46 protein-coding genes and 1 other RNA gene are annotated in these 51,645 nt (G+C 68.1%); 16 read left to right on the top strand and 31 right to left on the bottom strand.

The window, feature by feature from the left end; genetic code table 11:
• Positions 1-192: 192 nt before the first annotated feature.
• The 5 genes from AC1D1T_RS06335 to AC1D1T_RS06315 form a co-directional block, all read right to left on the bottom strand.
• Complete coding sequence (locus AC1D1T_RS06335; RefSeq protein ID WP_477841036.1) at positions 193-501, bottom strand: hypothetical protein; 309 nt, start codon at positions 499-501, stop codon at positions 193-195.
• A 284-nt stretch (positions 502-785) separates the two neighbouring features.
• On the bottom strand, positions 786-1,622 hold the full coding sequence (locus tag AC1D1T_RS06330) for a hypothetical protein (RefSeq protein ID WP_477827833.1): 837 nt from the start codon (positions 1,620-1,622) through the stop codon (positions 786-788).
• Between the two features lie 27 nt (positions 1,623-1,649).
• Positions 1,650-2,648 carry a PAAR-like domain-containing protein gene (locus AC1D1T_RS06325; RefSeq protein ID WP_197066890.1) on the bottom strand — a complete coding sequence of 333 codons (999 nt, stop codon included), beginning with the start codon at positions 2,646-2,648 and terminating at the stop codon, positions 1,650-1,652.
• Positions 2,626-3,666 (bottom strand): hypothetical protein, encoded by a 1,041-nt coding sequence (locus AC1D1T_RS06320; RefSeq protein ID WP_477827832.1) that lies wholly within the window; start codon positions 3,664-3,666, stop codon positions 2,626-2,628. Before AC1D1T_RS06320 ends, AC1D1T_RS06325 begins: the two co-directional genes overlap by 23 nt.
• Positions 3,663-4,760 (bottom strand): DUF2169 family type VI secretion system accessory protein, encoded by a 1,098-nt coding sequence (locus tag AC1D1T_RS06315; RefSeq protein ID WP_477842738.1) that lies wholly within the window; start codon positions 4,758-4,760, stop codon positions 3,663-3,665. The genes AC1D1T_RS06320 and AC1D1T_RS06315 overlap by 4 nt, the downstream gene beginning before the upstream one ends.
• A 284-nt stretch (positions 4,761-5,044) precedes the next feature.
• Between AC1D1T_RS06315 and AC1D1T_RS06310 the strand changes: the two genes are divergently transcribed.
• Positions 5,045-5,332 (top strand): DUF1294 domain-containing protein, encoded by a 288-nt coding sequence (locus AC1D1T_RS06310; protein ID WP_477829307.1) that lies wholly within the window; start codon positions 5,045-5,047, stop codon positions 5,330-5,332.
• 10 nt (positions 5,333-5,342) lie between these two features.
• Here AC1D1T_RS06310 and AC1D1T_RS06305 read toward each other — a convergent pair whose 3' ends face one another.
• The 7 genes from AC1D1T_RS06305 to AC1D1T_RS06275 form a co-directional block, all read right to left on the bottom strand.
• Positions 5,343-5,657, bottom strand: coding sequence for a hypothetical protein (locus tag AC1D1T_RS06305; RefSeq protein ID WP_156154850.1), 315 nt, complete (start codon positions 5,655-5,657; stop codon positions 5,343-5,345).
• 11 nt (positions 5,658-5,668) lie between these two features.
• Positions 5,669-7,129 (bottom strand): decarboxylating NADP(+)-dependent phosphogluconate dehydrogenase, encoded by a 1,461-nt coding sequence (gene gnd, locus AC1D1T_RS06300; RefSeq protein ID WP_465114019.1) that lies wholly within the window; start codon positions 7,127-7,129, stop codon positions 5,669-5,671.
• Between the two features lie 30 nt (positions 7,130-7,159).
• Positions 7,160-9,838: a hypothetical protein gene (locus AC1D1T_RS06295; protein ID WP_477991660.1), complete on the bottom strand. Its 2,679-nt coding sequence runs from the start codon at positions 9,836-9,838 to the stop codon at positions 7,160-7,162.
• 216 nt (positions 9,839-10,054) lie between these two features.
• Entirely contained in the window at positions 10,055-11,020 is a 966-nt protein-coding gene (locus tag AC1D1T_RS06290; protein ID WP_477827516.1) for an FUSC family protein, read from the bottom strand.
• A complete protein-coding gene (locus AC1D1T_RS06285; protein WP_477827515.1) occupies positions 11,017-11,490 on the bottom strand; it encodes a MarR family winged helix-turn-helix transcriptional regulator in 474 nt (157 codons plus the stop codon). Before AC1D1T_RS06285 ends, AC1D1T_RS06290 begins: the two co-directional genes overlap by 4 nt.
• A gap of 28 nt (positions 11,491-11,518) precedes the next feature.
• The gene (gluQRS, locus tag AC1D1T_RS06280) at positions 11,519-12,403 is read right to left on the bottom strand and encodes a tRNA glutamyl-Q(34) synthetase GluQRS (protein ID WP_477827514.1); all 885 of its coding nucleotides are present in this window, start codon (positions 12,401-12,403) and stop codon (positions 11,519-11,521) included.
• A gap of 5 nt (positions 12,404-12,408) precedes the next feature.
• Complete coding sequence (locus AC1D1T_RS06275) at positions 12,409-13,416, bottom strand: LysR family transcriptional regulator (protein ID WP_477827513.1); 1,008 nt, start codon at positions 13,414-13,416, stop codon at positions 12,409-12,411.
• Between the two features lie 127 nt (positions 13,417-13,543).
• Between AC1D1T_RS06275 and AC1D1T_RS06270 the strand changes: the two genes are divergently transcribed.
• Genes AC1D1T_RS06270 through AC1D1T_RS06255 form a run of 4 tightly spaced genes read left to right on the top strand, consistent with a single transcriptional unit; the run spans position 13,544 to position 15,865 of the window.
• Entirely contained in the window at positions 13,544-14,242 is a 699-nt protein-coding gene (locus tag AC1D1T_RS06270) for a pirin family protein (RefSeq protein ID WP_047591115.1), read from the top strand.
• 29 nt (positions 14,243-14,271) lie between these two features.
• Positions 14,272-14,679: a DoxX family protein gene (locus AC1D1T_RS06265; protein ID WP_465114012.1), complete on the top strand. Its 408-nt coding sequence runs from the start codon at positions 14,272-14,274 to the stop codon at positions 14,677-14,679.
• A complete protein-coding gene (locus tag AC1D1T_RS06260) occupies positions 14,679-15,110 on the top strand; it encodes an OsmC family protein (RefSeq protein ID WP_477991659.1) in 432 nt (143 codons plus the stop codon). Before AC1D1T_RS06265 ends, AC1D1T_RS06260 begins: the two co-directional genes overlap by 1 nt.
• A gap of 35 nt (positions 15,111-15,145) precedes the next feature.
• The gene (locus AC1D1T_RS06255; protein WP_047505823.1) at positions 15,146-15,865 is read left to right on the top strand and encodes a DUF599 domain-containing protein; all 720 of its coding nucleotides are present in this window, start codon (positions 15,146-15,148) and stop codon (positions 15,863-15,865) included.
• Here AC1D1T_RS06255 and AC1D1T_RS06250 read toward each other — a convergent pair.
• From AC1D1T_RS06250 to AC1D1T_RS06240, 3 genes are all read right to left on the bottom strand, one after another.
• Complete coding sequence (locus tag AC1D1T_RS06250; protein ID WP_477991658.1) at positions 15,831-16,469, bottom strand: OTU domain-containing protein; 639 nt, start codon at positions 16,467-16,469, stop codon at positions 15,831-15,833. The genes AC1D1T_RS06255 and AC1D1T_RS06250 overlap by 35 nt on opposite strands.
• A gap of 260 nt (positions 16,470-16,729) precedes the next feature.
• Positions 16,730-18,037: an ergothioneine biosynthesis protein EgtB gene (gene egtB / locus AC1D1T_RS06245; RefSeq protein ID WP_047505825.1), complete on the bottom strand. Its 1,308-nt coding sequence runs from the start codon at positions 18,035-18,037 to the stop codon at positions 16,730-16,732.
• A gap of 42 nt (positions 18,038-18,079) precedes the next feature.
• Complete coding sequence (locus AC1D1T_RS06240; RefSeq protein WP_477826320.1) at positions 18,080-18,820, bottom strand: sulfurtransferase; 741 nt, start codon at positions 18,818-18,820, stop codon at positions 18,080-18,082.
• Positions 18,821-18,872: 52 nt separating this feature from the next.
• On the opposite strand from AC1D1T_RS06240, the gene dnaE reads away from it, so the two are divergent.
• From dnaE to AC1D1T_RS06225, 3 genes are all read left to right on the top strand, one after another.
• Entirely contained in the window at positions 18,873-22,376 is a 3,504-nt protein-coding gene (gene dnaE, locus AC1D1T_RS06235) for a DNA polymerase III subunit alpha (RefSeq protein ID WP_477991657.1), read from the top strand.
• 104 nt (positions 22,377-22,480) lie between these two features.
• Entirely contained in the window at positions 22,481-22,909 is a 429-nt protein-coding gene (locus AC1D1T_RS06230) for a hypothetical protein (protein WP_465114006.1), read from the top strand.
• A 53-nt stretch (positions 22,910-22,962) separates the two neighbouring features.
• The gene (locus AC1D1T_RS06225) at positions 22,963-24,153 is read left to right on the top strand and encodes a patatin-like phospholipase family protein (protein ID WP_477991656.1); all 1,191 of its coding nucleotides are present in this window, start codon (positions 22,963-22,965) and stop codon (positions 24,151-24,153) included.
• A 257-nt stretch (positions 24,154-24,410) separates the two neighbouring features.
• On the opposite strand, the gene AC1D1T_RS06220 is transcribed toward AC1D1T_RS06225, so the two are convergent.
• The 13 genes from AC1D1T_RS06220 to gyrA all read right to left on the bottom strand — a co-directional run bounded on the left by AC1D1T_RS06220 (position 24,411) and on the right by gyrA (position 39,045).
• Complete coding sequence (locus tag AC1D1T_RS06220) at positions 24,411-24,725, bottom strand: ComEA family DNA-binding protein (RefSeq protein WP_477829246.1); 315 nt, start codon at positions 24,723-24,725, stop codon at positions 24,411-24,413.
• A 105-nt stretch (positions 24,726-24,830) separates the two neighbouring features.
• Positions 24,831-25,826, bottom strand: coding sequence for an ADP-glyceromanno-heptose 6-epimerase (gene rfaD, locus AC1D1T_RS06215; protein WP_477991655.1), 996 nt, complete (start codon positions 25,824-25,826; stop codon positions 24,831-24,833).
• Positions 25,823-26,773: a D-glycero-beta-D-manno-heptose-7-phosphate kinase gene (gene rfaE1 / locus AC1D1T_RS06210; RefSeq protein WP_477991654.1), complete on the bottom strand. Its 951-nt coding sequence runs from the start codon at positions 26,771-26,773 to the stop codon at positions 25,823-25,825. The genes rfaD and rfaE1 overlap by 4 nt, the downstream gene beginning before the upstream one ends.
• The gene (gene lapB / locus AC1D1T_RS06205) at positions 26,773-27,924 is read right to left on the bottom strand and encodes a lipopolysaccharide assembly protein LapB (RefSeq protein WP_477991653.1); all 1,152 of its coding nucleotides are present in this window, start codon (positions 27,922-27,924) and stop codon (positions 26,773-26,775) included. Before lapB ends, rfaE1 begins: the two co-directional genes overlap by 1 nt.
• Complete coding sequence (locus AC1D1T_RS06200; protein ID WP_465114055.1) at positions 27,914-28,240, bottom strand: LapA family protein; 327 nt, start codon at positions 28,238-28,240, stop codon at positions 27,914-27,916. The genes lapB and AC1D1T_RS06200 overlap by 11 nt, the downstream gene beginning before the upstream one ends.
• A 49-nt stretch (positions 28,241-28,289) precedes the next feature.
• Positions 28,290-28,622, bottom strand: coding sequence for an integration host factor subunit beta (locus tag AC1D1T_RS06195; protein WP_052203810.1), 333 nt, complete (start codon positions 28,620-28,622; stop codon positions 28,290-28,292).
• Between the two features lie 43 nt (positions 28,623-28,665).
• Positions 28,666-30,384, bottom strand: a complete 1,719-nt coding sequence (gene rpsA / locus AC1D1T_RS06190; protein ID WP_052203807.1) for a 30S ribosomal protein S1 — start codon at positions 30,382-30,384, stop codon at positions 28,666-28,668.
• A 138-nt stretch (positions 30,385-30,522) separates the two neighbouring features.
• The gene (locus tag AC1D1T_RS06185; RefSeq protein WP_477991651.1) at positions 30,523-32,532 is read right to left on the bottom strand and encodes a bifunctional 3-phosphoshikimate 1-carboxyvinyltransferase/cytidylate kinase; all 2,010 of its coding nucleotides are present in this window, start codon (positions 32,530-32,532) and stop codon (positions 30,523-30,525) included.
• A 51-nt stretch (positions 32,533-32,583) separates the two neighbouring features.
• Positions 32,584-33,468 (bottom strand): prephenate dehydrogenase, encoded by an 885-nt coding sequence (locus AC1D1T_RS06180; RefSeq protein ID WP_477991649.1) that lies wholly within the window; start codon positions 33,466-33,468, stop codon positions 32,584-32,586.
• 2 nt (positions 33,469-33,470) lie between these two features.
• Entirely contained in the window at positions 33,471-34,577 is a 1,107-nt protein-coding gene (gene pheA, locus AC1D1T_RS06175; protein WP_477991647.1) for a prephenate dehydratase, read from the bottom strand.
• The gene (gene serC / locus AC1D1T_RS06170; protein ID WP_477827446.1) at positions 34,570-35,676 is read right to left on the bottom strand and encodes a 3-phosphoserine/phosphohydroxythreonine transaminase; all 1,107 of its coding nucleotides are present in this window, start codon (positions 35,674-35,676) and stop codon (positions 34,570-34,572) included. Before serC ends, pheA begins: the two co-directional genes overlap by 8 nt.
• A gap of 52 nt (positions 35,677-35,728) precedes the next feature.
• On the bottom strand, positions 35,729-36,391 hold the full coding sequence (locus tag AC1D1T_RS06165) for a DUF2059 domain-containing protein (RefSeq protein ID WP_465113997.1): 663 nt from the start codon (positions 36,389-36,391) through the stop codon (positions 35,729-35,731).
• On the bottom strand, positions 36,391-39,045 hold the full coding sequence (gene gyrA / locus AC1D1T_RS06160; RefSeq protein WP_465113996.1) for a DNA gyrase subunit A: 2,655 nt from the start codon (positions 39,043-39,045) through the stop codon (positions 36,391-36,393). The genes AC1D1T_RS06165 and gyrA overlap by 1 nt, the downstream gene beginning before the upstream one ends.
• A gap of 277 nt (positions 39,046-39,322) precedes the next feature.
• Between gyrA and ompA the strand changes: the two genes are divergently transcribed.
• The 7 genes from ompA to AC1D1T_RS06125 all read left to right on the top strand — a co-directional run bounded on the left by ompA (position 39,323) and on the right by AC1D1T_RS06125 (position 47,933).
• A complete protein-coding gene (ompA, locus tag AC1D1T_RS06155) occupies positions 39,323-40,000 on the top strand; it encodes an outer membrane protein OmpA (protein WP_047505854.1) in 678 nt (225 codons plus the stop codon).
• A 138-nt stretch (positions 40,001-40,138) separates the two neighbouring features.
• Positions 40,139-40,840: a bifunctional 2-polyprenyl-6-hydroxyphenol methylase/3-demethylubiquinol 3-O-methyltransferase UbiG gene (ubiG, locus tag AC1D1T_RS06150; protein WP_477826542.1), complete on the top strand. Its 702-nt coding sequence runs from the start codon at positions 40,139-40,141 to the stop codon at positions 40,838-40,840.
• The gene (gene gph, locus AC1D1T_RS06145; protein WP_477826541.1) at positions 40,837-41,502 is read left to right on the top strand and encodes a phosphoglycolate phosphatase; all 666 of its coding nucleotides are present in this window, start codon (positions 40,837-40,839) and stop codon (positions 41,500-41,502) included. The genes ubiG and gph overlap by 4 nt, the downstream gene beginning before the upstream one ends.
• A 13-nt stretch (positions 41,503-41,515) precedes the next feature.
• Positions 41,516-41,918: a transfer-messenger RNA gene (ssrA, locus tag AC1D1T_RS06140) on the top strand.
• Positions 41,919-42,122: 204 nt separating this feature from the next.
• Entirely contained in the window at positions 42,123-44,279 is a 2,157-nt protein-coding gene (locus AC1D1T_RS06135) for a PAS domain-containing hybrid sensor histidine kinase/response regulator (RefSeq protein WP_477991644.1), read from the top strand.
• Positions 44,280-44,368: 89 nt separating this feature from the next.
• Entirely contained in the window at positions 44,369-46,261 is a 1,893-nt protein-coding gene (locus tag AC1D1T_RS06130; RefSeq protein WP_477991642.1) for an alpha/beta hydrolase family protein, read from the top strand.
• 127 nt (positions 46,262-46,388) lie between these two features.
• On the top strand, positions 46,389-47,933 hold the full coding sequence (locus AC1D1T_RS06125; protein ID WP_477991640.1) for an Ig-like domain-containing protein: 1,545 nt from the start codon (positions 46,389-46,391) through the stop codon (positions 47,931-47,933).
• Between the two features lie 8 nt (positions 47,934-47,941).
• Here the strand turns inward: AC1D1T_RS06125 and AC1D1T_RS06120 are convergent, their stop codons facing one another.
• The gene (locus AC1D1T_RS06120) at positions 47,942-48,310 is read right to left on the bottom strand and encodes a DUF1801 domain-containing protein (RefSeq protein WP_465113988.1); all 369 of its coding nucleotides are present in this window, start codon (positions 48,308-48,310) and stop codon (positions 47,942-47,944) included.
• A gap of 29 nt (positions 48,311-48,339) precedes the next feature.
• Between AC1D1T_RS06120 and AC1D1T_RS06115 the strand changes: the two genes are divergently transcribed.
• Positions 48,340-50,052, top strand: a complete 1,713-nt coding sequence (locus AC1D1T_RS06115; RefSeq protein WP_477826172.1) for a M14 family zinc carboxypeptidase — start codon at positions 48,340-48,342, stop codon at positions 50,050-50,052.
• A gap of 16 nt (positions 50,053-50,068) precedes the next feature.
• Here the strand turns inward: AC1D1T_RS06115 and AC1D1T_RS06110 are convergent, their stop codons facing one another.
• Together AC1D1T_RS06110 and AC1D1T_RS06105 are read right to left on the bottom strand one after the other, a co-directional pair.
• The gene (locus AC1D1T_RS06110) at positions 50,069-51,193 is read right to left on the bottom strand and encodes a hypothetical protein (protein ID WP_477991638.1); all 1,125 of its coding nucleotides are present in this window, start codon (positions 51,191-51,193) and stop codon (positions 50,069-50,071) included.
• A gap of 73 nt (positions 51,194-51,266) precedes the next feature.
• Positions 51,267-51,581: a DUF3325 domain-containing protein gene (locus tag AC1D1T_RS06105; protein WP_477838916.1), complete on the bottom strand. Its 315-nt coding sequence runs from the start codon at positions 51,579-51,581 to the stop codon at positions 51,267-51,269.
• Positions 51,582-51,645 lie beyond the last annotated feature (64 nt).

The raw sequence follows: 51,645 nt of genomic DNA, 5'->3' as shown, positions 1-51,645 counted from the left end.
GTGCTGCCGACGGCGGACGGGTTGTTCGTCGACACGCAGTCGCTGCAACCGAAGGCGGGGGGGGTGGCGTGGGATCAGCGGCTGGTGGCGGAGCCGGCGCTGGCGGGGTGTCCACCGAGGCCGGTGGTGGGGGCGAGGGCGGCGTGTCCGGTGGAGGGGTTCGGGCCGCGGCAGTGAGATCGACGTGGTGTTTCAGGCGGCAGGTGACGCTGTCTTGATCACGTGCCCGAGGATCAGCCGGTCGTTCAGGAGCGTCGTGAAGCTCCAGGCCGACTCCAGGCCGTCGAGAAGGGAGAGTCGAGCGGCGTTCGCTTCGTGTTCGACTTCTTCGGCCAGGCGGCTGGAGTCGGGTCCGAAGTCCTTGTCGGTGCGGATCGTGTTGCACCAGGCGGAGAGCGCTGACTCCTTGCTGGCCGCGCTGGTCTGCGAGACATAGGTGCCGCCGCCGAATTCGAGAATGATGGTGTAGAGGTTCATCCTTTGGCTTTCGTTGAAGTTCATCATCGGATGGATCGCATGAGGGTGAATGGGCCGCGCCATCACACCCTCTCAACTGCCAAGGACGACTGCTTCGACGACGCGGCCGGCTGATTACACGTGATGCCCTGGGCCGTGCCAAGAGGGGGCCGTCTCAGGCAACGTTGCCAAGTACATCTGTCTGTGCGGTGGTCTCGACGCGGCGGACCTGCCGCTCGCCCAGCTTGAAGGAGGTGCCGTCGACAGCCGGATCAAAGTGCTGTGTCATCCTGGCGCCCTGTTTGATGGGCAAATCCCGCCCTCGCAGATCAAGGAATGCGATGCCCGAAGAAGTAGCGCACCCCATCCTCGAACCGCCAGGATTGCGGACTCTCGAGAAAGCCTGTGATCAAGGCCGCGGCCTGCATTGGCTTGAATCGTCCTTCTTCATAGAACGATGAGCAATCGATCCCTGTCGCGTTCTCGAAACGTCGTCTGAAGTCGCTGGGGAAGCAAGGCCGCCTCAGTCGCGCCAGGACATGCACGGCCAACCTTCTGACGCCGACAGGTTCGCCTTTGAAAACGAGTGCCTGACCGGTTTCGCACGTCTTGGCGAGTTCGTCGCAGCGCTGCTCTATCGCTGCCCGATACTGCTTGACCGGGCCGAACAGGCCCGGATTCGAGAGGGCTGATCCCGGGTCCAGGCAGGTGGAAAGCTGGACGGGAATGATGGCTGAATCCTTGATGTCGGCGACAGGCTCGTATGCCTTTGCRACGATTCGCATGTCGGCGATCTTGCCGCGCTGGACGAGCACGCTGCACCAGCTGAGCGTTTCCTCGAAGCTGGCGGATCCGCTGTCGAGGCGTTGGGCCAGTCTGTCGATGGTGGCTGAGGGAGCTGCATCGCCGAGGAGTGATTCGCACAGATCCATGCACTCCGGGTCGATATCGCCGGCGAAGAGGTCTACGAGCGTTGGAACTCTCGAAAAGTCACCGCCCTGTGCACTGTACAAAGCCCTGAGCCAAGTCTCATACGTGGCATCCGTCGTGAACGCTTCTGCACCCGAACGGCCGGATCGATCGCCATGCCCCTCGTACGCGAAATAGCCACGCCCTTCCCAGTCGATGGCGGGTAGTGCGCCGTAAGAACGCCAGTCTTTGTACAAGTGACTTCCCTTTCCGTTCCTCGATGTCTACGCCGTGGATGCCACCCTTTGCAGCATGCCGAATCTCTCATCGAGTTTCCGGCATACACCGCACAGTATCCCGTTGGGCTCCAGGTTTCCTCGCCCGACCGGACAGCCTCCTGCGGCGACCTTCGGCACGAGATGGTTCACTTGGCGTTCCTCCTGCACCTCCTTCTGAGTGGGTGGCCGCGTCAGCAGGCTGGTGAGCCGTGCAATCACCGTTGTCTCGTCGGCAATGCCACTGTGCCTTTGATACTGGCGGCGGATGGCCTTCCAGGCCGACTCGTTGCGATCACCTTCTTCCTCGGTGACAGGGCGCCTGAACACGTTGCATGGCGCCATCGGAATCAGCTTGCTGTTGCAGGTGCAGGCGGGTGTCATGGTCTTCCGGTTTGCCACATCCGACATCAGGGACACATACAGCGGTGCGTGCGCTGCAGCCGTGCCGTCGGAATTCCTGGTGTACCAGTCATCCATCGTCATCGCAGCGCCGGCTGAGTGTCTTGCGCCACTGCAACACGCACAGATGCTGGTTTCATCCTCGAGCTCTCCCCAGCCGACCGCTTCGAGATTGGGGTTGGGTGGTGTTGCTCCTGGAGCGCTTGCGTGATTGCTGGTCGTGATGTCGCCGTGACGGCAGACATGCTTTCCTTCGATCAGAACATCCATCGACCACGCCTGGAAACAGGTCTTGCCGCTGATCTGATGCGTGATCACGGACATGCCCCAAGCCCTGGTGGCGGCCTCGTTTCCGAGAGTCGCTGGTTGATAGAAGGACTGCTGGGACAAAGCTGCAGGCTTGCCGGCCAGCAGCACCGAGATCGAGCCGTCCTTGAGGTCGGTCGAGAACGAGGTATCGGGGTAGGGGATTGGTATCGGACCGGCGGGTGGCCCCGGCGGCGACAGGCAAACGTCGGGAAAGGATGCGATGACCTTGCCGTTGCCGGCCTTGCCTGCAATCTCGTTGCCGTTGGCGTAGACCTCATGAGACACGGTGTTCTCCATGGGCTGGTCCGCTGAGAACTGCTGCTGCGCGTGCTCCGGTTGGCGATGATGCATGCGCAAGGGAAAACTCCCCAGGTGCGTAGCCCCTCATGTGTGCCTGCTCGATCCAGGCGAGTTGCATCAGCGCTGAGGCTGCCCCGCAATCTCCGACGCTGCTGGCGGGATGCCACAAATCTTGCGATGCTCTTGTCCGCTGCATCAGGCGGGACTGCACCAGTGCAAGATCTTCGAAGCCGTGGGCCTCACCCGCCGCGTCACTGAGACGGAAAGCGATGTCGTGCATCTCGATTCCGGCATGCTGCAAGGCCGCGGCGACGGCTGCGCTCATTCCGGATCCCATCTGCGGAATGTCGTTGAGAACTGTCGCGTCGTCATGACCCATACCGATGCCTTGCAAGACCATGCACGGCTCACCCAATGGTTCGAGGCTGACCAGCAGGACAGCCGCGCCTTCACCTGGAATGACCCCTTCAGAGCGGCGAGACGTCTTCAATCGCCCTGATTTCTCAACCCAGTTCAGAGAGCGCGGGTCGATCAGGGAGTCCGCTGCGATCACCAGACAAGCGCTGCCACCTGCCTGCAGCATCGCTGCTTCGGCGAAACCAAGCGATTCGAAGCAGGAGACGTGACCTCGTGCAAGGTGTCGAGCACCGGCCCGCCGAAGGTGAAAGCCCAGACGAGCCTCCATGGCTGGGACGATGCCGTGTACCGAAGCTCCTGGGCGCGCAACCTCTGATGTGCAGAGCAGAACAGGCAGTTGGGTGATGTCGATCCGGGTAGCCAGTGCAGCATGGCTGTCCGCCATCACCTGCAACAGCAACTCGATCAGGCGATCGCGACCGTGAAGGTGGTCGGGGATGGAAGGCACGCGCGCGCCAGCGACAGGCTCAAGGGCGTCGTCGACGGTAGGCAACTCGCCGATTCCACTGATGCCGCAACGCATGGCGGCAGCAGCTGAAGCTGGCGTCAGGCCGACGGCGCTGGCGAGCGCAACGCAAGTGATGTGAAGTGCGCTCACGCAGGCGCCTCGCTCATTGCCTTCTTCGAATTGACAAGGTGCCCAAGGCCCGTGAAGTGCGGCTTGCCGTGTACATGGACCAGACGCCGTTCGCCGATGTTGATCTCGCGAAGTTGTGTGGTCCTTCGAGGCAGTGCGATCGAAGCTCGGCCAATCAGTATCAGCTTGGCTCGTCCCGGCTCCAGGATGAGGGTGTCGGCAACGACCGTGGCACTCGAGGTCGTGTTCTCGGAGCGAAAGTTGATGGGCACCTCGAAGGAAGGCACTTCGGCTACGAACTTTCCGTCGGGGCTCATGTTCACGCAGGCGAAGCGTGTGCCAGCCTCGAGCCGCCGCAGTTGCTGATCGAGCGGTGCGGCTTGAAAGTAGCGGCTGTCGAAGTCGGCGGGCAAAAATGGTCTTTGGCTTTCAAACCAGGTCCGGCCGTAGGTGCCGGCGAAGGCAATTCGAGGTACCCAGCCACGTCCAACGGGTGTGAAGCCGATCGGCTCCGGCCTGTCTGACCACCGTCGCATCACCGCGTCCGCACGTTCAATGTTTGGCAGGGCGGTGCCGAGGACGCTGCCTGTCGCGCCGTTCATGCGAAACCCGACCCCCACCAGGTTCCGCAGATCACTGTTGCTGCGCCGCGGATGGGCGTGACGCAGGTCAGTGCCGCCAAAGGCGCGATCCCAGATCAGCGGGATTTCGGTGAACGGCAACGGATCGGAAGGCACGGGTCCGGCAAATCCTCGGGTCCAGACGCGATCTCCGGTGACCACCGCATGCTTGCGCATGCCGGCACCCGCGAAGTGAACATGCAGCCTTGTGATCGGACTGCCGTCTGGTGACACAGCGCTGGCGTGCAGCAGCACGTCGACCATCGGTTTCACCGGCGCGAAGTCCGTCTCGAAGCGGACCGACGTGGCGCCTGGATCGCCGTGGTGCTGGTCGGTGTAGACGAAGGGCGTCTGATCGGCTGACGGCACGCAACGACCCTGCGCGACAACGTCGAATGTTGCCTTGATGATCGCGACGCAGTGCTTCTGGCCGGTCTTGTCTATCGAGACGAAGCGATGAGCGAGGAAGGGCGTGGAGTTGTTGGTGATCTGCATGGCGGTCGTGCGGGTGCTTGCACATGCAACCCGGCAAGCATGTCGAATGACGCGTTCGAACCCGCGTCGCTCCGCTTCATGTCGGAGCAAGCGCGGACGCTGTACTTCAAGGGGGTGGCGCGAGGGAGTTGCGCCGTGGAGCGCTGGAGGCCGTGTGGCGAGCGCTCGTCTCAAGATGCACCTGATGAGGTGCCATGGAGAGCGGCGATTTGACTGCCAAGAAGAGGCCGCGTCAATACAGGCGTGTCACGTACGATCCGGCGCCGCACTCTCCGGAATCACCAATGAACATCCGCTGGCCCTTGCTCTGGACCGCCGCAGCCTACGCCGTCCTGAGCGCGATCACGTTCGTCGTCTATGCGATCGACAAGTCCGCAGCGCGCCGCCGCGGGCCACGCACATCGGAGCGCACGCTGCACCTGCTGTCGCTCGCGGGCGGCTGGCCGGGTGCGCTGCTCGCGCAGCGGTGGCTGCGCCACAAGTCCGCCAAGGCATCGTTCCGGCGCGTGTTCTGGGCCACGGTCGCCGTCAACGTGCTGGGCTTCGCGATGCTGTCGGCCAGCTTGCGCTGACCGGCGCGAGTCAGTCGCTGGAAGAAGCCGACTTCGCCGACGACTGCAACTTCTCCCCGCCCCGCTTCATCACCTCGCCGGTCTTCTCGACACCCTTGCGCACGACCTCGCCGGTCTTCTCGGCGCCCTTCTGGATCGCCGCCCCGGTGACCTCGGCCGCATGCTTCACCGCATGCCCGGTCTTCGTCGCCGCAGTTGATGCGGCGTGACCGACGGCCGAAGCCGCGCGGTCGATCTTCGACGGCTCTTCGTCGGCCCGGGCCGCGCCCGCAGCCCCGGCGACGAGACCCGCCAACAACAACGTGGTGCGCAGGGTGTGTTTCATGCCGCTACTCCTCAGCCGATCACTTCAGGCCACTCGGTGTGGAACATCGTCCCCTCCGGCTTGTCGATGCGCTCATACGTGTGCGCGCCGAAGAAGTCGCGCTGCGCCTGCAGCAGGTTGGCCGACAGCCGCTCCGAGCGGTAGCTGTCGTAGTACCCCAAYGACGCGCTGAAGGCGGGCACCGGGATGCCGTTCGTCACCGCCAGCGCCACCGTCTCGCGCCAGTTCTGCTGCGTGCGGTTCAGCAAATCCTTGAAGAACGGATCCAGCATCAGGTTCGTCAGCTGCGGGTTGCTGCGGTACGCGTCGGTGATGCGGTTCAGGAAGCGCGCGCGGATGATGCAGCCGCCACGCCAGATCGCGGCGATGCGGCCGAGGTCGAGCCCCCAGCCCTTCTTCTCGCCCATCGTCTTCATCAGGTCCAGCCCCTGCGCGTAGCTGATCACCTTCGACGCATACAGTGCGTCGTGCACCTTCGCCACCAGCTGCGCCTTCACCGGCGACAGGTCGACCTTCGGCCCTTGCAATTGCTTGCTCGCGGCCACGCGCTGCTTCTTCTGCGACGACAGCACGCGCGCCTCGACCGCTGCATTGATCGTGCTGATCACCACCGCGTTCTCCGCCGCGTTCAGCAGCGTCCACTGGCCGGTGCCCTTCTGGCCGGCCTTGTCGAGGATCAGCTCGACGATCGGCTTGCCGGTCTCGGCATCCACCTGCTCCAGTGCCTTGCCGGTGATCTGGATCAGGTAGCTCTGCAGCTCGCCCTCGTTCCACTGGTTGAAGATCGCCGCCATCTCCTGCGTCGTGAAGCCCGCCGCCTTGAACAGGCTGTAGGCCTCGCAGATCAGCTGCATGTCGCCGTACTCGATCCCGTTGTGGATCATCTTCACGTAATGACCGGCGCCGCCCGGGCCGATGTGGATCACGCACGGCTCGCCGTCCACCTTGGCCGAGATCGCCTCGAAGATCGGCTGCATCACCTCCCAGGTCGACAGCGGCCCGCCCGGCATGATCGACGGGCCCTTGCGCGCACCTTCTTCACCGCCCGAGACGCCCGCACCGATGAAGCGCAGGCCCTTGCTGGCGAGGTATGCGTCGCGGCGCTCGGTGTCGGTGTAGAGGCTGTTGCCGCCGTCGATCACGATGTCGCCGGGCGACAGCAGCGGGATCAGCTGCTCGATCACCGCATCGACCGGCGCACCGGCCTTCACCATGATCTGGATCTTGCGCGGGGTGGCCAGGCTCTCGACGAAGGCCTCGAGCGTTGCCGCGCCCACCAGCTTCTTGCCCGGGTGGCGGGCGACGAATTCGTCGGTGACGGCCGTCGTGCGGTTGAACACGCTGACCTGGAAGCCGTGGCTCTCCACGTTCAGCACCAGGTTCTGGCCCATCACGGCCAGGCCAATCAATCCGAAATCGCTTTTCATGGTGACGTTGGCGCGCAGCCCGAAGACGTTGTGAATGGCGGCCATTTTGACGCCATTCGCGCTGCCCTGGCGGGGTCAAGGTTTCGGCCACATCCTGTCGATCCAGTCCGACCACACCTTCAGCCGCGCCGGGTCGGCCCCCATCTGCGTCGCCTTCCACAGCCCGTACTGCTCGGTCTGCTCGGTGCTGGCACGGTAGTTCACCTGGTTCATGAAGTAGCTGCCGTCGGCCGCCTGCCCGAGCGGCGAGCGCTGCGCATCCAGGCAGTAGCGGAAGCCGGCCCACGGTTCGGGCTCGCCGAGCTGGCTGTTGTTCGGGTCGCAGCGGCGCCAGGCCGTCGCGGCGGTCTGCGAATACAGCATGTTGAACTGGCGGATCGCGCCGTTGACGACGCGCGGGTACAGCCCCGGCGACAGCTCGTCGAGGAAGCGGTACTTCGAGTTGCTCTTGCCGTTGTTCGACGCGGTGTCGATGAAGTTGGTCACCGTCAGGTGCTTGGCCACCTGGCCGCGCCCGTAGCGGCCGCGGTTGGCGAACAGGTCGGGCTGCGCCGGGTCGTACAGCACGATCTCGTTGTTGACGTACTGCGCCGACTTGATGCGCGCCTGCAGCAGCCGCACGTAGTGCGTGTCGTTGGCGGCCTTGGCGGCCGGCGTCGCGGTGCCGACCTTCATGCCCAGGTAGTCGTCGAAGGCCGTCAGGTACGGCCAGTCCATCGAGAAGTTCACCCAGTCGCTCTGCCCGCCGGGGTTCACCGACATCTGCAGCTGGTACCACTGGTTGGTGCGGTAGTACGAGCCGACGATGTTGCCCGCCTCCCATGCGTTGTACCACTCGCGGGTGATCTTGCCGGTGCCGTCGGTGTCCTGCTGGTAGATCATGTGCGGCGCGAGGAAGAACAGGCTGACGCTGTTGAACGGCCAGCCGTGCGCCTCGCCGCGGCCCTTCCATGCGCCGGTGGCGGCGTCCTTGTCGCCGATGAACCACTGCTGGTTGCCTTCCAGGCCGTACACCTGGGCCATCTCCCACTGCTTCACCGCGTTCCAGTGCAGCATGCTGGCCACCGAGCGCTCGATGAACGCGTTGGTCGTGAAGGCGGCCGGGTTCGCCGCGGTGGTGGTGGCCGAGGCCAGCTTCTGCAGGTTGGCCGCGCCGACCTGCGCGCCGTACTGGCCGCTTGCCGCGATGTGGTTGCCGCGGCCGCCACCGAGGTAGTTGTAGCCCTCCCAGCCGAACAGCGTGAACATCGACTTGATCTGCACGCGCTCGTCGACCTTCAGGTGGCTCCAGTCGCCGAACACGCCGTTCGGGTTCTTGTGCGCGGTCAGCCACGCGAGCAGTGCCTTGTACTTGCCGTTCGGGTCCTTCTTCGCATCGGCCGCGCTGAACTTCGCGCCGGCCTCGAACGAGCCTTCGGTCGTCGTCGGCCACACGTCGTACGGGTGGGTGGTCGGCAGCCAGGCGTTCCAGTCGGGGAACTGCATCGGGATCTGCATCTCGCGCGCGTTCATCGTCGCGCTCGGGTCCATCACCTTGTCGACCTCGGCCTGCGTCACGCTCAGCGCGCCGGCGAGCGGCTTGCCGAACAGCGCCTTGGTGGCGTCGGTGGCGTTCTCGAGCACCGCCTCCAGCCCGGCGCCGGCCGCCCATTGCGTCTCGCAGCCGATGCCGGTGCAATCCAGGCCCGGGCCCGGCTGGTACGGCGGGTTCCACGGGCGCGCCTTCGCGGCGTGCGGCACGCCCTGCAGCGTGTAGCGCAGGAAGGCGGCGATCTGCTTGCCTTGCGCCTCGCTCAGGCCGTGGTAGCGGCTGCGCTGCACGATCGAGTTGTTCGAGTAGTTGAAGTACTGCAGGTCGCGGCCGTCCTCGGCATGGCACGACGAGCAGGCGGCCTGCAGCTTGCGGCTGACGAGCGGCGACTTGGCGAGCGCACCGCGCGCACTCCACAGCGTGCGGCCGAGCTCGACGTCGCTGGTGAGCGTCTTGCCGGCGTTCTTCTCCATCAGCGGGTCGACGCGCGCCACCGCGTTGCTCGCGAGGCTGGCGCCGGCGTCGTCGCGCAGTTGCAGGTCGAGCACGCGGAAGCCGTTGGTCTCGCCGTCGGTGCCGTTGAAGCGGAACTGGATGCGGTTGCCCTTCGGCCATGCGACCAGGCGCGCACGCGTCGCGGTGTCGAGCGCGAGCGTGATGCGGGTCGTGAAGAAGCCGCCGTTGACGCCGCCGTGGATGCGCTCGTTGTCGGCCAGCGTGACGGCCTGGTCGGTGATGTCGACCCAGGGCACCTGGGCCTCGCCGGCGCTGTTGGTGCCCCCGAGCACGCGCAGGCTGGCCTTGACCTTCGGCGGCGTGGCGGCCAACGCCTCGAACTCGGGCGCGCCGTAGTAGCCGCAGCGGTGGCACACCAGGTAGAGCTTGGTCGCCGACGCGAGCTTGCCGCTGTCGAGGTCGAGGCGCGTCTCGACGACCAGCGGGGCCTTCGGCGAGCCGTCGCCGAGCACTTCGATCGGCAGCGTCAGTGCGGAGGGTTGCGGCGCCGGAGCGGGTGAAGGCGCGGGAGCAGGGGCCGGCGCAGGCGAGGGCGAGGGCGAGGGCGAGGGCGAGGGCGCCGGGGCAGGACTCGGAGCGGGAGCCGGGGCCGGCGAGGGGGCCGAACCCACCGGTGCCGGCGCGGGCGTGTCGCCGTCATCCGAGCCGGAGCCGCAGCCGGCCAGCAGCATCATCGACAGGAAAAGAGTGGAAACGGTTCCGCTCACACGTGCGGCTCGGCTGCTTCGGATCATCATTCTGGGGTGGGACCTATCGCTTTCGCCGATGGATGACGCGGTGCCGCTGACGGGATGTGTCAGTCCGGCTTCACTTCGCGTCGATTCGTGCCGGGAAAGGCGGCGTGGGCCTGCGGTTGTTCTGGATGCAGGTCTCGAAGCAGGTCGCATGCCGCGGCGCGGCGGCACTTGCGATTGGATGCAATTTCAACGCGACTGCGCGGCGTGCAGGCTCTCGAAGCGTTGCGCGAGTGCGCGCAGGTCGTGCGCGAGCAGGCCGACCGGGCCGGCGATGCGGGCGGCAGGGCGCGGCGACGCGAGCATCGAGAGGTCGGGCATCGCCCGTGCGCGCAGCGCCTGGGCCGCGCCGCGCAGGGCCTGAGCGATCGCCGCAGTCGGGGCCGCCGCGTCGGGCTGCAGACCGGGCAGCAGGCGGGCGATCACGGCGCTGTCCTGGTGGACCCGGGAGACCATGCGCGCGAGCTGCACGTGCGCGTCGCGCTCGACGGGCCGTCTGCGAAGGCGCGCGATCCATGCGCGTTCGCGATCGGCCTGCACTGCGATCACGGCGAGCTCCCGCAGGCGGCTGCGCACGGTGCCGTCGGGTGCCGCATCGGCTTCCTCGTCCAGAGGTCGGGCGAACGCCTCGAGCAGGTCGGCGCAGGCACCGGTGAAGCGCGCACCGGCGCGCGCGGCTCGCAGCAGCAGCGACACGCCGAGCCCGACCAGCACGCCGATGCCGACTTCGGCGCCGCGCAGCCATGCGACCTGCAGCGCCGAATGCCCCGGCATGCTGCCGCTCGACAGGATGATCAGCGCCGCGACCGGTGCACTGGCGATCAGCGGCAGCGTGGCACTCGCGAACGCGAGGGCGGCGACGATCAACAGCGTGGCGGGCGCCGCATCGACGCCGTGGTGCCGCAGCCAGACGCCGCCGACTCCGCACAGCGTGCCGAGCACGGTGCCGCCGAGCCGTGCGCCGCCGGCGCCGACGCTCGCGCCGGCATTCGGCCGCACGACGATGAGTGCCGACATCACCGCCCACAAGCTCTCGGGCAGGTGCAACGCGCTCGACACCGCATAGGCTGCGATGACGGCCACCGCGAGTTGCGCGCCGTGCCACAGGCGCCCGTCGGCGCGTGCGTGGGCCACGCGTGCGGCGAGTGAGGTCATGTCACGTTCCTTTGCATCGACGCCGCGCGACCGCCGAGCCGCACGGCCAGTGCCTCCATCAGCGCGCACGCCTGCAGCAGCGTCGCGCGCTCGGACGCGTCCAGCGTGTCGGCGATCGCGTCGGCGAGCGAGGCTTCACGCCGGTGCACGTCGGCCTTCAGCTGTTGCAGTCCGATCCGGGTCAGCGACAGCACGCTCTGGCGACCGTCATGCGCGTGCGGCGCGCGCGCCAGCCAGCCGTCGGCCTCCAGCTCGGCGAGCAGGCGCGTCAGCGTCTGCAGCTTCACGCGCTCGTGGGCCGCGAGTTCGCTCGGCGACATCGGACCGCGCCGGTACAGCGCACCCATGGCGCTGAGCTTGGCGACGCTGATGCCCTCGGGCGGCAGCGCGTGGCGCAGCTGGCGTGTCAGGTCGGACAGCGCGGCACGCAGCCGCACGGCGCATTGCCGCGGTTCGGTGTCGGTGGGCATGCGATTATCATAAGATCAATCTTAGTTTCTATGCAAGCCGGCGCTGTCGCCACTGCGCGACGCAGTCGGCGAGCAGCGCGGCGCTGCTGGTGGCCGAGGGCTGCAGGCCGAGGGTCGTCGCGGCGGCGTGCAGCGCGCGCGCCGGGTCGGCCAGGTCGAGCGCGGTCGCGCCGTTCTGCTTCGACAGCTTCTCGCCGTTCGCGCCCAGCACCAGCGGCGTGTGCAGGTACTGCAGCGCCGGCAGGCCGAGCAGCCGCTGCAGGTGGATCTGGCGCGGCGTGTTGTCGGCGAGGTCTTCGCCGCGCACGACGTGGGTGATGCCCTGCAGCGCGTCGTCGACGACCACCGCGAGCTGGTAGGCCCACAGCCCGTCGGCGCGATGCAGCACGAAGTCGCCGACCGCCTGCGTCAGGTTCTGCTGCTGCGCACCGAGGCGGCGGTCGCGCCAGTCGATCACGATGTCGGCTCCGCTGGCGTTGCAGCTCAGCACCCGCGTCGCGCGCGCCGGCTTGCCGTTCAAGCCATGCCGGCAGGTGCCGGGGTAGACGAGCTCGCCGTGGCGCGGCTTGCCGTGGCCGCTGGCTTCAAGCGCGAGGGCGATGTCGCGCCGTGTGCAGCCGCAGGGGTACACCTGCCCGGCGGCGCGCAGCGCATCGAGCGCGGCCGCGTAGTGCGCGCCGCGCTGCGATTGCCACACCGGCGGCTCGTCGGGCAGCAGCCCGCATTGCGCGAGCTGCGCCAGGATCTGCGCATCGGCGCCCGGCACGCAGCGCGGCGTGTCGACATCCTCGATGCGCACCAGCCACGCGCCATCGTGCGCCCGCGCATCGAGCCAGCTCGCGAGCGCTGCCACCAGCGAGCCGGCGTGCAGCGCGCCGGTCGGCGACGGCGCGAACCGTCCGCGGTACCTCATTGTGATCAGGCCCCACCCAACGGCAGCAAGCCGCTGTGGCGCTCGATCAGCGCGCTGCGCGTGGCCGGGCTCTCCAGCTGCGACAGCCACCAGCGCAGCGCCAGCCCGAGCTGCGGCTTGCGTGTCGCGCTGCCGGCCGGCACGCTGCGCCACGCGTAGCCGAGGCGCGCGACCTGCGTCGGCCGCTGCACCGGCTTGACGACCAGCCGGCCGGCGGCGATGTGCTCGCGCACCAGCGGCTCGGGCAGGAATCCGCAGCCCAGGCAGCGCAGCTGCGCCTCGATCTTGTTCTGCATCGTCGCGACGGTCAGCACGTCCTGCCCGGGCAGCAGGTTCACTGTCAGCGGCGCCATGCGCTGTGCCGAATCGGCGACCGCGACCGCGCGGTGGTGGATCAGGTCGGCATCGCTCAGCGGACCCTCGGCGTGGGCCAGCGGGTGGTGCGGCGCCACCGCGAACACGAAGGTGATGCTGCCGAGCGGCTGCATCTGGATGCCGGGCGGCATCGTGCGGTCCACGCCGACGCCGATCGCCAGGTCGGCCTGCCCGCTGACCAGCGCCTCCCAGGTGCCGGCCAGCACCTCGGTGCGCAGCCGCAGCCGCGTGCCCGGCCCGCCGCTGGTGGCGCCCGGGCTCTCGGGGCTCAGCGCATAGAACGCCTCGCACAGCTCGAACAGCGTGGCGCGCGACATGATGCCGTCCACCGCGATCGACAACTGCGTCTCCCAGCCGGTCGCGACGCGCTTCACGCGGTTGGCCACCGCATCCATCTCCTGCAGCAGCCGCCGGCCCTCGTGCAGCAGCTCCTCGCCGGCGGCCGTCAGCCTCGCCTGGCGCGAGCGGCGGTCGAACAGCAGCACGTCGAGCGCGTCCTCGAGCTGGCGCACGTTGTAGGTCAGCGCCGACGGCACCTTGCCGAGCTCGCGGGCGGCCGCGGCGAAGCTGCCGGTGCGGGCGATGACGTCCATCATCGCGAGCGCTTCAGGGGTCAGGACGTTGCGGGAGCTGGTCATGGCGGGGCCGTCGGAGTTTCGTTCATCTTATTTGAACGAACGCTTCAACGCGCGGCCCGTGATGGGCCGGGGGGCGGCGCCTACAGTCTCTTCCATACCCCAGAGATCACCACTGAAAGGACGCGACATGCTCACCCTGCGCAAATCGACTGAACGTGGCTACGCCGACCACGGCTGGCTGAAGTCGTTCCACAGCTTCTCGTTCGCCGACTACTACGACCCGAAGCACATGGGCTTCGGCAACCTGCGAGTGATCAACGAAGACCGCATCGCCCCGGGCACCGGCTTCGGCACGCACGGCCACCGCGACATGGAGATCGTGTCGTACGTGCTGTCGGGCGCGCTCGGCCACAAGGACAGCATCGGCAACGGCGCGCAGATCGTGCCGGGCGACGTGCAGCGCATGAGCGCCGGCCGCGGCATCCAGCACAGCGAATATAACCACGCGGCGAACGACACGACGCACTTCCTGCAGATCTGGATCGAGCCCAACGTGCGCGGCATCGAGCCGGGCTACGAGCAGAAGCACTTCGACGCGGCGCAGAAGCGCGGTGCGCTGCGCCTGGTCGCGAGCCCCGACGGCCGCGAGGATTCGGTGAAGCTGCACGCCAACGCGACGCTGTATGCTGGCCTGTTCGACGGCGACGAGCGTGCCGAGCTGGCGCTGCCGGCGAAGCGCAAGGCCTATGTGCACGTGGTGCGCGGCAGCGTCGAGGTGAACGGCCAGGCGCTGTCCGCCGGTGATGCGGCGATGCTCGACGACGAACCGGCGGTGCGCATCGGCGCCGGGCGCGATGCCGAGGTGCTGGTTTTCGACCTGCAGTGATCCCTTTCTTCAACCAAGGACGACCCATCATGTTCGAACGACTCCAGAACCCGCTCGCGCTCGCTGCGCGCATCCTGCTGGCCTTGATGTTCGTGCTGGCCGGCTTCAGCAAGCTGACCGGCTTCGAGGGCACGGTCGGCTACATCGCGTCGAAGGGCCTGCCGCTGCCGCAGGTCGGCGCGGTGATCGCGCTGCTGGTCGAGATCGTCGGCGGCATCGCGCTGATCGTCGGCTGGAACGCCCGCTGGGCTGCTGCCGTGCTGGCGGTGTTCACGCTGGCCGCCACGGTGATCTTCCACAACTTCTGGGCCGTGCCGGCCGAGCAGGCGATGGTGCAGAACCTGATGTTCATGAAGAACATCTCGGTGATCGGCGGGCTGCTCGCGATCGTGGCCTTCGGGGCCGGTGCGCTGAGCCTGGATGCGAAGCGCCGCTGATGACGATCGACGCCCACCTGCACCGGCGGCCCGCGGCGGCTGACCAACCGGCCAGCGCGCTGACGCTGCTCACGTTACTCACCAACGGCCGCCATGCTTGGGCCGCCGACGTGGATCGCACGCTCGGCAGCAGCGATGCCGCGCCGAGCCCGCACGACCTGCTGGACTCGGCGCTGGCCGCCTGCACCACGCTGACACTGGAGCTCTACATCCGCCGCAAGGCGCTGGCCGTGCRCTCGCTGCACGTGCAGGTGGACCACGTCGAGACGCGTGGCGACGACGGCGGCGTGCGCTACCAGATGCAGCGCCGCATCCACATCGACGGTGATCTGGCCGAGGCCGATCGGACCCGCCTGCTCGAGATTGCCGGCAAGTGCCCGATCCACCGGGTACTCGAGGGGCAGACTCGGATCGAGACGACGCTGACGTAGCGGGCCGGGGCGTCATCCCCGTTAAAGTTGCCGCCATGGACATCATCCTGAAGCTCGTGGCGGTGCTGCCCTGGACGGACTGGGCCGCCCTGGTGGCGTTCTTCTGCGCCTGGGCCGGCTACATCTGGTTCGCGCACCGCCGCGCGCTGACGCAGCCGTCGATCCTCGCGTCGACGAACCGGGTGCGCCGCGAATGGATGCTGCAGACCACCTACCGCGAGGTGCGGGTGATCGACGGCGTCGTGCTGCAGAACCTGTCGACCAGCCCGTCGTTCTTCGCGTCGACCACCATCCTGATCATCGGCGGCCTGCTGGCGGTGCTGGGCACCAGCGACAAGGCCACCGAGATCGTGCGCGACCTGCCGTTCGCGGCCCGCACCTCGGTGCTGGTGTTCGACCTGAAGGTGGTGCTGCTGCTGGGCATCTTCGTCTATGCGTTCTTCCGCTTCACGTGGTCGATGCGGCAGTACACCTTCGGCGCGCTGTTGATCGCCGCGGCGCCGGAGGCAGCGCAGTTGCTCGAACAAGGCTCCGACGGCGAGGTGCGCCGGCAGGCCTTCGCGAAGAAGGCGGGCGGCGTGGTCAGCATGGCCGCCGAAACCTTCAACGACGGGCTGCGGGCGTACTACCTGTCATTCGCCGCGGTGGCCTGGTTCTTCTCGCCGCTGATCTTCATGCTCGCGACGGCGGGCGTGGTGTACGTGCTGTACCAGCGCGAGTTCAGGTCGGACGTGCTGGCGGTGTTGAACAGCTGATCACCGGTTCGTAGTGCGCGCGCTCGCGGCGCAGCGTCAGCGGCAGCGTTCCGTTGCGCTGCACGCCGAACACCTGTCGATGGTCGCTGTCGGTATACGGGGTGATGACCTCGATCTGCAGGCCGAAGGCGTCGGCAGCGATCGCTACCGACAGGTCGCCCATGTCGTGGAACCAGCTGCCTGACGTGCGAAGATCCTTGAGCATTGCGCGGCGCTCGTCGTCGTCGGACGGAAGGGTCAGCAGGTACTGCTTCTCGTCCGGAACGTCGTGCACCGACGCGTGGCGCCAGAGGGTGTACTCGCGCTCGACATGGGCCGCCATCTGCAGGCGCATCTCGCGGGGCGTTGACGGACCGGCCGCCGCGGTATTGCCACCCAGGTGCCTGGCACCGGCGATCATCGAGTGGAACGCACAGTCACCATCTCCCCGCACRCCCTCGGTATGCGCATCGGCAAAGTACCTTGGATCGATGCGAACCGGCGGAGGACGGACGGTGTCGGTGCGGTCGGCGGCGGCATGCTCGTCGACCTTCTGCCAGTAGACCTGCTCCACGGTCTTCAGGTCGTCACGGAAGCATTGCTCGATGCCCTCGATGCCGACCACGTTGAAGAAGGCATCCTGGCCCTCGGGCGTGATCAGGTCCGGGAACGTCGCGCAAGTCTCCTTCGCCTGTTGGCGTGCCTTCCTCGCGATGCTCGCGGCGGGCTCGCCGCCCGGGGGCTCGGCCTCCGGTTCCCGCGTTCTCTTCTTCCCTGTCACCGATCCCACGCTCATGCCTTGCTTCCGCGGCCAGATCCACCTGGCGCGAGCACTTGGTAACGCCACGGGCGAAGCCGTTCCGCCGCCGGTTCAAATGGCCCGCGTCAGCCCACGTCCCGCGCCAGCCGCAGCCCGCTGAACTGCCACTGCACCTCCGGCGGGAAGAAGTTGCGGTAGCTGGCCCGCGCATGCCCGGCTGGCGTCGCGCACGAGCCGCCGCGCAGCACCATCTGCTGGCTCATGAACTTGCCGTTGTACTCGCCGACCGCGCCGGGCAGCGCCTTGTAGCCGGGGTAGGGCAGGTAGCTCGACTGCGTCCATTCCCAGACGTCGCCGAACAGCTGCGACGGTGCATCGGCCGGCGCATCCGCCGCCGGCATCGGGTGGAAGGCGCCGCTGTCGGCGAAGTTGGCGCGCGCCTGCGGCTTGGTCTGCCGGGCCGCGAACTCCCATTCGGCCTCGGTCGGCAAGCGCGCGCCGGCCCAGCGCGCGTAGGCGTCGGCCTCGAAGTAGCTCAGGTGGCAGGCCGGCGTGTGCGGGTCGACGGCCATCTCGCCATGCAGCGTGTGCGTGAACCACGCGTCGCCCTCGCGCCGCCAGTACAGCGGCGCCTGGTGGCCGCCGTTGCGCACCCAGTCCCAGCCGAGCGAGAGCCACAGCTCCGGCCGCTGGTAGCCGCCGTCGTCGATGAAGGCCATCCACTCGCCATGGCTGACCGGTCGCGACGCGAGCTCGAACGGCGCGATGAACGTGCGGTGGCGCGGCGTCTCGTTGTCGAAGCAGAACGCGCCGTCGCGCTCGGGGTCGTGGCCCAGCTCGAACAGGCCACCGCCGTAGCCGAACCAGCGCAGCGCCTGCGCTTGCACCGCGGTCATCGGCCAGCGCTTGCCGTAGCCGGGGTGGCCGGGGCTGAACGACAGCGCGTGCTTGATGTCGGTCAGCAGCAGCTCCTGGTGCTGCTGTTCGTGGTGCAGGCCGAGCGTGACCAGCGCGGCCAGTTCCGCATCGCCGCCGCGCTGCGCGATCAGCGCCTGCATGCGCGCATCGACATCGGCGCGGTAGCGCAGCACGTCGGCCAGTGCCGGGCGCGTCACCAGGCCTCGTTTGGCGCGCGGGTACTGGTCGCCGATGCCGTTGTAGTAGCTGTTGTAGAGCACGCGGAAGCGCGCGTCGTGCGGCTGGAACTCGCGCTCGAAGCGCTCCAGCAGGAAGGTCTCGAAGAACCAGGTGACGTGCGCGAGGTGCCACTTCGTCGGGCTCGCGTCGGGCATCGACTGCACCTGGCAGTCTTCGGGCGACAGCGGCGCGGCCAGCGCGAGGCTGGTCTCGCGAACCTGGGCATACCGATTGCCGAGCGGACTGTTCGGCTGGACGGGAAGGCTGCCGCTGCGGGGCAAGCTGTGGGACTGCATCGGTGTCTCCTGCGCCGTCGGTCGGCGCCGATCGCAGCGACCTTACACCGATCTCGCCGGCAGCAGTGCCGCGTCGACGGATTCCCTTTCATCGAACACGAAACAGTGGCCGTCGAAGTGCCTGCCGCCGGCCTCCTCGAAGTATTTCAGGATGCCGCCCTCGAGCTGCAGCACGTTCTCGACGCCGGCCTCGGCCATGAACAGCGCCGCCTTCTCGCAGCGGATGCCGCCGGTGCAGTAGCTGACCACCGTCTTGCCCTGCAGCTCGGCCGCATGCGCGCGCAGCGCCTGCGGGAATTCGGTGAACTTGGTGATGCGCCAATCGATCGCGTTCTCGAAGCGGCCGTGGTCCACCTCGAAGGCGTTGCGGGTGTCGAGCATCACCACCTCGCGGCCGCTGTCGTCATGGCCGGCATCGAGCCAGCGCGCGAGCGTCCGCGCGTCGACCGCCGGGGCGCGCCCCGATTCGGGCCGGAACTGCGGGTGGTTCATCCGGATGATCTCGGGCTTGACCTTCACCAGCAGCTTGCCGAACGGCACCGCATCCGACAGGCTCTCCTTCGGCGCCAGTGCCGCGAAGCGCGCGTCGCCGCGCAGCCAGGCCACGAAGCCGCGCACCGCGTCGGGCGCGCCGGCCAGGAACAGGTTGATGCCCTCTTCGGCGAGCAGCACCGTGCCCTTCAGGTGGTGACCGGCTGCTTGTGAGCGAATGCTCTCGCGCAGCGCCTGCGTGTCCGTCAGGGTCACGAACAGGTAGGCGGAGATGTTGAGGATGGGTTTCATATTCGTGCGAAGCCCGGCATTTTACGGAGCGCAGGCTCTCTAAAATCGCCCGATGGCTTTCATCCACCTGCGCACCCACACCGAGTTCTCCGTCGTCGATGGCACCCTGCGGATCGACGAGCTGGTGGACGCCGCCGCGCAGGACCACCAGCCGGCCCTCGCGATCACCGACCTGTCGAACCTGTTCGGCGCGGTCAAGTTCTACAGCGCCGCCCGCAAGAAGGGCGTGCAGCCGATCATCGGTGCCGACATCTGGCTCGAGCCCGACACCACCGTCGGCGAGAAGAACCCGAGCCGCCTGCTGCTGCTGGTGCAGAGCGCGGCGGGCTACCACAACCTGTGCGAGCTGCTGTCGCGCGGCTGGGTGCTGAACGCGCAGCGCGCGCAGGCCTGGCACAAGCTCGACTGGCTGCAGGAACTCAACGGTGGGCTGATCGCGCTGTCGGGCGCCGAGATGGGCTCGATCGGCCAGGCCCTGATGGCGCAGGACACCGCGCGTGCCACCGCGGCGGCGCAGAAGCTGGCCGCGATCTTCGACAAGCGCTTCTACCTCGAGCTGCAGCGCGCCGGCCAGCCGACCAACGAGGCCCATGTGCGCGCCGCGGTGCCGCTGGCGGCCGCGCTGCGCCTGCCGGTGGTCGCGACGCACCCGGTGCAGTTCCAGACGCCGGACGACTTCGAGGCCCACGAGGCCCGCACCTGCATCGCCGAGGGCGAGACGCTGACCAACCCGCGGCGCGTCAAGCGCTTCACGCGTGAGCAGTACTTCAAGTCGCAGGCGCAGATGGAGGCCTTGTTCGCCGACCTGCCGAGCGCGCTCGCCAACAGCGTCGAGATCGCGAAGCGCTGCAGCCTGACGCTGGTGCTCGGCAAGCCGCAGCTGCCCGATTTCCCGACGCCCGAGGTCAATGGCGAGCGCATGGCGCCCGAGGCCTACTTCCGCTACGCATCGCACGAGGGGCTGAAGGAGCGCATGCTGCACCTGTACCCGGACGCGGCGCAGCGCGAGCGCGAGATGTCGCGCTACGTGGACCGGCTCGATTTCGAGATCAATACGATCCTGAAGATGGGCTTCCCCGGTTACTTCCTGATCGTGGCCGACTTCATCATCTGGGCCAAGACCCACGGCTGCCCGGTCGGCCCGGGCCGCGGCTCGGGCGCCGGCTCGCTGGTGGCCTATGCGCTGAAGATCACCGACCTGGATCCGCTGCGCTACAACCTGCTGTTCGAGCGCTTCCTGAACCCCGAGCGGGTCTCGATGCCCGACTTCGACATCGACTTCTGCCAGGGCAACCGCGACCGCGTCATCGACTACGTGAAGGACAAGTACGGCCGCGAGGCCGTCAGCCAGATCGCGACCTTCGGCACGATGGCGGCCAAGGCCGCGCTGCGCGACGTGGGCCGCGTGCTCGGCATGGGCTACGGCCACGTCGACGGCATCGCGAAGCTGGTGCCGGCACCGCCCGGCAAGACCGTCACGCTGAAGCGCCCCGGCGACAAGCCCGACAGCGGCATCATCTACGCGCGCACCGAGGCGCCGGAGCTCGAGGAGCGCGAGAAGAACGAGGAAGAGGTCGCCGAGCTGCTCGCGCTGGCCGAGCGTGTCGAGGGCATGGTGCGCAACATCGGCATGCACGCCGGCGGCGTGCTGATCGCGCCCGGCAAGATCACCGATTTCTGCCCGCTGTACATGCAGCCCGGCAGCAACAGCGCGGTCAGCCAGTTCGACAAGGACGATGTCGAGGCGATCGGCCTGGTCAAGTTCGACTTCCTGGGCCTCGCGACGCTGACCATCCTCGAGATGGCGAAGGACTTCATCGTCGCGCGCCATCCGTCGCGCAAGGATTTCGCGTTCGAGAAGATCCCGCTGACCGACCGCGGCGCCTACCAGCTGATGAGCGAGGGCAAGACGGTGGCCGTGTTCCAGCTGGAATCCACCGGCATGCAGCGCATGCTGAAGGATGCGAAGCCGAGCGTCTTCGAGGACATCATCGCGCTGGTGGCGCTGTACCGCCCGGGCCCGATGGACCTGATCCCGAGCTTCTGCGCGCGCAAGCACGGCCGCGAGGAGGTCGAGTACCCGCACCCGCTGATGAAGGAGGTGCTGGAAGAGACCTACGGGATCATGGTCTACCAGGAGCAGGTGATGCAGGTCGCCCAGCGCCTGGGCGGCTACTCGCTCGGCGGCGCCGACCTGCTGCGCCGCGCGATGGGCAAGAAGAAGCTCGAGGAGATGGTCAAGCACCGAGCGACCTTCGCCGAGGGCGCGGCCGCGAACGGCATCGCCGAGCCGCTCGCGAACGAGATCTTCGACCTGATGGAGAAGTTCGCCGGCTACGGCTTCAACAAGTCGCACGCTGCCGCCTACGCCCTGCTCGCGTACCACACGGCCTGGCTGAAGGTGCACTACCTGGCCGAGTTCACCGCGGCCAACATGAGCGTCGCGCTGGACGACACCGACAAGCTCAAGATCTTCCACGACGACGCGGTGATGCTGGGCATCACCTTCGAGCCGCCGAACATCAACACCGGCACGCACCGCTTCGAGCCGGTCGCCGACAAGGTGGTGCGCTACGGCCTGGGCGCGATCAAGGGCACCGGCCAGAGCGCGATCGAGGCGATCGTGCAGGCGCGCACCGACGGCGGCCCGTTCAAGAGCCTGTTCGACTTCTGCGCGCGGGTCGACCGCAGCCGCATGAACAAGCGAACCGTCGAGGCGCTGATCAAGGCCGGTGCCTTCGACCTGCTGCACCCGGAGCGCTCGCTGCTGGTGGCGAGCATCGGGCTCGCGTTCGAGTACGCCGACACGCAGGCCGCGCACGCCGACCAGGGCGGGCTGTTCGACTTCGGTGACTCCCATGCAGCGTCGACGCAGGAGCCCGAGCTGGTGCAGGTGCCGCCGTGGAGCATCAAGGAGCGGCTCAGCTTCGAGAAGGTCGCGCTCGGCTTCTACCTGTCGGGCCACCTGTTCGACCAGAGCGGCGACGAGGTGCGGCGCTTCGCCAAGCGCAAGATCGCCGACGTGATCGACAGCCGCGAGCCGCAGATGCTGGCCGGCATCGTCGGCGACCTGCGGGTGATCAACGGCCAGCGCGGCCGTGTCGCGATCTTCAAGCTCGACGACAAGAGCGAGGCGATCGAGGCGGTGGCCAACGAGGAGCTGTTGAACGCCAACAAGGACCTGCTGAAGGACGACGAATTGATCATCGTCTCCGGCAAGGTGCAGCCCGACCGCTTCTCCGGCGGCATGCGCCTGAACGTGCAGCAGGTGTGGGATCTCGCGACCGCGCGCTGCCGCTTCGGCAAGTACCTGCGCGTCGAGGTCAACGGCAGCGTGCCGCCGGTGGCCGAGGTGCTGCGCGACTTCCCGAGCCGGCGCGTGCAGACCGACCAGGGCACGACGACGCAGGGCCTGGCAGTGCGGTTGGTGGTGCAGCGCGAAGCGGCCGTCGGTGAACTCGACCTGGGCGAGGAAAGCCGCTTCTTCCCGAGCGATGCGGCGCTGGCGCGCTGGGTCGAGAGCGCGCATGGGCGGGCCGGCATCGTTTACGAGTAGTACTTACCAGTAGTCACGAGTTGGCACATTCCCTGTCGGCACCACACGCTTCAGCAACGTTCTAGGTTCATCATCAGATCTGCGTCAACACGCAGGAGGTCGTTATGAAGCAAGCACTCGCCCTGATCACGCTGGCCGTTGCCAGTGCATCATCCTTTGCCACCGACGTTGGCGTGTCGGTCAGCGTCAGCCAGCCGGGCGTCTACGGCCGCATCGACATCGGCAATGCGCCGCCGCCGGTCGTGATCAACCCGCAGCCGATCATCATCCAGCAGCCGCCGACGGTCGTCGTCGAACGCCGCCCGATCTACCTGCGCGTTCCGCCCGGACACCAGAAGAACTGGAAGCGCTACTGCGGCCAGTACGCGGCCTGCGGGCAGCCGGTGTACTTCGTGCGCGAGGACTGGTACCAGGAGCACTGGCGCCGTGAGCACGAGCATGACCACGACCGCCGCGATGACCACGGCCGGGGCCATGGCCGCGGGCATGACAAGCACGACAAGCAAGACAAGCGCGACAAGCACGACCACTGATCCGGGCTGAACCGGATCGGTCGGCGGGCCCGGGGTGTCTACACTCGGGGCCCATGCCGCCACCACCCACCACGGGCCTGATCCTCACCGGAGGCGGGGCCCGTGCCGCCTACCAGGTCGGCGTCCTGAAGGCCCTCGCGCAGATCCGCCGCGAGGTCTCGCCGGACGACCGCAGCAATCCCTTCCCCGTGATCACCGGCACCTCGGCCGGCGCGATCAATGCCGCCGCGCTGGCCAGCCATTGCGACGACTTCGACGCGGCCGTCGCGGCGCTGTGCGAGGTGTGGGAGAACTTCCGCGCCGAGCAGGTGTACCGCTCCGACTCGATCGGCGTGATCCGCACCGGCGCGCGCTGGCTGACGATGATGTCGATCGGCTGGGTGATCGCCCGCTGGCGCCGCGCGCGCCCGCGCTCGCTGCTCGACAACTCGCCGCTCGATGCGTTGCTGCGGCAGATGGTGTCGGTGGGCCGGCTGCACGAGCTGATGAACGCCGGGCACCTGAAGGCGCTGGCGGTGACCGCGTCGAGCTACAGCTCGGGCACGCACGTGACCTTCTACGATTCGGTGCAGGACATCGTGCCGTGGACGCGTTCGCAACGCGTCGCGGTGCGCGATGCGATCACCGTGCCGCACCTGCTGGCCTCGGCCGCGATCCCGTTCGTGTTCCCTGCCGTGCCCTTGAACTTCGAGGGCATGGTCGAGTATTTCGGCGACGGCTCGATGCGCCAATCGGCGCCGATCTCGCCGGCGGTGCACCTGGGGGCGAGCCGCATCCTGGTGGTCGGTGCCGGCCGCATGCACGAGCCGCCGGGGCGCCGGCAGGTGAACGGCGACTACCCGAACATCGCGCAGATCGCCGGCCATGCGCTGTCGAACATCTTTCTCGATGCGCTGGCGGTGGACGTGGAGCGGCTGCAGCGGGTCAACAACACGCTGTCGCTGCTGCAGCCGGAGGCGCTCGCGCGCACCAGCCTGCGGCCGATCGACGTGCTGGTGATTGCGCCGAGCGAGCGGCTCGACGATCTCGCGGCCAAGCACCTGGCGAGCCTGCCGGCGCCGGTGCGGGCGCTGCTGCGCGGCGTGGGGGTCTCGGGCCGCGGTGCCGATACGCGCGGTGCGGCACTGGCGAGCTACCTGTTGTTCGAGGCGCCGTACACGCGTGAGCTGGTGGCGCTGGGCGTGGCCGACACGCTGAAGCGGCGCGAGGAAGTCGCGCGCTTTTTCGGCTGGGATGGTCGCTGAGGTCGACGCAGCAAAGGCAGTGGATCGATGCGACGAGCCTTCGCGGGCCAGACGGGACTTCGATACCTCAGTCCGAACGGATGGTGGCGGGCCTGCGTCGAACACTCGCCACCCGTTCGGGCTGAGGTATCGAAGCCTGCGCTGTTTGCGGGCCCACGAACACAACCTGCGCGCACAGCACAACGAAGCAAGAAACGAAAACGCCCCGCGATAGCGCGAGGCGTTGCAGCAACCAGGTTCGTGGCCTGGTGCAGTGATCACTTCTTCATCGGTTCCTTCTTGGAATCGGTCGCAGCCGCGGCCTTGTAGGCCCCACCGTTGACCGTCAGGCCGGCATCGGACAGCTTCGCGGCCTGGTGCTCCTTCACGCCCTTCACGCGACCCATCACGTCGCTCCAGTCCTTGAACTCACCCTTCTTGCGCTCGGTCAGCATGCGCGTGGCCATCGCCGGACCGATCCCCTTGACCGCTTCGAGCTCGGCCTGCGTCGCCTTGTTGATGTCGACGCCCGCCGCAAACGCCAGCGCCGAGAACAGCGCCAGCAACGTGGCGATGATGGTCTTCTTGAACATGGTGATCCTCTCCTGGAAGGTTGACGGATTGCCGATTGACAACCCGCCGGCCTAACGAGGCCCTTCGAGGGAGCGTTGACCGGTCAGGACCGGTACAGATGCACCTTATTGACCCGCTGCCGCGAGCCAGTCGACATAGCGCTTCACACCACCGGCCACATCGGTGAACGCATGGTCGCAACCTGTTGCGCGCAGTCGCGACAGGTCAGCCTGTGTATGGCTTTGGTACTTGCCGACCAGCGCCTGTGGGAACTCGATGTACTCGATGAGCCCCTTCGCGACCAGCTCGCCCAACGGCAGCGGCGGCTCGCCCTTCAACGCACGCGACGCATTGACAGTGGCCTCGGCGACGTCGTTGAACGGCTGCGCGCGCCCGGTACCGAGGTTGAAGATGCCGCTCTGCCCCGGGTGCTGCAGGAACCACAGGTTCACCGCGACCACGTCGTCGACGAAGATGAAATCGCGGTTCTGCTCGCCCGGCCCGTAGCCCCCGTACTCGCCGAACAGCTTCACCTTGCCGGTCTCGCGGAACTGGTTGAAGTGGTGGAACGCCACCGAGGCCATGCGGCCCTTGTGCTGCTCGCGCGGGCCGTAGACGTTGAAGTAGCGGAAGCCCACCACCTGGCTGCGGTTCACGTGCAGCATGCGCCGCACCACGTTGTCGAACAGCAGCTTCGAGTAGCCGTAGACGTTCAGCGGCCGCTCGAACGCCGGCTCTTCGCGGAAGGTGTCGCTGCCGCCGTAGGTGGCCGCCGACGACGCATACAGCAGCCGCGTGCCCTGCGCCTGGCAGGCGTCGAGCAGGTCCTTGCTGCAGCGGTAGTTGGTGTCGAGCATGAAGCGCCCGTCGTGCTCCATCGTGTCGGAGCACGCGCCCTGGTGCAGCACCGCGTCGACCTTGCCGAAGTCGCCGTTCGCGAAGCGCGTGTAGAACTCGCCCTTGTCGAAGTAGTCGCTGAGCTTCGCGCCCAGCAGGTTGCGGTACTTCGGGCCGTCGGTCAGGTCGTCGACGGCGATCACGTCGTCGATGCCGATGGCGTTGAGCCCGTGGACGATGTTGCTGCCGATCATGCCGGCTGCGCCGGTAACCACCACCTTCATTCGAACAACTCCTCGTAGCTGACGCTGGCCGTGCCGAACTTGCCGACGACGATGCCGCCGGCGCGGTTGGCGATCGGCATGGCCTCGCGCAGGTTGATGCCGCACGCGAGCATCGCGGCCAGCGTCGCGATCACCGTGTCGCCGGCACCGGTCACGTCGAACACCTCGCGCGCCTGCGCCGGCACGTGGGTGTGGCCGTCGCTGCCGTCGGCGTTCTCGTCGAACAGCGACATGCCTTCTTCCGAACGGGTCAGCATCAGCGCACTGAGCCCGTGCTCGCGGCGCAGCACCTGGGTGCGCTCGTGAAGCTGGGCCTCGCTGCCCCAGGCGCCGATCACCTGCGCCAGCTCGGCACGGTTCGGCGTGATCACCGTGGCACCGGCGTAGCGGCTGTAGTCGCTGCCCTTCGGATCGACCAGCACCGGCTTGCCGGCGGCGCGCGCGAGCTCGATCATGCGCGGGATGTGCGTGAGCCCGCCCTTGCCGTAGTCGGAGAACAGCACCGCGTCGTGGCGGGCCAGCTCGCGCTCGTAGTCGCCCAGCATCGCCGACAGCACCTCGTGGTCGGGCTGGTTCTCGAAGTCGACGCGGATCAGCTGCTGCGAGCGGCCGATCACGCGCAGCTTGACGATGGTGTAGAGCTGCGGATCGCGCCCGAGCACCGTGTTGACGCCCTGCTGCTCGAGCAGCCGCTGCAGCTTCTGCGCCGGCTCGTCGTTGCCGACCACCGTCAGCAGCGTCGCCTGCGCGCCCAGCGTCTTGACGTTCAGCGCGACGTTGGCCGCGCCGCCCAGGCGCTCTTCCTCGCGGTTCACGCGCACCACCGGCACCGGCGCCTCCGGCGAGATGCGGTCGACCGCACCGAACCAGTAGCGGTCTAGCATCGCGTCGCCGACGATCAGCACGCGGGCGCGCGCCAGGCGATCGGGAGCTATCGAAGCCGTCATCACAAATCCTCCAGGCGTTGCGGCGGGTAGGTGTCCCAGCTCAGGCAGCCCGGGCATTGCCAGAAATAGTGCTGTGCCTCGAAGCCGCAGGCCGCGCAGCGGTAGCGCTGCAGCGGCTTCGCGGCGCGGCCGATGGCCTCGCGCAGGCCCTGCGTCTCGTCGCTGCTCAGCGTGTCGCCGGCGCTGRCGCGCAGCAGCTCCTGCGCGGCCGACAGGCTGGGCTGCGTCTGCAGGTGCGTCAGCAGGCGGCCGCGTTGCACGGCGGCACCGGGATCGAGCAGCGTGATCGCGGCCAGCAGGTCCATCGTCGGCGCGCGGCCGTACAGCGCGCGCAGCCGTTCCAGGGCACCGGTGGCGTCGCCTGCGGCGATCGCGCTGTTCGCATAGTCGCGAGCCACCAGGTTGAAAGCGACCGGGTGCGTCGTCATCAGCTCGCCCCAGGCCTGCATGACCTGCGCATGGTCGCCGCGCGCGAAGGCGCGCTGGCCGGCCACCACCATCGGGCGGGCCGCCTGCGGGGCCGCGCTGCGCGCCCGGCGCAGCGCGTCGTCGCCGTCGGCCTGCTGCTGGCGCGCATCGGCATCGAGGGTCAGCTCGCACCAGTAGTGCGCGATGCGCGACGCGAACGAGCCGGTGCCGCTGCGCTCGAGCTTCTGCGCCACCTCGACCGCCGAGCGCCAGTTGCGCGAGCGCTCGTGCAGCGTCAACAGCGCGAGGCGCGCCTCGGTGTCGAAGGCGGTGCCTTCGAGCGCCTTGTAGGCCTCTTCGGCGCGGTCGAACAGGCCGGCCTTCATGAAGTCCTGCGCCAGCGCGTGCTGCGCGCGTTCGCGGTCGGCGCGCGGCAGGTCAGCCCGGTTCAGCAGGTGCTGGTGCACGCGCACCGCGCGCTCGTACTCGCCGCGGCGGCGGAACAGGTTGCCGAGCGCGAAGTGCAGGTCGGAGGTGTCCGGATCCTGCTGCACGGCTTCGATGAAGGCGTCGATCGCCTTGTCCTGCTGCTCGTTCAGCAGCAGGCTCAGGCCCTTGAAGTAGGCCTTCGGCGAGTCGCGCTGCTCGCGCTTCCATTGCCGCAGGTCGAGGCGCGAGCCCAGCCAGCCGAGGGCGAACGCGACCGGCAGGCCGAGCAGGAACCACTGGTAGTCAAAGTCCATCGCGCGGAGGGTGGGAATCGGTTCGGGTGGGGAGCTCGGAAGACGGCGTCAGCGCGCTGTCGGCGAGCTCGGGATGGTCGCCGCGGCGGCGCAGGCGGCGCTGTGCGAGGCGGTGGTTGCGCCACCAGCTCGGCACCATCGCGAGCACGCCGAAGGCGCAGCCGAACGCGAAGGCGGTCAGCACGACGAACACCATCGGGGCATGCCATTCCTGGCCGAAGAACCAGCGCACGGTGGCGTCGTGCTGGTTGTTCAGCGCGAACGCGAAGAGGCTGAAGAAGATGAAGGCTCGGAAGAGCCAGACGGCGATGCGCATCATGGCGGCCGATTCTAGGTCGGCGGCGCGCAGCGCACGCGGAGCGGGCTCAGGTGCCCGTCAGCGGCGTGATCGGCATCGGCTGGTCGTCCTCGAGCGGAACCTGCTCGTCGACGGCTTCGCGCAAGGCCTTGCCGGGTTTGAAATGCGGAACCAGCTTCTCGGGAATCACCACCTGCTCGCCGGAGCGGGGATTGCGCCCCACCCGCGGCGGGCGGCGGTTGATCGAGAAACTGCCGAACCCGCGGATCTCGATGCGGTGCCCGCGCGCGAGCGCATCGGACATCGCATCCAGGATGGTCTTGACGGCGAACTCGGTGTCGCGATGCGTCAGCTGGCTGAACTGCTCTGCCAGCCGGGTCACGAGATCGGAACGCGTCATGGGTCCTGTTGATCCTCAGGGTTCGGTCAGGGGAACGACGGGATCAGCCGTTGTTCTGGTTGTCCAGCTTGGCGCGCAGCAGGGCGCCCAGGCTGGTGGTACCGGCGGTCTCGCGCTCGTTCGTGGTCGACAGGCGCTGCATCGCTTCCTGCTGGTCGGCGTTGTCCTTGGCCTTGATCGACAACTGGATCGAACGCGTCTTGCGGTCGATGTTGATGATCAGCGCCGAGACTTCGTCGCCTTCCTTCAGCACGTTGCGCGCGTCTTCGACGCGGTCGCGGCTGATTTCGGAAGCACGCAGGTAGCCGGTGACGTCGTCGTTCAGCTGGATCTCGGCGCCGCGCGCGTCGACCGTCTTGACCTTGCCGTTGACGATCATGCCGCGGTCATTGACCGAGGTGTAGCTCGTGAACGGATCGGAGTCGAGCTGCTTGATGCCCAGCGAGATGCGCTCGCGCTCGACATCGACAGCCAGAACCACGGCTTCGACTTCCTGGCCCTTCTTGTAGTTGCGGACCGCGGCTTCGCCCGGCTCGTTCCACGACAGGTCGGACAGGTGCACCAGGCCGTCGATGCCGGCAGCCAGGCCCACGAACACGCCGAAGTCGGTGATCGACTTGACGGGTCCCTTGACCTTGTCGCCGCGCTGCACCGTGGTCGAGAACTCTTCCCACGGGTTGGCCTTGCACTGCTTCATGCCCAGGCTGATGCGGCGCTTGTCTTCGTCGATCTCGAGGACCATGACTTCGACCTCGTCGCCCAGCGAGACGATCTTGCTGGGGGCGACGTTCTTGTTGGTCCAGTCCATTTCGGAGACGTGCACCAGGCCTTCGATGCCCGGCTCGATCTCGACGAACGCACCGTAGTCGGCGATGTTCGTGATCTTGCCGAACAGGCGCGTGCCGTTCGGGTAGCGGCGCGAAACACCGTGCCACGGGTCGTCGCCCAGCTGCTTGATGCCCAGCGAGACGCGGTTCTTCTCGGCGTCGAACTTGAGGACCTTGGCCTGCAGTTCCTGGCCGACCTGAACGACTTCGCTCGGGTGGCGGACACGGCGCCAGGCCATGTCGGTGATGTGCAGCAGGCCGTCGATGCCGCCCAGGTCGACGAACGCACCGTATTCGGTGATGTTCTTGACCACGCCGTTGACGATCGCGCCTTCGGACAGGGTTTCGAGCAGCTTCGCGCGTTCTTCGCCCATCGAGGCTTCGACCACGGCACGGCGCGACAACACGACGTTGTTGCGCTTGCGGTCGAGCTTGATGACCTTGAACTCCATGGTCTTGCCCTCGAACGGGCTCATGTCCTTGACCGGGCGCGTGTCGAGCAGCGAGCCGGGCAGGAAGGCGCGGATGCCGTTGACCAGCACGGTCAGGCCGCCCTTGACCTTGCCGTTCACGGTGCCGGTCACGAACTCGCCGGATTCGAGCGAGTTCTCGAGCGACAGCCACGAGGCCAGGCGCTTGGCCTTGTCGCGCGACAGGATGGTGTCGCCGTAGCCGTTTTCGATCGCGTCGATGGCCACCGACACGAAATCGCCGACCTGGACTTCGAGCTCGCCCTGGTCGTTCTTGAATTCTTCAATGGGCACGTAGGCTTCGGACTTGAGGCCTGCGTTCACCACCACGAAGTTGTAGTCGACACGCACCACTTCGGCGGTGATGACCTCGCCACTGCGCATTTCCGAGCGCTTCAGCGATTCTTCGAACAGGGCGGCAAAGGATTCGCCGCCTTGGTTGGTGGCGGTTTGGGTTTGAGGCATGTGGATTTCCGGGTGCAACTTGCGTTGCGGTTAGGTTGTAGAACCGCTGCCTCGGCGCACGTCTCTTGTTGAGGCAAGAGCGGTGCAGGAGGGGAAGCAGCGGGCCAGCCAAATCAGTTGGGCCTGCCCGCGCAGACTTCAACCGAACTTTCGCGAAGCTTCCCACCAATCCAGCACTGCCTTGACGCATTCGTCGACGGTCAGTGCCGAGTTGTCGAGCACCTTCGCTCCCTCGGCCGGCTTCAAAGGCGAAACCGCCCGGTTCTGATCCCGGGCGTCGCGCGCTTCAAGGTCGGCTCGAAGGTCATCGATACTAGTCGAAATTCCCTTAGAAATCAACTGCTTATGGCGCCGTTCGGCCCGCACGGCAGCGCTGGCGACGACGAACACCTTCAGGTCGGCGCCGGGGAAGATCACCGTTCCCATGTCGCGCCCGTCGGCCACCAGGCCGGGCAGGCGGCGGTGTGACAGTTGCAGCTCGTACAGCGCCTGCCGGACGGCCGGCCAGGCCGACACCTTGGACGCCATCGCGCCGACAAGCTCCTGGCGGAGGTCATCGCTCACATCGCGGCCGGCCAGCCAGATCCGCTGGTCGTGGAACGCCAGCTGCAGGTCGGCGGCGATCTTCGCGAGGCCGGGCTCGTCGGTCTCGGCGACGCCGGCATCCAGCGCCGACAGCGCGGTCGCCCGGTACAGCGCACCGGAATCGAGGAAGTGATAGCCCAGCGCCTGCGCGACCGCGCTCGCGAGCGTGCCCTTGCCGGAGGCGGTCGGGCCGTCGATCGTGATCACCGGCACGCCGGCCGGGCCGGGCTGTGCGACGCCGAACAGCGCCTCGAAGTAGTCGGGGAAGGTCTTCGCGACGCAGCGCGGATCGAGGATGCGCACCGGAACGGCACCGCCCACCAGCGGGTTGAACGCGGCCAGCGAGAAGCACATCGCGACCCGGTGGTCGTCGTAGGTGTGGATGGCGGCCGCGCGCCAGGCGGCCGGCGGCGTCACCTCGATGAAATCCGGCCCTTCGGTGACCGCTGCGCCGAGCTTGCGCAGCTCGGTCGCCATCGCGGCGATGCGGTCGGTCTCCTTCACGCGCCAGCTGGCGATGTTCTCGAGGCGCGTCGTGCCCTGGGCGTACAGCGCCATCACCGCCAGCGTCATCGCGGCGTCGGGGATGTGGTTGCAATCCAGCGTGATCGCCTTCAGCGGCCAGACGCCGCGGCGCACCTCCAGCCAGCCGGGGCCGCTGCGCACGTCGGCGCCCATTGCGCGGGCGGCGTCGATGAAGCGCAGGTCGCCCTGGATCGAATCGTCGCCGATGCCTTCGATGCGCAGCGCCCGCCCGTCGAAGGCGGCGATCGCCCCCAGCGCGACGAAGTACGAGGCCGACGACGCATCGCCCTCGACATGGATGCTGCCGGGCGAGCGGTAGGCGCTGCCCTGCGGGATCACGAAGCGCTGCCAGCCGTCGCGGCGCACCTGGATGCCGAAGCGCGCCAGCAGGTTCAGCGTGATGTCGACGTAGGGCTTCGAGATCAGCTCGCCGTCGACCTCGATCGTCACCGCATGCTCGGCCGACACCAGCGGCAGCGCGAGCAGCAGCGCGGTCAGGAACTGGCTGGAGACGTCGCCGCGCACGCGGATCGGCTGCGCGGTGTTCAGCCGCAGGTCGGCGGCGGCGAGCCGCAGCGGCGGGTAGCCTTCCTGGCCGAGCGAGGTGATGTTGCAGCCGAGCTGGCGCAGCGCGTCGACCAGGTCGCCGATCGGGCGCTCGTGCATGCGCGGCACGCCGCGCAGCTCGAAGCGGCCGTTCTGCGTGGCGGCCAGCACCGCCAGCGCGGCCGTCAGCGGGCGCATCGCGGTGCCGGCGTTGCCGAGGAACAAGCTGGCCTCGCGCGTCGCGAGCCGGCCGCCGAGCCCGGTGATGCGCCAGGCGCTGCCATCGGCCTCGACGCCGCAACCGAGTTCGCGCAGCGCGGCCAGCATCACCTGGGTGTCGTCGGAATCCAGCAGGTCGTGCACCACCGTCGTGCCGGCGCTGAGGCCGGCCAGCAGCAGCACGCGGTTGGAGATGCTCTTCGAGCCGGGCAGGCGGATGCTGCCGCCGGCGGATGCCAGCGGGGGAAGATCGATGAAGGGTGTCGAGAACATGGTCGATGGGCGGCCGAAGGCAGCGCACCATCGCGCTGCGGGGTCAGGAATTCAACGCGAGGAGCCGGGCTTGCCCGCGCCCATCTGCCAGCCGGAGCGCGCTTCGGACGCATTGCGGATCAGCCCTTCGAGCGCCTCCGCGTTGCCGGTCTTGATGACGTGCTCGAGCGCATCCAGCGTGTGCCGGAAGCGCATCGACTGCTTCAGGATCTCTTCGCGGTTCGACATCAGGATGTCGCGCCAGACCTCGGGGTCGCTCGCGGCGATGCGCGTGAAATCGCGGAAACCGGGGCCTGCCAGCGACAGGAAATCCTTGCCGGCCGGCTGCTTCGCGACCGAGCTGAAGAACGCGAAGGCCAGCATGTGCGGCAGGTGGCTGACGGCGGCGAACGCGGCGTCGTGGTTCTCGGCCGTCATGCGCAGCACCTGCGCGCCGATCCCCGACCACACGTCGGTCGCCTTCTGCACCAGCTCGGGCGAGGTCTGCGGCAGCGGCGTGATGATCACCTGCCGCCCGGTGTACAGCGACGCATCGGCATGCGCGACGCCGGCCACTTCCTTGCCGGCGATCGGGTGCGCCGGCACGAACGCGCTGACGCGCTCCTTCAGCACGCGGCGGGCCGCATCGACCACGTCGCGCTTGGTCGAGCCGACGTCCATGAACAGCACGTTCGGCTCCACCAGGTGGCGGATTGCCTTGAAGGTGGCCTCGGTGGCCGACACCGGCACCGCCATCAGCACGATGTCGGAGCCCGACACCGCGAGCAGCGCCGATTCGGCGGCCACGTCGATCACGCCCATCTTGCGGGCGCGCTCGGTGGTGGAGGRCGACTTGCTGTAGCCGACCACGCGCTTGACCAGCCCGGCCCGCTTCAAGGCGAGTGCGAACGAGCCGCCCATCAGGCCGACACCGATCACGCCGAGTTGGTTGAACATGGTCAATGGACGTCGATGGGATAGGTGCCGAGCACCTTGAAGAAGGCGCACACCTCGCGCAGCTCGCTCAACGCGGCTGCGACGTGGGGCTCGTCGGGGTGGCCCTGCAGGTCGACGTAGAAGTAGTACTCCCACTGGCCGGACCGCGCAGGGCGGGATTCGAAACGCGTCATCGAGACGCCATGGCGCTTCAGCGGCACCAGCATGTCGTGCACCGCGCCGGGCTTGTTGGCCACCGACACGATCAGGCTGGTGCAGTCGTGGCCCGAGGCCTTCGGCTGCGGATGCTGGTGCGGGTGGGCGAGTACCRTGAAGCGGGTGCGGTTGTGCGCGTCGTCCTGGATGGCCGGCGCGACGATGTGCAGGCCGAACTCGCTGGCGGCACGTTCGCTCGCGATCGCGGCGATGCTGGCGTCCTGCTGGGCGAGCCGGGCGCCTTCGGCATTGCTCGCGACCGGGCGGCGTTCGACGTTCGGCAGGTGGTTGCTGAGCCAGCCGTGGCACTGCGCCAATGCCTGCGGGTGCGCGCACACGGCCGTCAGGTTCTCGAGCGCGTTCTCGCGGCGCAGCAGGTTGTGCCGCACGAACAGGCTGGTCTCGCCGATGATGAACAGCGGCGTCGTCAGGAACAGGTCGAGCGAGCGCGTGACCACGCCCTCGGTCGAGTTCTCGACCGGCACCACGCCGAAGTCGGCCGAGCCGGCGCTGACGGCATGGAACACCTCGTCGAAGTTGGCGCAGGGCACCTTGACGATCGACGAGCCGAAGAAGCCGAGCACCGCGAGCTCGCTGAAGGTGCCCGACGGGCCGAGGTAGGCGACGCGGGTGGGGGTCTCGAGCGCGCGGCAGGCCGACATGATCTCGCGCCAGATCGGTGCGACGCTGTCGTTGGCCAGCGGGCCGGGGTTGACCTGCTTCAGGCCGTCGATCACCTGGGCCTCGCGCTCGGGGCGGAACGCGACCGAGCCTTCCTTCTTCTTCAGCTCGCCGACGTGCAGCGCGAACTGGGCGCGCTGGTTCAGCAGGCCCAGCAACTCTCTGTCGACGCGGTCGATCTGGGTGCGAAGGGCCAGCAGGTCAGGGTGGGGGGCAGGTGTCGGGTCAGCCATGGCGCGCGGCGAATTCTCGCATGTACGCCACCAGCGCCTGCACGCCGGCCAGCGGCATCGCGTTGTACAGGCTCGCGCGCATGCCGCCGACGCTCTTGTGGCCCTTCAGCTGCAGCAGCCCGCGCTCCTTCGCGCCGGCCAGGAAGGCGTCGTTCAGCGATTCGTCGCGCAGGAAGAAGGGAATGTTCATGCGCGAGCGGCTGCCGGGATCGACGTGGGTCACGTAGAACTCCGAGCCGTCGAGGTAGCCGTAGAGCAGCCCGGCCTTGGCGATCGCGCGCTGCTCCATCGCCGCGACGCCCGCGGCCGCGCCTTCGCGCTGCGCCTTCAGCCACTGGAACACCAGCCCGGCGATGTAGATCGAGTAGGTGGGCGGCGTGTTGTACATCGAGCCGTTGTCGGCCACGGTCTTGTAGTCGAAGGCGCTCGGGCAGATCGGCAGCGCATGGCCGAGCAGGTCGTCGCGCACGAACACCAGCGTCAGCCCGGCCGGGCCGATGTTCTTCTGCGCGCCGGCGAAGGCCAGGCCCACGCGCGACCAGTCGATGGCGCGCGACAGGATGTGCGACGAGCAGTCGATCACGAGCGGTGCCTTCGAGCCGAGCGCGGCGAGGTCGGGCAGCGTGTGCAGCTCGACACCGTGGATGGTCTCGTTGGTGCACACATGCACGTAGCTCGCGTCCGGGCTCAGCGACCAGGTCTCGGGTGCCGGGATGCGGGTGTGCCGGTCGTCGGCATTGCTCGCGGCGACGCGCGCCTGCGCATAGCGCTGCGCCTCCTTGTACGACTTCTGCGACCACGCGCCGGTGACCACGACGTCGACCACGCCGCCGCGCGACAGGTTCATCGGCACGATCGCGTTCTCGGCCAGGCCGCCGCCCTGCATGAACAGGATGCGGAAGTTCGCCGGCACGGCCAGCAGCCCGCGCAGGTCGGCCTCGGCCTGCTCGTGGATGCTCGCGAACTCGCGCCCGCGGTGGCTCATCTCCATCACGCTCATGCCCGAGCCGTGCCAGTCGAGCATTTCGGCCGCAGCCTGGCGCAGCACCTCTTCGGGCAGCGCGGCCGGGCCGGCGGAGAAGTTGTACGGGCGTTGCATCGCGCTCATCCGGTCGGTCAGCGAAGAAGGGTCACGGGAGGGGCGCCTGGGGTCACTTCCCCGCCTTGGAGGCCGCGGGCGCGGCAGGCCTGGCGGCGCGCGGCGCGGCGGCTGCGGGCGCCGATGCGCCGGTTGCGGCCGGCGGCACGCCGAGCGCCGTCGAGATGCTCATGTCGAGCGCCTTCAGCTTCGGGTCCACCGAGGCGCCGGCATCGGCGATCAGCTTCTGCACGAACTTGTCGCTGATCTCGGGCATCGCCTGCTGGAACTTCTTGAAGGCCGGGTTCTCGAGCGTCGCGACCAGCTGCTTCAGTTCGTCTTCGGTGAAGCGCTCGTCGAGCATGCCGGCGAGTGCCGTCTGGCTCAGCGCCAGCGCGCGGTCCTTGACCAGCGGCACCGCCTCGGCCAGGTACTTGCGCACGGCCGCCTGCACCTGCGTCCACATGGCTTCGCGCTTGTCGGCCGGCACGCGCTGCTGCAGGTACTGCTGCGCGGCGTTCGTGAGCTGCATCGCCGGGCGCTCGGCCACCTCGCGGGCGGTGTTCTCGAGCGCCGGCTGCTGCAGCGTCAGCACGCGCTGCACCAGGGCCTTCTTCGCAGGGCTGGACGGCGTGGCGGGGGCCGATGCGGTGGCCGGCGTGGCCGGAGTCGACTGGGCCCAGGCGCCCAGCGCCGTGCTGCCCAGCAGCGCGATCGTGATCAGGTGGCGGTTCATCAGGCTTCCCCTTCCGTCGGGGCGTCGCCCGTGCCATCGCCGGGGGCTTCCCCGGACTCGGTTCCGTCCGCATTGGCATCGTTCTCGACGATGCGCTGCAGGCCGCTCAGTTTCGACCCGCCGTCGAGCGCGATCAGCGTGACGCCCTGCGTTGCGCGGCCCAGCTCGCGGATCTCGGAGACCCGGGTGCGCACCAGCACGCCCTTGTCGGTGATCAGCATGATCTCGTCGTCCGGGCGCACCAGCGTCGCGGCGACGATCTTGCCGTTGCGCTCGGTCTGCTGGATCGCGATCATGCCCTTCGTGCCGCGCCCGTGGCGGGTGTACTCGACGATGCTCGTGCGCTTGCCGTAGCCGTTCTCGCTGGCGGTCAGCACGCTTTGCGTCTCGTCCTCGGCGACCAGCATCGCGATCACGCTCTGGCCGTCGTCGAGCATCATGCCGCGCACGCCGCGGGCGCCGCGGCCCATCGCGCGCACGTCGTCTTCATCGAAGCGCACCGCCTTGCCGCCGTCGCTGAACAGCATCACGTCGTGCTTGCCGTCGGTGAGCGCGGCGCCGATCAGGAAGTCGCCCTCGTCGAGGTCGACCGCGATGATGCCGGCCTTGCGCGGGTTGCTGAATTCGTCGAGCGCGGTCTTCTTGACCACGCCCTGCGCGGTCGACATGAACACGAAGTGGTCGGCCGGGAAGCTGCGGAAGCCGTCGGTCAGCGGCAGCACCACGTTGACCTTCTCGCCCTGCTGCAGCGGGAACATGTTGACGATCGGCTTGCCGCGCGAATTGCGCGAGCCCTGCGGCACCTCCCAGACCTTCAGCCAGTAGACGCGGCCGCGGTTGGTGAAGCACAGGATGTAGTCGTGCGTGTTCGCGATGAAGAGCTGGTCGATCCAGTCGTCTTCCTTGGTCTGCGTGGCCTGCTTGCCGCGGCCGCCGCGCTTCTGCGCGCGGTATTCGGACAGCGCCTGGCTCTTGATGTAGCCGGTGTGCGAGAGCGTCACGACCATGTCGGTCGGCGTGATCAGGTCTTCGGTGCCCAGATCCTGCGCGTTGTGCTCGATCTGGCTGCGGCGCGCGCCGAGCTTGGTCTGGCCGAACTCCAGCTTGATGGCGATCAGCTCCTCGGTGATGATCGTCGTCACGCGCGACGGCGTGGCGAGGATGTTCAGCAGGTCGGCGATCTGCGCCATCACTTCCTTGTACTCGCCGACGATCTTGTCCTGCTCGAGGCCGGTCAGGCGCTGCAGGCGCATCTGCAGGATCTCGCCGGCCTGGTCGTCGGAGAGGCGGTACAGGCCGTCGGCCTGCATGCCGTACTGGCGCGGCAGGCCTTCGGGGCGGTAGGCGTCGCGCCCGCCCGGGGTCTCGCCCTCGGCGCGCGAGAGCATGTCGCGCACCAGCGAGGAATCCCACGACTTGCTCATCAGCGCGGCCTTCGCGACCGGCGGGGTCGGCGAGGTCTTGATCGTCTCGATGAACTCGTCGATGTTGGCCAGCGCCACCGCCAGGCCTTCGAGCACATGGCCGCGCTCGCGCGCCTTGCGCAGCTCGAACACGGTGCGGCGGGTCACGACCTCGCGGCGGTGCTCGAGGAAGATGCTGACCAGGTCCTTGAGGTTGCAGAGCTTCGGCTGGCCGTCGATCAACGCGACCATGTTGATGCCGAAGGTGTCCTGCAGCTGCGTCTGCTTGTAGAGGTTGTTCAGCACGACCTCGGGCACTTCGCCGCGCTTCAGCTCGATCACGACGCGCATGCCCGACTTGTCGGACTCGTCCTGGATGTGGCTGATGCCCTCGATCTTCTTCTCGTGGACCAGCTCGGCCATGCGCTCGAGCAGGGTCTTCTTGTTCACCTGGTACGGGATCTCGTCGACGATGATCGACTGGCGCGAGCCCTTGTCGATGTCTTCGAAATGGCACTTCGCGCGCATCACGACCTTGCCGCGGCCGGTGCGGTAGCCGTCGCGCACGCCGCTGGTGCCGTAGATGATGCCGGCGGTGGGGAAGTCAGGCGCCGGGATGATCTCGATCAGCTCGTCGATCGTGGCCTCGGGGTTCTTCAGCAGGTGAAGGCAGCCGTCGATCACCTCGTTGAGGTTGTGCGGCGGGATGTTGGTGGCCATGCCGACCGCGATGCCGCCGGAGCCGTTGACCAGCAGATTGGGCATCCGCGTGGGCATCACCAGCGGCTCTTTCTCGGAGCCGTCGTAGTTGGGGCCGAAGTCGACCGTTTCCTTGTCGAGGTCGGCGAGCAGCTCGTGCGCGATCTTCGAGAGGCGGATTTCGGTGTAGCGCATCGCCGCGGCGTTGTCGCCGTCGACCGAGCCGAAGTTGCCCTGGCCGTCGACCAGCATGTGGCGCATCGAAAAGTCTTGCGCCAGCCGGACGATGGTGTCGTAGACCGACTGGTCGCCGTGCGGGTGGTACTTGCCGATCACGTCGCCGACGATACGGGCCGACTTCTTGTAGGGCCGGTTCCAGTCGTTGTTCAGTTCGTGCATCGCGAACAGGGAGCGGCGGTGCACCGGCTTCAGGCCGTCGCGCGCATCGGGCAGTGCGCGCCCCACGATCACGCTCATCGCGTAGTCGAGGTACGAGCGGCGCATTTCCTCTTCGAGGCTGATCGGCAGGGTTTCCTTGGCGAACTGGGTCATTCGAGGTCGTCGGCGGAGCCGGAGAAGACGGGCGCTGGCGGGCCCGTGAGCGCAATCCGCGATTCTAATTCGCGGCCGTTGTAGTGCTTGCGCAACATCTGATTCGACTCTCGTAGGACGAAGCCGCGACCCCGGGCCAAAATCCGGGGCGCTAGAGGCCCTATGGCACAATCAGTCGACGGTGGTGGGCGCTCGGAACCGAGGGTTTCACCGTACCTTTCCGATTCCGGTTTGGACGTTTTGCAGGCCATCTGCGACATTCCTCAAGAGGAGAATCATGAAGAAACTGAATAAAGTGGCATCGCTCTTCGCAACCGCCGCACTCGCCGCTTCCGCGTCTGTTGCGTTCGCGCAGTCCAACGGTGCTGACAACTGGGTCAACAGCACCGGCCTTCCCTGGAAGAATGGCTCCAACGAACTCTGCTGGCGTGATGCCAACTGGACGCCGGCGACTGCCAACCAGGCTTGCGACGGCGCGCTGAAGCCGCCGCCTGCACCGGCTCCGGTTGCACAGGCCCCGGCTCCCGCCCCGGCCCCGGCGGCTCCGGCCCCGGTCGCACCGCCCCCCGCACCGGTCGTCGTGCCGGTCGCTCCGGTCTCCGAAAAGGTCACCTTCGCCGCTGACGCTTTCTATGACTTCGGCAAGTCGACGCTGAAGCCGGAAGCCAAGACGAAGCTGGACGACCTGGTCAGCAAGACCTCGGGCGTGAACCTCGAAGTCATCATCGCCGTCGGCCACACCGACGCGATCGGTGGCGACGCTGCCAACCAGAAGCTGTCTGTCGCTCGCGCCGAGTCGGTCAAGACCTACCTGGTGAGCAAGGGCATCGAGAAGAACCGCGTGTACACCGAAGGCAAGGGCAAGAAGCAGCCTGTCGCCGACAACAAGACCGCCGAAGGCCGCGCGAAGAACCGCCGCGTGGAAATCGAAGTGGTCGGTACGCGCAACAAGTGATCGGCCTCGGCTGATGCACCACAAACCCCGCCTCGGCGGGGTTTTTTGTTTTCGCGGGGAATACCTGCTGCGGGGCGATTCCTCTGCTCAGCCTCTGCTTCGAATATGTCAGCCCCGACATGTCAAACTGACGCCCTCATGATCAACGCCGACCCTCAAGAGCTCGCCAAATTCAGCGACCTGGCTCATCGCTGGTGGGATCCCGACAGCGAGTTCCGCCCTCTGCACCAGATCAACCCGCTGCGGCTGGAGTGGATCGACCGGCTCGCTGCGCTGAAGGGCAAGCGGGTGCTCGATGTCGGCTGCGGCGGCGGCATCCTCGCGGATTCGATGGCGCGCAAGGGCGCCGACGTGCTGGGCATCGATCTCGCCGGCAAGGCGCTGAAGGTGGCGCAGCTGCATGCGATGGAAGCCGGCACCACCGGCATCGAATACCGCGAGGTGGCGGCCGAGGCGCTGGCGGCCGAGGCGCCGGGGCAGTTCGACGTGGTCACCTGCATGGAGATGATGGAGCACGTGCCCGACCCGTCGTCGATCGTGCAGGCCTGCGCGACGCTCGCGAAGCCGGGCGGCTGGGTGTTCTTCTCGACGATCAACCGCAATGCGAAGGCGTTCATGTTCGCGATCGTCGGTGCCGAGTACCTGCTGAAGCTGCTGCCGCAAGGCACGCACGAGTACGCGCGCTTCATCAAGCCGAGCGAACTGGCGCAATGGGCACGCAGCGCCGGGCTGGCGCTGGAAGGCACGCGGGGCATGGAATACAACCCGCTGACCGGGCGCTATTGGCTCTCGGCCGACACCAGCGTGAACTACCTGTTCGCCTGCAGGAAGCCGCTGTGAGCCTGCGCGTGAAGGCGGTGCTGTTCGACCTGGACGGCACCCTGATCGACAGTGCGCCCGACCTGGCCGGCACCGGCAACGACATGCGCGCGGCGCGCGGCCTCGCGCCGCTGCCGTTCGAGCAGTTCCGGCCGATGGTGGGATCGGGGGCGCGCGGCATGATCGGCATCGCGCTCGGCGTGGTGCCGGCGGACGAAGGCTTCATCGCGCTGCGCGACGAGTTCTTCGACCGCTACGAGCAGCGCATGACGCAGCACACGCGCGCGTTCGATGCGGTGCCGGCGATGCTGGACGCGATCGAGGCGCTCGGCCTGCGCTGGGGCATCGTCACGAACAAGGCGCAGCGTTTCACGAACCCGCTGGTGAAGGCGCTGGGACTCGATGTGCGGGCCGGCGCGGTGGTGAGCGGCGACACGACGCCGCATTCGAAGCCGCACCCGGCGCCGCTGCTGGAGGCGGCGCGGCAGATGGGCGTGGCGGCGGATGACTGCGTGTACGTCGGCGATGACCTGCGCGACGTGCAGGCGGGGCACGCGGCCGGCATGGCGACGGTGGCTGCGGCCTGGGGCTACCTGGGTGTCGGCGAGCCGGTGCAGGCGTGGGGCGCGCAGCATGTGGTCCATGCCCCAAATGAGCTCTTGAAGCTGCTGGCGATGGCCTAAACTACGCAGTCCTGGGGCCGACCTGGTTTCGACGCGGGTGCGGATTCGGGATAGTGCATGTCGAGCACCAGTTCGCTCGTAAAACCACTGGATCGCATCAACTGCGAACGACGAAAAGTTCCTGCAAGCGGCTTAAACCCCGCCTAAGGGCTACCCCCCGCCGCGTAATACCGGTGGGCTTCGCAACAGCACGTCCATGGGCTGGGCTTGAGGGGCAACCTGAGAGCTGCGAAGTCATTCACATGGAATCGCTCTGAGCCGGGTCACTCGGTTCAAGGGCTAAATCAAGTGACTCGGGATGGGGGTAGCGTGCTGCTGCGCGACCACTGTCCTCAAAACCAAATCAGTCAGCTACACATGTAGATCTACTCGATGATGGCTTGCGGACGCGGGTTCGATTCCCGCCGGCTCCACCAGATGAAGGTCCGACGAGGACCATGAAGTGCAAGAAGCCCTGACGCAGCGATGCGCCAGGGCTTTTTTGTTGCGCGGCACTACCCGTGTGGCGGCGAAGCCGGCGCTCTACACTGGGCCCGCGTCGACACTGGGTGTTTCGTGCGATGAAACTCATTCGGCCGGGATACGGTAGCTGCCGGGCAGAGTGCCTGCTCGGAGCCGGCTTGTGCCTTTTCGCCGCCACGACCGGTGAGGCCTTCGCCCAAGGTGCCGACGACGCAGCCGGGCTGCACCCGCGATGGCTGTGGATCGGCCTGCTCGCCGGCGTGGTCCTGCTGGTCGGCGCCACCGTCATGCTGCTGCGCCTGCGCCTTGCCCATCAACGGCTGGCGGCGCGCACCGCCGAACTCGAACGCAGCCGCAACGCCTTGCAGGCCATCATCGAGAACGTGCCGGCCGCCATCTACGTGAAAGACCTCGAAGGCCGCTACCTGCGCCACAACGCGCTGCTCGCGAGCGTCCTCGGCCATGCGGGCGAGTCGCTGGTGGGCAAGTGCGACAGCGACCTGCTCGACCGGGCCAACGCCGAGCGCATGGCGGTCGAGGACCGGCGCGTCTCCACCCAGGGCCAGGTGCTGCGCGCGGAACATCGCATGCCCGGCGCGGACGGCGAGATGCGCACCTTCCAGACCCATGTCTTCCCCTTGCACGACAGCAGCGGCAGGCCTGACGCCATCGGCGGCATCTCGCTCGACATCTCCGACCTGAAGCGGGCCCAGCACACGGCCGAGTCCGCCACGCGCGCGAAGAGCGAGTTCCTGGCCAACATGAGCCACGAGATCCGCACGCCGATGAACGCGATCCTCGGCATGTCGTACCTGGCGCTGCAGAGCGGGCTGAACCCGCAGCAGTCCAACTACGTCCAGAAGGTGCACGCGTCGGCCGAATCGCTGCTGGGCATCATCAACGACATTCTCGACTTCTCGAAGGTCGAGGCGGGCAAGCTGGACCTGGAGCTCATCCCGTTCAGCATCGGCAGCGTGATGGACAACCTGGCCAACACCGTCGGCCTGCGGGCCCAGGAAAAAGGCCTGGAGCTGCTGTTCGTCGAACCGCCCGATTTGCCGGCCGCACTGATGGGCGACCCCTCCCGCCTCGGCCAGGTGCTGCTCAACCTCGGCAACAACGCCGTCAAGTTCACCGAGCGCGGGGAAGTGCTGGTGTCCATCGAGGTGATCGATCGCGACAGCAGCTCGGTGCAACTGCGCTTCGAGGTGCGCGACACCGGCATCGGCATGACGGCCGAGCAGCAGCACCGCCTGTTCGAGCCGTTCTCGCAGGCGGACGCCGCCACCACGCGCCGGTACGGCGGCACCGGCCTGGGGTTGGCGATCAGCCTGCACCTGGTGCGGCTGATGGGCGGCGAGATCGCCGTCGACAGCGAACCGGGCCGCGGCAGCCGGTTCCATTTCAGCCTGCGCCTGGGCCTGCAAGCCGAGCCGCCCGCGCCGATACCCGCGCTGCGCCACGAGGGCTTGCGCGGTGCCCGCGTGCTGATCGTGGACGACAACGCAGCCGCACGCGAGGTGCTGGCCGGCATGGCCGCTGCGCTGGGCCTGGACGCCGATACCGCGGCCGACGGCACCGACGCACTGCGCAAGGTCGCGCTCGCCGACGAGCGCCACGCGCCGTACCGCCTGCTGTTGCTCGACTGGCAGATGCCCGGGATGGACGGCATGGAGTGCGCGCGCCGGCTCGCCGCGCGCGCCGCGCGGCATCCGACGCCCGCGGTGTTGATGCTGACGGCCTTTTGCCGCGATGAAGTCCAGCGGCGGCTGGAGCAGCAGCACCTGGCCGTCGGTGCCTTGCTGACCAAGCCGATCACGCCGTCGACGCTGCTCGACGCCTGCCTCGCGGCGCTGGACCTCGAATCGCTCCACCCGACGCGCACCGGCCACCGCGAAGCGGCGCTGCAGCGGCACCGCACCCGCCTGAACGGTGCGCGTGTGCTGCTGGTGGAAGACAACGCCATCAACCGCGAGCTGGCGCTCGACCTGCTGAGCCGGGCCGGCGTCGTCGTCAGCGTCGCGTGCGATGGCCAGGAGGCGCTCGACATCCTGGCGCGCCAGGGTTTCGACTGCGTGCTGATGGACTGCCAGATGCCGGTGATGGACGGCTATACCGCGACCCGGATGCTGCGCCAGCAGCCGCACCTGAAGGACGTGCCGGTCATCGCGATGACCGCAAACGCCATGGTCGGGGACCGGGAGAAGGTGCTGGCGGCGGGCATGAACGACCACATCGCGAAGCCGATCCGGGTCGACGAGGCCTTCGCGACGATTGCACGCTGGGCACGCCCCGAAGTGCGTGGCCCTGGCTAGCGAGCCGCTGCGATTTTTTGTTCGACGGCGCAGTGCTGCCGGGCCTTGGTCGCAGCGGGCGCAGCAATCCGCCAGCGACAATTCCCCGCATGAACATGCTCACCCGCATCCTCGCGACCGCGATCCTGCTGGCCGCCCCGTTTCTCGCACTGGCCGAGCCCGGCACCCAGGTGGGCTCGCTCAGTCTGTCTCCCGACGGCCGCTACGTCGCGGGCATCGCCTACGTCAAGACGGCCACGGCCGCCTTCCTGATCGACCTCGAGAGCGATGCGGCTCAGCCACGGCTCCTGGCCAAGCCGGAGCACGATCCGCGGTACCGATCCGCCCTGATCCCGATCGCGGTGAACTGGGTGGCCAACGACCTTCTCGCGGTCGACTACAACAACCGCGAGTCGTTCTCGATCGACCTGTCCGGCAAGCAGGTCGCCACGCTTGGCGAGCGCTTCATCCGGCGCATGAGCAAGACCGGACCGCTGGCCGAATCGGTGTTGGTCTACCGCGACGTCGACGACAACGACATCGATCTGGTGAACGCACGCACCGGCAGCCGGCAGAAGTTCCGCGTCTCGTTGTCCGGCAAGCTCGCGGCCTGGGCCTTCGACGAATCGGGCGAACTGCGCGCGGTCCAGATGATCGATTCGAGCCGCTGGTCCGGCACCGCGAAGATCAGCAACTGGTACCGCCGCGCGTCGACCGAGGACTGGCAACTCCTGCAGGAGTGGCCGGCGAGTGCATTCAACGAGGTCTGGTACCCCTTCGACGTGCTGCCGCAGGCCGATACCCTGGCGGTGGCATCGCGGCAGGGGCGCGACAACTGGGCCGTCTTCAAGTACGACACCGTCTCGCGTCGGCATGTCGAGGTGATGGCGGCGCATGCGCAAGACGACATCCTGCTGATCGAAGGGCTCAACGCGCCGAACGTCGAGCGTGTCATCACCGGCGGCCTGCGCCCGCACACCTACTGGTTCGACGCGCGCTGGGCGGGCCTGCAGACCAGCATCGATGCCGCGCTGCCGGGGCGCACCAACGACCTGCAGGGCGACAAGAACGGGCGTGTGCTGGTCACCTCCTATGGCGATGTCGATCCGGGCCGCTGGTACGTGCTGGACACGCAGACGTTCAAGCTGAGCGAGATCGTCGCGGCGATGCCGAAGATCGATCCGGCTGGCATGCATCCCAAGCAGACGATGCGGTACGCCGCGCGCGACGGCCTGAGCATTCCGGCGTACCTGACGCGGCCCACCGGCTCCGATGCGCCGGCACCCACCGTGGTGCTGATCCACGGCGGCCCGAATGTTCGCGACCGGTGGGAGTGGGACGACGAGGTCCAGATGCTTGCGGACTCCGGCTACGTGGTCTTCCAGCCGCAGTTTCGCGGCTCCACGGGGTTCGGCCGCCGCTTCGAGGATGCCGGCTACCGCCAGTGGGGCCGCAGCATGCAGGACGACATCACCGACGGCGTCCAGCACCTCATCCAGGAAAAGATCACCGATCCCGCGCGGGTGTGCATCGTCGGGGCCAGCTACGGCGGCTACGCGGCGATGTGGGGCGCCATCAAGACGCCCACGCTGTACCGCTGCGCCGCCAGCTTCGCGGGTGTCAGCGACCTGGCCGACATGCTGTCGAGCGGCTGGTGGGACGACTCGACCGTTCTCTCGCGCGAGGTCTCACGCGATCGCATTGGCGACCCCGACAAGAACCGCGGCGCGCTGGACGAGGTCTCGCCGCTCAAGCATGCGGATCGCCTGCGCATCCCGATCTTCATCGCGCATGGCAACCTGGACCGGCGCGTGCTGTTCTCGCAAAGCAAGGCGATGGTGGACGCGCTCAAGCGCGCCGGCCAGCCGGTGGAATGGATGTGGTTCGACGACGACGGGCATGGCTTCTCGTCGACGAAGTCGCGCGTGCGCTACTACACGGCCCTCCTCGAATTTCTCGGCCGCCACCTCGCCGCGAATCCCGCTCCCGCCGGGAAGCCCTGACGCGGCGACGCGTCCGACGAGGCGGTGGCAGCAATTGCGGCCGGGCCTGGCAGGGCTCCCCCGCAAGAGGGTTTGAGGCGCTCGAATCTTGGTCGTACGCTCCCCGCCACTCACGGAGGAGTCCCCCATGACCTTGAAAGCAACCCTCGCCGCCCTGGCGCTCGTGGCCGCTGCGGCGGCTGTCCACGCCCACCCCCGCCCGGGCAACGATGTCCCGACATTCACCGAGATCCGCCGCGCCGTCCACACGGACAGCGTCGTCACGCTGAAGCCGTTGGTCGACGACGCCGACCAGCGCGGCCCGCACCGCATCGAGCTGCTGTCGGCACCGCAGTCCGGCTCGGCCGCCGTCTCGCCCGATGGCCGGCACGTGATCTACGCCGCCCCGGCCACCGCGGGCACCGATTCCTTCACCTACCGCGTCACCGACCGGGGCGGCCTCGCCGTCGAAGGCACGGCCCGCCTGGTGGTCTACGGCGATGCCACGCTGGCCACCTGCCGGCAGGACAGCACCGTCACGCCGGAGGGCGTGCTGGCCACGCGCACCAAGTCCAACGGCTGCGCCTACTACGGCAGCACCACCACCCGCGTCTCGATCGACGGCCCGGTGACGATGGACTACTTCGTCAACTGGCCGTCCGACGGCAGGCCGCCGAAGGCGGTGGTGGTGCTGCTCGGCGGCGGCGACTTCAACATGGCCATCCGCGGCAACCTGGACACCGGCGCCGGCGACGTGACCGGCGGTGCCAACAACTTCGTCGTGCGCACCGCACAACTCGTGGCCGATGCGGGCTACCTCGCCGTGGCGCTGGACCGGCCGGTGCCCGGCCCGCGCCTGGTGCCCGGCTCGACGAACGTGACCACCGCGACCGACTACTACCGCGTGTCGGTCGACCATGCGGTCGACATCCTCCGCGTGCTCGAATCGCTCGGCACCGGCCGCCTGCCCGTGTTCCTGTCCGGCACCAGCCGCGGCGCGATCTCGGTGGTGGCGCAGAACCTCATCGCCACCGGCATCGTCAGCTCCAGCACCGTCACCCTGGACCTCAGTGACGGCACTCACCGCCTGTGGGTGGGCAAGCCTGGCGTGCCCATGTTGCAGCCCTCGTACGTGCGCCGTCCCACGCAGGTGGTGTGGCATGCCGAGGACGGCTGCGCCGGCGTCTCGCCGGCCGGATCGCGCGCGTTCTACGACAGCCTGGTCGCCGCGGGCAACGATGCGTCGTTCAGCATCGGCACCGGCGGCGTGCGCGTCACCACCTCGGGCAACGGCGTGTCGCCCGATGTCTGCGGGCCGCTGGCCTACCACGGCTTCCTGGGCATCGAGAACACGGTCATCGGATCCATCACCGGCTGGCTCGACCAGCGCGTGGCCGCGCTCGGCCGCGACACGCCGCCCCACGCGGCCTCCACCGAGATCCGCACGGCCGCCGGCGTGCCCGCGCAGATTCACCTGTCCCGGCTCACGCACGACCGCGGATGGGGGCCGTTGTCATACGCGTTGCCCGGCACGGCCACCAGCTTCGGCGGCCAGGCGGTGTTGAACGGCCGCACCGTCACCTATACGCCGCCCGTAGGCATGACCAGCGGCGTCGACTACTTCGTCTACGCCGTCACCGACCGGCACGGCGGCGTCGGTGCCGCGGTGGTGACGATTCACATCGGCGACTGAAGGCCTGGTCAGGACGCCGACGCCTTGTTCACCGCGATCGCGGCGCGGAACAAGGCCTTCAGCGCTTCGGCGTCCGGCTTGTCGCCTTCGTGGAAGTCGATCGCGCGGCGCACGTTGCCGTCGAGGCTGGAGTTGAAGAGGCCCGCGGGGTCGGGCACCGAGGCGCCCTTCGCGAAGGTCAGCTTGACGGCCTTCTTGTAGGTCTCGCCGGTGCAGATCAGCCCGTGGTGCGACCAGGCGGCGGTGCCCCATTTCCATTCCTCGGTGACGCCGCGGTCGGATTGCGTGATCAGCTTGCGGAGCTTCGAGAGCATCTCGCCGCGCCAGTCGGCGAGGCCCGCGATCTTCTCGTCGATGAGTTCGGAGGGTGTCGGCATCGCATGATCGTACCGCCTAGACTTCGGCGATGGACATCCATCACGACGATTGGGCAACCCCGTTCGAGCGGGGCAACGGCAACCAGACCACCACCTGGCGCGCCTGCATCGATTTCCACCAGCGGTTGGCGCAGGCGTTCGGTGGGTGGCTGCGCTTCGAAGAGGCCGGAAGATCCGACGCCGGCGTGCCGATCCACGTCGGCGTGTTCTCGACCGACGGCGTCTTCGATCCGCAGGCGGTGAAGGCCGCCGGGCGCCCGGTGTTCTTCAACAACAACGGCATCCACCCTGGCGAGCCCGAAGGCATCGACGCCTGCATGGCGCTGTTGCGCGACCTGTGCCTCGATCCGGCACGGCGCGCGGCACTCGGGCGCACCGTGCTGGTCTACATCCCCGTCTACAACGTCGACGGGGCGCTGAACCGGCAGGACACCAGCCGTGTCAACCAGAACGGGCCGGAGGCCTTCGGCTTCCGCGGCAATGCGCGCCACCTCGACCTGAACCGCGATTTCATCAAGGCCGACAGCCTGAACACCCGCAGCTTCGCGCAGGTGTTCACCCGCTGGGACCCGGACGTGATGGTCGACACCCACACCTCGAACGGTGCCGACTACCAGCACGTGGTGACGCTGATCGCGACCCAGCCCGACAAGCTCGGCGGCCGCACCGGCGCGCACCTGCGCGAGGCGATGCTGCCCGCGCTGTACGCCGGCATGGCGCAGCGCGGCTTCCCGATGTGCCCGTACGTGAACACGCTGAAGGAGATCCCGGACGACGGCATTGCCGACTTCCTCGACTCGCCGCGCTTCTCCACCGGCTACGCGGCGCTGCACCACACGATCGGCTTCATGCCCGAGACGCACATGCTGAAGCCGTTCGAGGCGCGCTACCACGGCACGCGCGCGCTGGTGGAAGCGGCGCTTGCGCACACCGTGGCGCACGGTGACGCGATCCGCGCCGCGCGTGCGGCCGATCGCGCGGCGATCGCGGGTGGCGCGCCGGTCGCGCTCGACTGGCAGCTCGACCTGCAGCGCAGCCGGCCCGTGCGCTTCGGCGGCTTCACCGCGGTGCATGAACCGAGCCGCCTCGGCAGCTACCAGCGCTTGCGCTACGACCGGAAGGCGCCGTGGGAGAAGGACATCGCGTACTTCGACCGCTGGCAGCCCACCGCCAGCGTGCGGCCGCCGCGTGCCTACCTGCTGCCGCAGGCCTGGCACGACGTGGTGCTGCGCCTGCAGGCGCACGGGGTGAGCCTGCAGCGCGTGGCGCGCGCCGACCGCGTGCGGGCCGAGGCCTGCCGCATCGTGCACTTCGAGAAACGGCGGGCGCCGTTCGAAGGCCGGCACCTGCACGATGAGCTGGAGGTCGAGACCGAGGCCCGCCTCTTCGACGTGGCCGAAGGCGACTGGCTGGTGCCGCTCGGCGGGCCGCACGACCGCTTCATCGTCGAGGTGCTGGAGCCGCTGGGCATCGACAGCCTGTTCCGCTGGGCGTTCTTCGACAGCGTGCTCGACAGGAAGGAGGCCTTCAGCGACTACGTGTTCGAGGACGAGGCCGAGCGGCTGCTGGCCGAAGAGCCTGGCCTGCGCGATCGCTTCGAGGCATGGAAGGCGGCCCACCCCGGCTTGCTCGGCGATCGCGATGCGGTGCTCGGCTTCATCTTCCTCGCCGCGCAGCGCTATGCGGAGCCCGAGTGGCGGCTGTATCCGGTGCTGCGCCTGCTCGAGCTGCCGCAAGCCTGAGCTGCCGCGCGCTCGATCAGGGGAGCGGCGTCAGCACGAACGCGTGCTGCTGGCCGCCGATGGTGCCGGTGCCGGCGATCTGCCCCGCATCGTTCAGGTACAGCTTGTCGGCGTTGATGTTCGACAGCCCCGGCACCGCGGTGTTCAGGTTGACCATCACGCCGCCGGCGTAGAAAAACGGCTGCTTCGCGCCGCTGGCGATCGTCRAGTTGCCGACGACCTGGCCCTGCGCATTGACGCCGGTCGCGATGCTGGTGGTGCCGCCCAGCGTGCCCAGGTCTGCCATCGTCGTGCCGTCGTGCAGGAAGGCATGCGTCTGGTTGGCGGCCGTGCGTGCCGAGCCGACGACGTGGCCGTGCCGGTTGATCGCCTTGCCGAGGCTGCTGCTGCCGCCCAGCGTGCCCAGGTCAACCATGCCCTGCGCGCCAAGAAGGAACGCATGGCCGATCCCGGCCGCGGTGGCGCTGCTGCCGGTGACCTGGCCGCTGTCGTTCACCGCGAAGGCATTGCAGAACGTGCCGCCCAGCGTGCCCGGATCGACCAGGCCGCCGCCGCTCGACAGGAAGCAGCGCGACTTGCCCGCGGCGTCGTACGCGGAGCCGACGACCAGCCCGGCGTTGTTGATCGCATACGCCTGGCTGTAGTCGCCGCCGTAGGTGCCCAGGTCCGCCATGCCGGCGGCGGTGGCGAGGAAGGCGTGGTCCTTGCCGTCGGCGCGGCGCGAGTAGCCGGCGAACTGGCCGCTGTCGTTGATCCCGACGACGATCGCGAAGCTGCCGCCCAGCGTGCCCACGTCGGCCACGCCGGCGGGCGACAGCAGCGCGGCATCGGTCGCCGTGCCGTCGGCGCTGAGCACGCTGCCCGCCGCCACGCCGCTGGCATTGACGGCGAGGGCGCGGCCGAGCCCCGGGCTCAGCACGGTCGCGATGCCGGCCGTCCAGATCACCGCGCGGGGCGAACCGTCGGCCGCTTCGGCATAGCCGACGACCTGGCCCGCGTTGTTGATGCCGTCCGCGACGCTGGCGGCGCCGCCCACCGTGCCCAGGTCGGTCAGCGTCCAGCCCGCGGCGCATGCCGACGTGGCGGTCAGCAGCGACACCAGGCCCCCCGCCGCAACCTGCAGCAGCTTCGTCGTCTTCATCGAACCTCTCCCGTGGAACGCCCCGATGGCGCGGCGCCATTCTCGGCCGCGCCCGGCGGAAAGGCACTGCGCGTCAGTGGGATTGCCTTCCCGCCCAGGGTGCTGTCAGCCACGCGAGCCAGCGGGGTCGCCAGGCCAGCGCCTGCGCCACCAGCAGGGCGGATGCCGCCAGCGACATCACCCACACCAGCACTGCCATCGTCACGTGATCGGCGAGCAGGCAGGCCCCGAACGACACCGCCAACGCGGCGCCGCCCAGCACGCGCAGGCCGATCGCGGTGCGCCGGTCCGGCCCGGCCGCGCTGGCGCGCACCTGCTGCCAGTGCACCTCCATCGCCAGCGCCAGCCACGCGATGCCGCCGGCGCTGCACAGCAGTGCGAGGGTCAACAGCAGGCCCTTAGGCATTCGCGGTCTCCGCGTCGTCCGGGGCCGCTGCGCCGGTCTCGGCGAC

It is taken from the genome of Rhizobacter sp. P2_H3, assembly GCF_056403355.1.
This window is presented reverse-complemented; position numbering and strand designations above follow the sequence as displayed.

Excerpts from the sequence above, each read along its gene's own strand:
- AC1D1T_RS06335 (WP_477841036.1), bottom strand. The coding sequence starts at position 501 with ATGAACTTCAACGAAAGCCAAAGGATGAACCTCTACACCATCATTCTC.
- AC1D1T_RS06325 (WP_197066890.1), bottom strand. The coding sequence starts at position 2,648 with ATGGAGAACACCGTGTCTCATGAGGTCTACGCCAACGGCAACGAGATT.
- AC1D1T_RS06315 (WP_477842738.1), bottom strand. The coding sequence starts at position 4,760 with ATGCAGATCACCAACAACTCCACGCCCTTCCTCGCTCATCGCTTCGTC.
- AC1D1T_RS06310 (WP_477829307.1), top strand. The coding sequence starts at position 5,045 with ATGAACATCCGCTGGCCCTTGCTCTGGACCGCCGCAGCCTACGCCGTC.
- AC1D1T_RS06305 (WP_156154850.1), bottom strand. The coding sequence starts at position 5,657 with ATGAAACACACCCTGCGCACCACGTTGTTGTTGGCGGGTCTCGTCGCC.
- AC1D1T_RS06290 (WP_477827516.1), bottom strand. The coding sequence starts at position 11,020 with ATGACCTCACTCGCCGCACGCGTGGCCCACGCACGCGCCGACGGGCGC.
- AC1D1T_RS06285 (WP_477827515.1), bottom strand. The coding sequence starts at position 11,490 with ATGCCCACCGACACCGAACCGCGGCAATGCGCCGTGCGGCTGCGTGCC.
- gluQRS (WP_477827514.1), bottom strand. The coding sequence starts at position 12,403 with ATGAGGTACCGCGGACGGTTCGCGCCGTCGCCGACCGGCGCGCTGCAC.
- AC1D1T_RS06275 (WP_477827513.1), bottom strand. The coding sequence starts at position 13,416 with ATGACCAGCTCCCGCAACGTCCTGACCCCTGAAGCGCTCGCGATGATG.
- AC1D1T_RS06270 (WP_047591115.1), top strand. The coding sequence starts at position 13,544 with ATGCTCACCCTGCGCAAATCGACTGAACGTGGCTACGCCGACCACGGC.
- AC1D1T_RS06265 (WP_465114012.1), top strand. The coding sequence starts at position 14,272 with ATGTTCGAACGACTCCAGAACCCGCTCGCGCTCGCTGCGCGCATCCTG.
- AC1D1T_RS06255 (WP_047505823.1), top strand. The coding sequence starts at position 15,146 with ATGGACATCATCCTGAAGCTCGTGGCGGTGCTGCCCTGGACGGACTGG.
- egtB (WP_047505825.1), bottom strand. The coding sequence starts at position 18,037 with ATGCAGTCCCACAGCTTGCCCCGCAGCGGCAGCCTTCCCGTCCAGCCG.
- AC1D1T_RS06240 (WP_477826320.1), bottom strand. The coding sequence starts at position 18,820 with ATGAAACCCATCCTCAACATCTCCGCCTACCTGTTCGTGACCCTGACG.
- dnaE (WP_477991657.1), top strand. The coding sequence starts at position 18,873 with ATGGCTTTCATCCACCTGCGCACCCACACCGAGTTCTCCGTCGTCGAT.
- AC1D1T_RS06230 (WP_465114006.1), top strand. The coding sequence starts at position 22,481 with ATGAAGCAAGCACTCGCCCTGATCACGCTGGCCGTTGCCAGTGCATCA.
- AC1D1T_RS06225 (WP_477991656.1), top strand. The coding sequence starts at position 22,963 with ATGCCGCCACCACCCACCACGGGCCTGATCCTCACCGGAGGCGGGGCC.
- AC1D1T_RS06220 (WP_477829246.1), bottom strand. The coding sequence starts at position 24,725 with ATGTTCAAGAAGACCATCATCGCCACGTTGCTGGCGCTGTTCTCGGCG.
- rfaD (WP_477991655.1), bottom strand. The coding sequence starts at position 25,826 with ATGAAGGTGGTGGTTACCGGCGCAGCCGGCATGATCGGCAGCAACATC.
- rfaE1 (WP_477991654.1), bottom strand. The coding sequence starts at position 26,773 with ATGACGGCTTCGATAGCTCCCGATCGCCTGGCGCGCGCCCGCGTGCTG.
- AC1D1T_RS06200 (WP_465114055.1), bottom strand. The coding sequence starts at position 28,240 with ATGCGCATCGCCGTCTGGCTCTTCCGAGCCTTCATCTTCTTCAGCCTC.
- AC1D1T_RS06195 (WP_052203810.1), bottom strand. The coding sequence starts at position 28,622 with ATGACGCGTTCCGATCTCGTGACCCGGCTGGCAGAGCAGTTCAGCCAG.
- rpsA (WP_052203807.1), bottom strand. The coding sequence starts at position 30,384 with ATGCCTCAAACCCAAACCGCCACCAACCAAGGCGGCGAATCCTTTGCC.
- AC1D1T_RS06185 (WP_477991651.1), bottom strand. The coding sequence starts at position 32,532 with ATGTTCTCGACACCCTTCATCGATCTTCCCCCGCTGGCATCCGCCGGC.
- serC (WP_477827446.1), bottom strand. The coding sequence starts at position 35,676 with ATGCAACGCCCGTACAACTTCTCCGCCGGCCCGGCCGCGCTGCCCGAA.
- AC1D1T_RS06165 (WP_465113997.1), bottom strand. The coding sequence starts at position 36,391 with ATGAACCGCCACCTGATCACGATCGCGCTGCTGGGCAGCACGGCGCTG.
- gyrA (WP_465113996.1), bottom strand. The coding sequence starts at position 39,045 with ATGACCCAGTTCGCCAAGGAAACCCTGCCGATCAGCCTCGAAGAGGAA.
- ompA (WP_047505854.1), top strand. The coding sequence starts at position 39,323 with ATGAAGAAACTGAATAAAGTGGCATCGCTCTTCGCAACCGCCGCACTC.
- ubiG (WP_477826542.1), top strand. The coding sequence starts at position 40,139 with ATGATCAACGCCGACCCTCAAGAGCTCGCCAAATTCAGCGACCTGGCT.
- AC1D1T_RS06130 (WP_477991642.1), top strand. The coding sequence starts at position 44,369 with ATGAACATGCTCACCCGCATCCTCGCGACCGCGATCCTGCTGGCCGCC.
- AC1D1T_RS06125 (WP_477991640.1), top strand. The coding sequence starts at position 46,389 with ATGACCTTGAAAGCAACCCTCGCCGCCCTGGCGCTCGTGGCCGCTGCG.
- AC1D1T_RS06120 (WP_465113988.1), bottom strand. The coding sequence starts at position 48,310 with ATGCCGACACCCTCCGAACTCATCGACGAGAAGATCGCGGGCCTCGCC.
- AC1D1T_RS06115 (WP_477826172.1), top strand. The coding sequence starts at position 48,340 with ATGGACATCCATCACGACGATTGGGCAACCCCGTTCGAGCGGGGCAAC.